General features: G+C 43.6%; 28 protein-coding genes, 1 tRNA gene and 1 pseudogene (1 of these 30 only partly in view). 15 read left to right on the top strand and 15 right to left on the bottom strand.

Going from position 1 to position 40,798, the window contains the following annotated elements:
• Positions 1-720 (bottom strand): transposase (locus ACTQ53_RS01750; protein ID WP_441931798.1); only part of this gene is annotated, 720 nt, incomplete at its 3' end.
• Between the two features lie 388 nt (positions 721-1,108).
• Between ACTQ53_RS01750 and ACTQ53_RS01745 the strand changes: the two genes are divergently transcribed.
• The 8 genes from ACTQ53_RS01745 (at position 1,109) to ACTQ53_RS01710 (ending at position 14,704) form a co-directional block, all read left to right on the top strand.
• Positions 1,109-3,502, top strand: coding sequence for a TlpA family protein disulfide reductase (locus ACTQ53_RS01745; protein WP_441931797.1), 2,394 nt, complete (start codon positions 1,109-1,111; stop codon positions 3,500-3,502).
• 372 nt (positions 3,503-3,874) lie between these two features.
• Complete coding sequence (locus tag ACTQ53_RS01740) at positions 3,875-4,441, top strand: ATP-binding protein (RefSeq protein ID WP_294970720.1); 567 nt, start codon at positions 3,875-3,877, stop codon at positions 4,439-4,441.
• A complete protein-coding gene (locus ACTQ53_RS01735) occupies positions 4,410-4,913 on the top strand; it encodes a hypothetical protein (RefSeq protein ID WP_441931795.1) in 504 nt (167 codons plus the stop codon). Before ACTQ53_RS01740 ends, ACTQ53_RS01735 begins: the two co-directional genes overlap by 32 nt.
• 44 nt (positions 4,914-4,957) lie before the next feature.
• Positions 4,958-5,260: a PD-(D/E)XK nuclease domain-containing protein gene (locus ACTQ53_RS01730; RefSeq protein ID WP_295346666.1), complete on the top strand. Its 303-nt coding sequence runs from the start codon at positions 4,958-4,960 to the stop codon at positions 5,258-5,260.
• 256 nt (positions 5,261-5,516) lie between these two features.
• Entirely contained in the window at positions 5,517-6,863 is a 1,347-nt protein-coding gene (locus ACTQ53_RS01725) for a glycoside hydrolase family 43 protein (RefSeq protein WP_441931794.1), read from the top strand.
• 94 nt (positions 6,864-6,957) lie between these two features.
• A complete protein-coding gene (locus ACTQ53_RS01720) occupies positions 6,958-9,918 on the top strand; it encodes a family 43 glycosylhydrolase (RefSeq protein ID WP_441931801.1) in 2,961 nt (986 codons plus the stop codon).
• A gap of 105 nt (positions 9,919-10,023) precedes the next feature.
• Positions 10,024-12,447, top strand: coding sequence for a glycosyl hydrolase family 95 catalytic domain-containing protein (locus tag ACTQ53_RS01715; protein WP_441931792.1), 2,424 nt, complete (start codon positions 10,024-10,026; stop codon positions 12,445-12,447).
• A 118-nt stretch (positions 12,448-12,565) separates the two neighbouring features.
• Positions 12,566-14,704: a family 43 glycosylhydrolase gene (locus ACTQ53_RS01710; RefSeq protein WP_441931790.1), complete on the top strand. Its 2,139-nt coding sequence runs from the start codon at positions 12,566-12,568 to the stop codon at positions 14,702-14,704.
• Between the two features lie 91 nt (positions 14,705-14,795).
• On the opposite strand, the gene porT is transcribed toward ACTQ53_RS01710, so the two are convergent.
• Positions 14,796-15,542 (bottom strand): type IX secretion/gliding motility protein PorT/SprT, encoded by a 747-nt coding sequence (gene porT, locus ACTQ53_RS01705; protein ID WP_218416888.1) that lies wholly within the window; start codon positions 15,540-15,542, stop codon positions 14,796-14,798.
• A 197-nt stretch (positions 15,543-15,739) separates the two neighbouring features.
• On the opposite strand from porT, the gene ACTQ53_RS01700 reads away from it, so the two are divergent.
• Positions 15,740-15,907, top strand: coding sequence for a 4Fe-4S binding protein (locus ACTQ53_RS01700; RefSeq protein ID WP_006849139.1), 168 nt, complete (start codon positions 15,740-15,742; stop codon positions 15,905-15,907).
• A 262-nt stretch (positions 15,908-16,169) separates the two neighbouring features.
• Here the strand turns inward: ACTQ53_RS01700 and ACTQ53_RS01695 are convergent, their stop codons facing one another.
• From ACTQ53_RS01695 to ACTQ53_RS01655, 9 genes are all read right to left on the bottom strand, one after another.
• The gene (locus tag ACTQ53_RS01695; RefSeq protein WP_441931788.1) at positions 16,170-17,588 is read right to left on the bottom strand and encodes a tetratricopeptide repeat protein; all 1,419 of its coding nucleotides are present in this window, start codon (positions 17,586-17,588) and stop codon (positions 16,170-16,172) included.
• Positions 17,589-17,696: 108 nt separating this feature from the next.
• Positions 17,697-18,656 (bottom strand): substrate-binding domain-containing protein, encoded by a 960-nt coding sequence (locus tag ACTQ53_RS01690; RefSeq protein ID WP_294970706.1) that lies wholly within the window; start codon positions 18,654-18,656, stop codon positions 17,697-17,699.
• Positions 18,657-18,660: 4 nt separating this feature from the next.
• Positions 18,661-19,509, bottom strand: coding sequence for an energy transducer TonB (locus ACTQ53_RS01685; protein WP_294970704.1), 849 nt, complete (start codon positions 19,507-19,509; stop codon positions 18,661-18,663).
• 33 nt (positions 19,510-19,542) lie between these two features.
• Positions 19,543-20,190, bottom strand: a complete 648-nt coding sequence (locus tag ACTQ53_RS01680; protein WP_293630521.1) for an ExbD/TolR family protein — start codon at positions 20,188-20,190, stop codon at positions 19,543-19,545.
• Positions 20,191-20,835 carry an ExbD/TolR family protein gene (locus ACTQ53_RS01675; protein ID WP_294970702.1) on the bottom strand — a complete coding sequence of 215 codons (645 nt, stop codon included), beginning with the start codon at positions 20,833-20,835 and terminating at the stop codon, positions 20,191-20,193.
• 30 nt (positions 20,836-20,865) lie between these two features.
• Entirely contained in the window at positions 20,866-21,702 is an 837-nt protein-coding gene (locus ACTQ53_RS01670; RefSeq protein WP_294970700.1) for a MotA/TolQ/ExbB proton channel family protein, read from the bottom strand.
• Positions 21,703-21,952: 250 nt separating this feature from the next.
• The gene (locus ACTQ53_RS01665) at positions 21,953-23,146 is read right to left on the bottom strand and encodes a pyridoxal phosphate-dependent aminotransferase (RefSeq protein ID WP_264950796.1); all 1,194 of its coding nucleotides are present in this window, start codon (positions 23,144-23,146) and stop codon (positions 21,953-21,955) included.
• Positions 23,147-23,259: 113 nt separating this feature from the next.
• Positions 23,260-24,471: a bifunctional 3,4-dihydroxy-2-butanone-4-phosphate synthase/GTP cyclohydrolase II gene (locus ACTQ53_RS01660; protein WP_153124579.1), complete on the bottom strand. Its 1,212-nt coding sequence runs from the start codon at positions 24,469-24,471 to the stop codon at positions 23,260-23,262.
• Positions 24,472-24,492: 21 nt separating this feature from the next.
• Complete coding sequence (locus ACTQ53_RS01655) at positions 24,493-26,385, bottom strand: LptF/LptG family permease (RefSeq protein WP_441931785.1); 1,893 nt, start codon at positions 26,383-26,385, stop codon at positions 24,493-24,495.
• Positions 26,386-26,643: 258 nt separating this feature from the next.
• On the opposite strand from ACTQ53_RS01655, the gene ACTQ53_RS01650 reads away from it, so the two are divergent.
• Positions 26,644-26,717, top strand: a tRNA-Met gene (locus ACTQ53_RS01650).
• A gap of 260 nt (positions 26,718-26,977) precedes the next feature.
• A complete protein-coding gene (locus tag ACTQ53_RS01645) occupies positions 26,978-27,832 on the top strand; it encodes a helix-turn-helix domain-containing protein (protein ID WP_441931784.1) in 855 nt (284 codons plus the stop codon).
• 110 nt (positions 27,833-27,942) lie between these two features.
• Here ACTQ53_RS01645 and ACTQ53_RS01640 read toward each other — a convergent pair whose 3' ends face one another.
• Complete coding sequence (locus ACTQ53_RS01640) at positions 27,943-29,361, bottom strand: aspartate ammonia-lyase (RefSeq protein WP_441931783.1); 1,419 nt, start codon at positions 29,359-29,361, stop codon at positions 27,943-27,945.
• Between the two features lie 261 nt (positions 29,362-29,622).
• Here ACTQ53_RS01640 and ACTQ53_RS01635 point away from each other — a divergent pair, with 261 nt between their 5' ends.
• Positions 29,623-32,424 carry a substrate-binding domain-containing protein gene (locus tag ACTQ53_RS01635; RefSeq protein WP_441931781.1) on the top strand — a complete coding sequence of 934 codons (2,802 nt, stop codon included), beginning with the start codon at positions 29,623-29,625 and terminating at the stop codon, positions 32,422-32,424.
• Positions 32,425-32,796: 372 nt separating this feature from the next.
• Here the strand turns inward: ACTQ53_RS01635 and dinB are convergent, their stop codons facing one another.
• A complete protein-coding gene (dinB, locus tag ACTQ53_RS01630; RefSeq protein ID WP_441931780.1) occupies positions 32,797-33,918 on the bottom strand; it encodes a DNA polymerase IV in 1,122 nt (373 codons plus the stop codon).
• Positions 33,919-34,247: 329 nt separating this feature from the next.
• On the opposite strand from dinB, the pseudogene ACTQ53_RS01625 reads away from it, so the two are divergent.
• From ACTQ53_RS01625 to ACTQ53_RS01615, 3 genes and pseudogenes are all read left to right on the top strand, one after another.
• Positions 34,248-35,945: pseudogene (locus ACTQ53_RS01625) on the top strand (TonB-dependent receptor); the annotation flags it as partial.
• A gap of 383 nt (positions 35,946-36,328) precedes the next feature.
• Complete coding sequence (locus tag ACTQ53_RS01620; RefSeq protein ID WP_418330567.1) at positions 36,329-37,531, top strand: ATP-binding protein; 1,203 nt, start codon at positions 36,329-36,331, stop codon at positions 37,529-37,531.
• 61 nt (positions 37,532-37,592) lie between these two features.
• Complete coding sequence (locus ACTQ53_RS01615) at positions 37,593-38,492, top strand: glycoside hydrolase family 32 protein (protein WP_441931778.1); 900 nt, start codon at positions 37,593-37,595, stop codon at positions 38,490-38,492.
• 135 nt (positions 38,493-38,627) lie between these two features.
• Here ACTQ53_RS01615 and ACTQ53_RS01610 read toward each other — a convergent pair whose 3' ends face one another.
• Complete coding sequence (locus ACTQ53_RS01610; protein WP_441931776.1) at positions 38,628-39,158, bottom strand: hypothetical protein; 531 nt, start codon at positions 39,156-39,158, stop codon at positions 38,628-38,630.
• A protein-coding gene (locus ACTQ53_RS01605) for a TonB-dependent receptor (RefSeq protein ID WP_441931775.1) crosses the window boundary here: on the bottom strand, positions 39,139-40,798 show its 3' portion. Its footprint extends 395 nt past the window's final position; the window shows 1,660 of its 2,055 coding nt (coding positions 396-2,055); the start codon falls outside the window, past its right edge — the gene reads right to left on this strand; it ends in the stop codon at positions 39,139-39,141. The genes ACTQ53_RS01610 and ACTQ53_RS01605 overlap by 20 nt, the downstream gene beginning before the upstream one ends.

Below are 40,798 nucleotides of genomic sequence, written 5' to 3'. Positions count from 1 at the left end.
CAGCATCTCCATGATGAAATTACCAATTCTGGCAAGATTGCTCTGAAGCGTATCAGAGTCAGAGCGGTAAACTGTCTTGGAGGAATCCTCTTTCAAGTATTCCTTTGCCCGTTCTTCCTGCTCTGGGGAGAGATGGGTAAGCGTGCATGTCTTGAGGAACTTGACCAGAGTTGTATGTATCAGTTCATAGCGAGACTGGCGAGCGATATTGCTACCGATAAGCTTACTGTCCATACGGACGCATTTGCCTGATATCTTGAGAAGGTGTACATGCTTGCCAGCAAGCTGCTCGAAGCAGAGCTGCATCAGGTCAATGCCAGTTCTTTCCTGATATTCGCAGATGCGGCGGCGAAACAGATAATAGGTATCTATTGATGGGGTTACATCAGTCAGAAGTTCCATGCCGAGAGCCTTTCTGGTAAGAAGGTCAAACTCGCACTTCTCAAACAGATCCTCGTCGCTGCAACCGAATCCCTCCTTCAAGACAGACATAGCCACGAGTATGCGGATGGAAGCATTTGGGCGGCCGCTCTTCTTGCCTTCAGGGAACAAAGGCTTGAATATCTCCTCATCAATCTTGGTTGTCACGAGGCTATAGAACTGGTTATGCCATGCGTTGGGGTCAGAATACTTCTTTGAAGCACGACTTCCTAACTGCATTGAGGGAGCCGTGAATATATCTAACTGAGGATTCGGATCTGTCTTTTTAAACATAGTCATTCTTTTAATTGATGGTGTAAAGATACGAAAAATATTCCAGATAACAGCATAAAGCAGAGATTATTTTCGTGAAATATAAACATTTTAAACAGGCCTTACTTTTTAAAGTGGGCTCTTTACTGAAGTTTCGCATGTGGTTCAAGTACGGGCTGAAGGCCCTGGGCTAGGAGCTTCTGCCCTTTCAGGGCGTGTGGGGCTTACTTGCGAAACTTAACTTAAGAGCCCACTCGAAAAAGTCCCGAATCATATTTTTCGCCTTTGTAACTTATTGATAATCAATAGCACATTTTCGTAAAAATGACTTTTTCAAGTGGGCTCACTTAAGTAACGTTATACTAATTAATATATACTGCTTTCAATAGTATCAATCCAATAAAATAATCGAATTATGAAAAGAATCCTTTGTGTACTTATTGCAGCCATCTGGCTCTGCACTTGCTGGGCAGGGAATGGCAAGAAAACTATTGTCTGGGAACAGCCGATAGCTGAATCGAACCAGCTATTTTATGATCCTTTCCAATCTCAACTCAACATCTATCGTGTGGAATTCGCAGATGATGAAACAAGAGTGTTCATGCACATCACTTTTCGCCCACACTATTGGGTAAAGTTTGTGAAGGAAACCTATCTTCTTGCTGATGGCAAGAAATATCTCGTCAAGAGCTGTGATGGACTGAAACTTGACGAAGAACACAATATACCTAGCTCTGGCAAGGAGGATGTGGTCTTCCATTTCGCACCGCTCCCCAAGAAGACCCGAAAGTTTGACTTCCTGGAAGGTGACGGCAAACAGAACTTCAAGATATTTGACATCGAGAATATCGATACCCGCATCAAACAGCTCTTCTCCTCGCTTTGGCGAAACGATGCGACCGGCGATTGGGAGATAGGATTCTACGATGATTTCGCCATCTACGACTGCCGTTACTGGCAATACAAGCAGAAGAATCAGAAGGGCGACAAGTACTCTTTCATCCTTACCGATGGCAAGAGCGACCTGGCTGTCAACATCGACAAACCTCAACATGGTAAGCGCACGATGAGCATCAACGGCAAGAAAGCCGAATATTCGCTCATTACCACTTCCACCCTTCCGGATTATCCGCAGAAAGATGAAACCACAAGTCTGAAGGATACTCATAACAAGCCCGATACGGCTATTGTTGTGGGATGGCTCAGAAATATGCCTAAGGAATTTTGGGATAGAGGGCAGGAGTATAGTGTGCAGTATTATGATCTCTTTTCCACATTCAAGGAAGTGAGCAATTGTAGCAAGCTCGATTCACTTGGCAGATTTGAGATCAAAGTACCCCTCATCAACTCTACCGAGGTTTTCATGGACTGGAAACATACTTATATCAACACGGTGTTGGAGCCAGGTGAGACCTATTATCTGCTCTATGACTTCAAGTCTGGACATTCCATCTTCATGGGTAAGAACTGCCGCTTGCAAAACGAACTGCTGGCGCATCCTATCCCAATGATTAACGCAGACTATGCAGGTAATGAGAATAAGGTTCCAGCCCAGGAGATGATGCAGATTCTTGAATCCAGATATAAGGAGGCTGAAGGGAACTTACGGAAACAGATAGAAAAATCGGCATCTATTTCCAGATGTTATCAGGAGTATGCGGCTCAACACCTTCTCTGCATTTATGCTACGGCTATCTTGCAAGGAGCATATAGAGTAAAAGACAATGTTTTCCCTCAGGAATATGTGAGCCAAGTGAAAAAAATATGGAAGGAGATTCCGCAGCCTTATACTCAGTTTCGTGACTATAATATGCTGACTAAAGATCTCATCGACCAGGAAGCAAGGTTAAAGTACAGTACACCCATGGGGAAGACCTATGGATTCTTGTTCACCAATTATTATCCGGAACTGTTGATAAAGCACAAGGCTCAGGGGGATATTGCGATAACCGATTCAGAAATTGCTACGGTGGAACAATGGGCTAAGAATCTGGATGCCATGACTATCAAGCAATTTCAGACGACAGATGCCAAGGAGCAGGAGAAAATAGAAAATGCTTTTTCCAACTCAGCCCTTGCCAAGCGTGCTACGGCTATCATTGGAAGAGAAGATATTGCCAAGATGCTTAAGGATGAGACTCCTCTCATCGATGTATATTATGCCCAGCATATAGCTGATAGCATGGGATGCAACCAGCAGCAGAAAGATGTCATCATCTCTAAAGCCCTTCTTCAGATGTTGGAAAGACTAGCCATGCCACTCAATAGTTATGGTCTTGACCTGGCAGAACATTGTATCAGTTCTGAAGTTCTCAGGGAGAAAGTATTGGCAGAACACCATAAGTACCTGTCTTTGCAGAACAGGGACATTACTGCCAGTCTCAAGACAGCTCCTCAGGGTATGAACGATGGGGAGAAGCTTCTTCGCCATATATTGGAGCCTTATAAGGGAAAGCTTGTATTGCTGGATGTCTGGGGAACCTGGTGTGCCCCTTGCAAGATGGCTCTAGCCCATTCGAAGGAAGAGTTCGAACGCCTGGCGCCATACGATGTGGTATATCTATACATGGCAAACAACAGTCCTGAAGAGTCATGGAAAAATCTCATCAGACTGAATGGTCTGGTTGGCGACAATATCGCCCACTATAACTTGCCAGCTGCTCAGCAGAGTGCCATCGAGAACTATCTCTACATTCACTCCTTCCCATCCTATCGCCTTTTCGATAAGGAAGGAAATCTGGTAGATGTGAAAGTGGATGCTCGCCAGCTTGACAATCTGGAGAAAATCATCAAGGAACTGAGTAAATAAAAAAAGATGACCTCGCAAAACGCGGGGTCATCTTTTCTATTATAAAGGATTATCTATCAATAGAGCATCCATATTGTTCTTAATGAGTGCAAATATACAAATTAAATACGAAATTGCACTCTGCTCAGTGCAATTAATCCTTCTTTTCGCACACGTATAACTTTTTTCACGTATGTGGTCGATGCCTATCTATAGTGATTGCCAAAAGTAAGGCTTCATTTCACATACTTTCATTTAGTTTAGCCCCATACATAGAGGTTTTCGCCCTAAACTAAAAAAATCACAAAGAAAATACATTTTCCTCCTGAATATATTCCCTATTCTCAAAGAAAAATATTATCTTTGTATCTGTTTAAAGATTAACAAGTAAACATGAATACAGAGCAACAAAAGATAGAATACAAGAGTCTGCAAAAGATTCGAACAGGAGAGAAAGGATTCAAGGAGCTCTCCACTACTTGTGTGGCTTTAGCCAATGCACAAGGTGGACAAATTATGATTGGCGTAGAAGACAAGACCAAGAAGCCTGCTCCCAATCAAGTTATATCGCAAGAAGAGGCAAATAGTGCCGTTACAAGATTGCGTGGACTTTGTTTCAATGTTGGTCTTGCAGTAGGCGACGTATGTGCAGACGAAACTGGCAGCCAGTACTTTGCCATCACAGTATTCCCTTCACTCCATTCATATGCCACCACTTCTGATGGCAAGATGTATATCCGTGTCGCTGACAAATGTGAGCCGGTTCGTAGTGAGGATATCCAACGTGTTGGAGAAGAGAAAGGAGCTTTCCAATGGGAACTTGTACCAACACAGTTTGAGTTGGAAGATGAGAATAAGACGAATCTCTCAAAATTCGCTAATGATATACGCCAATCTGATAGAGTGAAGCAGCATATCAAGCAGCTCGATGATATGGAAATTGGCGAACAGTACGGATAAAGAAGTTGTTCGCTTGATGGATTATGTTGACCATAATTATCAGCTTTCCCAAAAGAACAAGATAGCTTTCGGCATCATAGCCAGAGAGAAACGCATTGCCGCAACTGATTTATCTAAAATCCTCCAGCTATCTGCAGAAGAACGATTGAGAAGCTATATCGATAACTTAGACAAAAGCAATCTGATAACGAAAGGTGGCGTCAAGAAAGGATCATTTTTCCAAATCAATACAACTTTGCTGAAAAATGCAAAATCTAACATTGTTACTAGTTTGAAGACTATAGAACCACATGTTCTTAAGGCACTAATTATGGAAGATCTCCGTGTGCATCCTTTGAGTAAAATATCTGATATAGCAGAGCGCATTCCTGATATAGATATGAAAGAGATTCGAAAGATGCTCTATTCTATGGTTGGGAAGGAGATAGAAAAAGAGGGCACTCGATTTGATAGTAAATATTATATAAAGTAATGGCATAAAAAAAAGGTCTGAAAAAGAAAAAACTGTTAAAAATCATGTATTGGGCTAATAATCAGCGACTTTCTTTTTTCAGTATTCTTTTTCTACTCCTATATTTCATAAAAGAGATTTTAAGTCTCGGTATAAGAACAGACATTACGATGGAAACAAAGGATACCATCTATGTGATAGAACTGAAATTTAATAAGTCGGCACAAGAGGCTCTTGACCAAATTAACAATAAGCATTATGCTGATGCTTTTGCCCTAAAAGGCAAAACCGTGGAAAAGATTGGTATGAACTTTATGATTGATGAAGATAAGACTATCGTATTGGATTGGGTAAAATATTCCTGCTAAAAAATGAGGGTGTGTCATAAGTCCATGACACATCCTCATTTTTTTCTTGTTGGATGCTGATAGCAGTGCAGGCTATCAGCCTATGCTGGCAAGCAAGAGTGTGGAATATGACAGAAAGACAGTAAAGCTACAGATACAAGTGTTACATCATATAAACTATTTGAAACATGTGAAAAAGTAGAATTCAGTTTTTTGGCTTACCTTTGCAACCACAAATAACAATTTTAATATACTAATAATTAATTTAAATCATAAAATGACCAGATACAGAATGATTTTATCCCTGCTTTTGGCTGGCATGGGAACTGCAGCAACAGCACAGAACATCAACTTGCCAATCATCCAGACCAAGTACACGGCCGATCCTGCACCTTATGTGCACAACGATACGGTTTATCTCTATACCACCCACGATGAGGATGGGGCTGAGGGCTTCCTGATGAAAGACTGGCTGCTCTATACCTCAACGGATATGGTAAACTGGCAAGACCGCGGTGCCGTGGCTTCATTGAAAGACTTCAAGTGGTTCAAGGGCGAGAATGGTGCCTGGGCAGAGCAGGTCATCGAGCGCAATGGCAAATGGTATATGTATTGCCCTATCCACGGTCATGGCATCGGAGTGCTGGTAGCAGATAGTCCATTCGGACCTTTCAAGGATCCTATCGGAAAGCCTCTGGCATGGGAGGGCGACTGGTTCGACATCGACCCTACCGTATGGATTGATGATGATAACCAGGCTTACATGTATTGGGGCAACCCGGAGTTGAAGGCAGTGAAACTGAACGAGGACATGATTTCTTATTCCGATTCCATCATGCACTTCCCGAAGATTCAGGATTATCAGGAAGGTCCTTGGCTCTGGAAGCGCAATGGCAATTATTATCTTGCTTATGCTTCTACTTGCTGTCCTGAGGGCATCGGTTATGCGATGAGCAAGAATCCGCTCGGACCGTGGGAATATAAGGGACATATCATGAACCATACGCCTCGTACTCGTGGCAATCATCCGGGCATCATCGACTATAAGGGCAAGAGCTATTGCTTCGGCTTGAATTATGACATCTTCCGTTTGAAGACGGGGCGTCATGCCGAGCAGCGTTCTGTTTCTGCGGCCGAAATGACTTACAATCCTGACGGAACCATCCAGGAGTTGCCATACTTCCAGGACTGCAAGTTGGAGCAGATAGAATGGTTCAACCCTTATCGAAAGGTTGAGGCTGAGACGATGGCTTGGGGCTATGGATTGAAGACGCAGCCTAAGAACGAATGGGCGCAGAAGGACAGATGGAACCAGGTGGTTACGAATATTGATGAGGATGAGTATATCCTCGTGAAGGGTGTTGACTTCAAGAAGGGTGCAAGTAAGTTTGAGGTTTCTGCCTCTTGCCACATGTTTGGCGGCTGCATCGAAATCCGTCTTGATGGGGTTAACGGCCAGTGCATCGGCAAGGTGGATATCAAGAACACCAAGGATGAATACAAAACCTTCTCTACTCAGGTGAAGAAGGTAAAGGGTGTTCATGATCTCTACTTCGTCTTTAAGGGAGGCGACATCCAGAAGCAGAACCTCTTCTTCCTGGATTGGTGGAAGTTTGGGGAGTAAGATAAACTTAATAAAGTTTTTGAAACATTCGATAAAGTCATTATGATTGTTTTTTCGTAATTTTGCAGCGTTAAACGAATAAACAATCATAATGATGAATACAAAGAAAATTTGGACTAGCAAAAAGCCGTTACTGATAAGCGCATGGCTGCTTGCCATGCAGGGGGCTACCTATGCACAGAACCCAATCGTGCAAACACAGTTAACTTCCGACCCAGCACCTCTGGTTGTCGGAGACCGTCTCTATGTATATACCGGTCATGATGAAGATAAGGCTGACTTCTTCTGGATGAACGAATGGCGTGTGTATTCCACCAAGGATATGGTGAATTGGACAGACCATGGTTCTCCGCTCGACCTCAGTTCTTTTTCCTGGGCAGACGACCGTGCCTGGGCAGCACAGACCATCGAACGTAATGGTAAGTATTACTGGTATATCTGTGCGCACTCTAAACTGACGGGCGGAATGGCTATCGGCGTAGCTGTGGCAGATTCTCCTACCGGTCCGTTCAAGGATGCGCTGGGCAAACCGCTTTTCGATAATGGAAGTTGGGACAATATCGACCCAACGGTTTGGATGGATGAGGATGGTCAGGCTTATCTCTATTGGGGTAATCCGCATCTTTACTATGCCAAACTGAATGAAGATATGATCAGCTTCAAGGGTGGTATAGATGCTAAGTCAGCTGTTGATGAAAAGCGTGAAGTGGGCAGAATCGTGATGACTGAGGAGGGATTCGGTTCGCCTGACGTGGAGAAGCGTGATTCTACCCGAAAATATAAGGATTGCTACACAGAGGGACCTTGGTTCATGAAGCGTGGCAAGAACTATTATATGCTTTATGCTGCAGGTGGAGTGCCTGAGCATATTGCTTATTCCATGAGCAAGAAGCCTTTCGGACCATGGAAGTATATGGGCGAAATCATGCCATTGGAAGATACGGGTTCCTTTACTAACCATTGCGGTGTGACCGACTTCAAGGGCAAGTCTTATTTCTTCTATCATACGGGTAAACTGGGTGGCGGATTCGGACGCAGCGTGGCTGTGGAAGAATTCAAATACAATGCCGACGGCACATTCCCAATTATCCACCATACTCAGGAAGGAGTGGCTCCTATCGCAACCCTCAATCCTTACAAGCGCCAGGAAGCAGAAACCATCGCTTTCTCTAAGGGAGTGAAGTCGGAGCAGACCGACGATACGGGTGTTTATATCTCTGAAATTCATACAGGCGATTATATCAAGGTGCGCGAGGTGGATTTCGGAAATGAAAGTCCGGATGCATTTGCCATCTCTGCAGCGTGCTCTTCGCTCGGCGGTTCATTGGAGGTTCATCTCGATAAGGAAGATGGCGAACTGGTGGCAAAACTTGATGTTACCAAGACGGGTGGCTGGGAAAAGTGGAAGACTTTCTCGGCACAAATGCTAAAGAAAGTGACAGGAAAGCATGATATATACTTCGTGTTCAAGGGATTGAAGGGAAGCAAACTCTTCAATTTCGACTGGTGGAAGTTTGAGAAGAATTTCGCCAATCCTGTGGTTTGGGCTGATGTGCCTGATGTGGATGTAATCCGTGTGGGTGACAGCTTCTATATGGTAAGCACCACCATGCATCTGATGCCGGGTGCGCCTATCATGAAATCGAAGGATCTGGTGAACTGGGAAACCGTGAACTATATCTTCCCTAAACTTACCGATTCGCCTAAGTATGACATGAAGGAGGGTACGGTGTATGGTCGTGGTCAGTGGGCCACTTCGCTGCAGTATCATCGTGGCAAGTTCTATGCGCTCTTTGCTCCGAATGATAATCCTGGTGGAGAGACTTATATCTGTACAGCCGATGATATTGAGGGAAAATGGACTATCCACAGCCGTTTGCAGCATTTCCATGATGCCGCTCTCTTCTTTGATGATGATGACAAGGCGTATGTGGTTTATGGTACAGGAGAGATGGTGCAGCTGAATGCAGACTTAACTAATGTAGTGCCTGGCAGCCATCGTAAACTCTTTGAGCGTGATGCTGATGAAACGGGTTTGCTCGAAGGCTCCCGCATGATCAAGCACAACGGCAAGTATTATCTCCTGATGATTTCGTGGCCACAGGGACATCCTCGTCGTGAGGTTTGTTATCGTGCTGATAAGATAACGGGTCCTTACGAAAAGAAGGTGATTCTGGAAACGGAGTTTGCCGGATTCAACGGCGTGGGACAAGGTACGATTGTAGATGATAAGGATGGCAACTGGTATGGCATCGTATTCCAAGACCGTGGTGGTGTGGGCAGAGTGCTCACGCTGGAGCCATGTACCTGGAAGGACGGATGGCCTATGCTGACCGATGAGAAGGGCAATATTCCTGCCGAGATGCAGAAGCCTGTGCTGGGCTACGATGGCAAGGGACTCGTGTATAGCGACGATTTCTCGAAGGATAAACTGGAACTGCAGTGGCAGTGGAACCACAATCCTGTGGATAATGCCTGGTCGCTCAAAGAGCGCAAGGGCTGGCTCCGCCTGAAGACATCCCGTATCGTTCCTAATATCTTCCTGGCTCCTAATACCATCAGTACCCGTACCGAGGGACCTGCTTGCGAGGGAATCATCAAGATGGATGTAAGCAAGATGAAGGATGGCGATGTGGCTGGTCTGTCAGCCTTCCAGGGTGATGCAGCCCTGCTTTCTATCGTAAGGGAAGGCAAGAAACTCTTTGTGGTAGGTACCAAGGAGAGTGTAGCTTTGACTGAAAAGGAAAAGGCTGTGACCGATGTGAAGCGTGAGGAGGTGTATCGCCAGCCTTTGAATCTGAAGCAGGATAAGGCAACGAAATCAAGCATCATCTATCTGAAGATGAGCTGCGATTTCCGTCTTCATCAGGATCTCGCCACCTTATTATATAGTATAGACGGCAAGACCTGGATTCCTGCCATCAAGGATTTCAAGATGCAGTATGATTATCGCCGCTTCTTCATGGGCACCCGTATTGCCATCTATAACTATGCCACAAAGGCTGCTGGCGGATATATAGATGTTGATTCTTTTGAGTATTCTAAAAGAAAATAGGTTTAAAGTTTGAGCTTTTTTAAATTTTAACGGCACAAAGTGAAGGAAAATCAAAAAGTTTCCTTATCTTTGTGCCGTTTTTAATAACTAATCAATGCTGATTTTATGAACAGAAATAAGATGATTTTGGGGGCTTGGGTCTTGGGACTATTGTTTCCGATAGAGATGATGGCTAAGACAAGTTGCACAGATAATAGTACTCGACTTTGGTATAACGCCCCAGCCCAGCAGTGGCTGGAGGCTCTGCCTATCGGAAACTCACATCTGGGAGGTATGGTGTATGGCGGAACCACGGATGAGAATATCCAGTTGAATGAGGAGACTTTCTGGAGTGGCGGTCCCCATAACAACAATAGCAGGAAATCCCTGGAGAATCTGCCAAAGGTGAGGGAACTCATCTTCAATGGCAGGGAAGAGGAGGCAGCGGCTCTCATCAACCAGACTTTCATCCCAGGTCCTCATGGCATGCGCTTCCTGCCGATGGCAAATCTGCATATCAGCATGAAGAATCAGGGAAAGGCTGAGCAGTTTGTGCGCAACCTGGATTTGAAGAAGGCGATTGCCACGACTTCTTTCGTGATGGATGGCGTAAGATATACCCGCACCACCTTTGCTTCGCTGGCTGATGGCGTTATCGTTTGCCACATCAAGGCGAGCAGAAAGGGGGCTTTGAATATCGATGTTACCCTGGATTCGCCTTTTGAACATCAGACTCAGAAAACGTCTTCAGGGGTTATGCTGAAGGTGAAGGGACAAGATCAGGAAGGCATCAAGGCAGCTCTCGCTGCCGAATGTGTGGCAGATGTAAGGGCGGATGGTACCGAGGCAACCATCATCGTGAGTGCTGCCACCAATTTTGTGAACTATCACGATGTGTCGGGCAATGCAGCCCAGCGCAATGCTGACTATATAAATAAGGTGAAACTGATGAGCTATGCACAGTTGGAGAAACGCCATGTGGAGGCTTACCAGAAGCAGTTCGCTACTTCTTCCCTGGTTCTGCCAACCGATGCCAATGCTTCGTTGCCTACCAATCAGCGCCTGGAGAAATTTGCAGGCAGCAAGGATATGGCGATGGTAGCGCTGATGTATAATTACGGTCGCTATCTGCTCATCTCCTCTTCACAGCCAGGTGGACAGGCGGCAAACCTGCAGGGTGTTTGGAACAACAGCAAAAATGCGCCTTGGGACAGTAAATATACCATCAACATCAATACGGAGATGAACTACTGGCCTGCCGAGGTAACGAATCTCAGTAACACCACGGAGCCTCTTTATTCGCTGATTAAGGATTTGAGTGTAACGGGAGCACAGACGGCTAGGGAAATGTATGGTTGCCGTGGCTGGATGGCACATCATAACACCGATATCTGGCGCATAGCGGGTCCGGTGGATGGTGCGCAGTGGGGCATGTTCCCGAATGGTGGAGCCTGGCTCACCACCCATCTCTGGCAGCATTATCTCTATACGGGCGACAAGGCTTTCCTCAAGCAGTGGTATCCGGTAATAAAAGGTGCCGCTGAGTTCTATCTCGACTATATGCAGAAGTTGCCGGGCACCGAATGGAAGGTAACTGTGCCGTCGGTGAGTCCGGAACAGGGACCTATGGGTAAGAGAACTGCCGTAACGGCAGGTTGCACGATGGATAACCAGATAGCCTTCGATGCCCTGACCAGTGCCGTGAAGGCTTCTGAAATATTGGGTGTTGATGAGGCTGAACGCAAGGCGATGCAGCAGCTGATTTCTCAGATTCCGCCAATGCAGTTAGGAAAGTACGGACAGTTGCAGGAGTGGCTTGTGGATGCGGATGATCCGAAGAATGAGCATCGCCATATTTCGCATCTCTATGGATTGTATCCATCCAATCAGATTTCACCTTTTTCTCATCCGGAACTGTTCCATGCCGCAGCCACCACTCTGAAGCATCGTGGCGACCAGGCTACGGGCTGGAGTCTAGGTTGGAAGACGAACTTCTGGGCACGCATGCTAGATGGCAATCATGCTTTCAGAATCATCAGCAATATGCTTCGCCTGTTGCCATCTGATGCGCAGGCAAAGGAGTATCCTGATGGCAGAACCTATCCGAATCTCTTCGATGCCCATCCACCATTCCAGATTGATGGTAACTTCGGAGTAACAGCCGGCATCGCAGAGATGCTCCTGCAGAGCCATGATGGAGCCGTGCATCTCTTGCCTGCCTTGCCTGATGCCTGGAAAGAGGGATGCGTAAAAGGACTTCGTGCCCGTGGCGGTTTTGTGGTAGACATGGAATGGAAGAATGGAAAACTGAAGCAGGCGAAGATTCGCTCCACCATTGGAGGCATCCTGCGTCTTCGCTCATACGTACCGCTGAAGGCGAAAAAACTGAAGAAGGCAGAAGGAAAATGTCCAAATATCCTTTTTGCATCTGCAGAAGTGAAGCCTGTAATGGAACAGCATCGGATAGCAGAGGGAGTGAAGGTCCCTATTCCTGACGTATATGAATATGACTTGGAAACAGAACCAGGAAAGGCTTATCTGATTAAATAATGTCCTAAAATCACATTTGTTGCCATAAAAGTATCATTTTGTCCACCTCTGGTTGGATAATTATTCGTACTTTTGTGGCAATATTTTTTATAATAATCTTTTAGACCTATAAATGAGAATGAAGAAATTATTATTTGCAACCTGTTGCATCGCTTTTTTGAGCGGTTCTTTGGGAGCTGCGGCGCAGAAAAAATCTGCAGCTAAGAATGTTCTGACACAGACTTTGAAAGGGAAGTCTTGGTCGGCTGATAATGGTAATGGTACCTTTACAAACCCTTTGTTTTATGATGAGTTTTCTGACCCTGATATTATCAGAGTAGGGGAGGATTACTATCTGGCGGGTACCACGATGCACAGTGTTCCGGGACTGGTGGTTCTCCATTCCAAGGATCTTGTGAATTGGGAATTTTCTTCCTACTGTTTCGACCGATTCGATGATTCTGATGATTTCAATCTCAGAAACGGCAAGGAGGCTTACGGACAGGGTATCTGGGCGCCTGCCATCCGATATCATAACGGCAAGTTCTATATCTTCTCTAACATCAACGGACATGGTTTGCAGGTGTATATTTCGGACAGTGCCAAGGGACCTTGGACGCATCATAAAGTTAATGGTGATATCTACGACCTCTCTGTGCTCTTCGATGAGGATGGCAAGATTTATGCCGTGCACAAGTATGGCAACGTGACCGTTACGGAGTTGAAGCCCGATTTGAGTGGTCCGGTAGAGGGCAGCAGCAAGGTGGTGATTCCGGAAGGCAATGCGATGGGTGAGGGACATCATGTTTATAAAATCAATGGTATGTACTACATCCTCTCTGCTGATTATTCGCCGATGGGTCGTATGCAGTGTGCCCGAAGCAAGAGTATCTGGGGACCTTACGAAACCTGCGTAATCAGCGAGAGAGAATCGTATGGTTATGCTGCGGGATGGAGCGTAGGTAACATGGGCATCGGTCGTCCTTTGCCGGAAGATGGCTTCAAATTCCAAAACAACCAACCAAATGGCTTGAATCTGGGCTGTGCTACGATTCACCAGGGTGGCATCGTGCAGGCTCCTGACGGGAAATGGTGGGGCGTTTCGATGCAAGACTTCAATGCCGTGGGCAGAACCGTATGCCTGTCGCCTATCACTTGGGTTGACGGCTGGCCTTATTTCGGATTGGAGAAGAACCTGGGACGTTCGCCTCGTACCTGGTTCAAACCGAATGATGCGGTAAAAGCACCTCAGGCACCATACGAAAGATGTGATGATTTCTCTGGCAAGACTTTCAAGCCGGTTTGGCAGTGGAATCATAATCCGAACGACAAGATGTGGTCGCTGAATAAGGAGCGAAAGGGATGGCTCCGTTTGCATTCCATGCCTGCCAAGCAACTGCTTTGGGCAAAGAATACATTGACGCAGCGTGCCATCGGACCTGTTTCTTATACTTCTGTTAAATTAGATGCATCCCGCTTGAAGGTAGGTGATGAGGCTGGTTTGGGTGCCATCAATACGCCATACGCTTCATTGGGCGTTGTCAAGACGGATAAGGGGTTGAACTTGAGATGTTATGACCAGAATACCAACAAGGAAGTGTTGAAACCGTTGGCTAAAAGCAAGGTAGTTTGGTTGCGCCTTTGGGGTGATTATGACAAGAGCCAGTTGCAATATTCCTATTCTCTGGATGGCAAGACCTGGGAGAATATCGGCGAGCAGATGCTTTCGCCTTATCAGTTGAAGACCTTCCAGGGGGTACGTGTGGCACTTTATGCTTTCAATAAGAAGGATGTGAATGGCGGTGTGGCTGATTTCGATGATTTCAAGGTAGAGGAGCCGATGGCTGACAGAACAGACAATCTGCCTATAGGCAAGACCATAAGATTCTTTAATCTCGCTGATGCCAGTCTGATGGATGCAACCGGACATGGATTGATGCATGGTTCCGGTAACCGAAAGGACATGAGAAATCAGGTGAAGTTTGTTGTGGAGGATAGAGGTAAGGGAAAGATTGCTTTGAAGACGGCTGACGGACGATATGTTTATATTGCTGGTGCTGGTTTGTCTGGTGATGTTCGTCTGACTTCCGACTCTTCCAAGGCAGAGGATTTTTTATGGCAGGATATGCTTTATAACCGCTGCATGCTTCTTTCTCTGAAAACGCAACGCTATGTGGGCAAGAATCCTGTGGATGGTAGTCCTTACTCTGCTGATTTTCAGGGTGCTGATGCAGGAATGAAAAATGGGTGTGTCTTCTCGTGGGAGATTGTAGAGTAATCTGTTCTTGAAAATATATAAAAAGAGCTTGACTCGTTTGGGTAGGAGTCAAGCTCTTCTTGTTTATCTTTTGTTTTATTTTTCTTACGTTCTATTCAAAATAGAAAGTCAATGCAATCATCTTGCTATGAGCACTTTTTGCCGCCTTCGTATAAGGCAACATGCTTTTGTCTTTCACTTTATTGATATAATTCTTGTCGTATGAGTCTGTTAATCCATACATGAACTTAAGTTCTGGTCTGAGCTTAAAGAATGGTAGGTAGAAATCGCATCCGGCACCAATTTCGAGGAACATTTCAGACTTCTTCAGTTTGATGTAATCATCGTTGTTTCCGCTAAGATTGATCATTGGATTCAATCCTGCCATGATGTAAGGTCGATGATTGTTAAATCTTTGTGCGCCAAAAATGAGGTTAAAAGCTGAAGAAATATATGCCGTTTTCATTTCCTGCTTTTCTTCTATGGGATTTCCTATACCATCTTTTTCCATCAGATTATGGAATGTGAGATGTCTCGTACCGAAGTACATGGCCGGAGCAATACGAAACTGGAAGTGGCTGTTTAGGCGGAATTCTCCCAAAACTCCTACCGTAAATCCCGCATCCCATCTGTCTTGATCTACCGTAACATTGGATTCCTTCTCATTACCATCTGCATCTATATAAGAAGTTAGTCCTGTATTCGTAAATTCTAAATCTTGGAAGTGGGTTCCAACCATAACGCCAAAATGGAATGGGCGCAAATCAGTATAAGGACGGTTTTCTACAGTCCTTTCTTGTGCCATGATTACTATGCTTATAGTCATGACTGCTAATATGGTCATTATCAATCTTTTCATATTATTATTAACGGATAAGTAGTCTACTTATTGCTTTGTTCTCTATTTCGATTATGTATAAATTGAAGTTTTCTCTTAAAAAACTTATACCTATTTGTAGGTATTCCGGAAAATATTATTATCTTTGCACCATCAAAATTAGGTATTAAACTATTGATGCGAATACATATTATTAACATTATAAAACATTAAGAATTATGGCATACGTAATTGGTGACGATTGTATCGCTTGCGGTACATGTATCGATGAGTGCCCATCAGGTGCAATCTCTGAGGGCGAGAAGTATTCTATCAACCCAGACCTCTGCACAGAGTGTGGTACTTGCGCAGATGTTTGCCCTAATGAGGCAATTAGTCTTCCTTAATTTTTAAGGATAGATACTTTTAGTTACATAAAACATTGAGAGCGGTTCCTCTGGAATCGCTCTTTTCTTTTATATAGACTTTGATTCACCCTTTATCCTTGCTTTGTGTAGAAAAACGGCTGTTTCTCGTTCTTATAGAGGTATATACAATTATATGTTGCTGTTTAATGTACGTAAAAAGGCGATGAAGCTAAGTACTTCACCGCCTTATATTTTTTCTAATCAAGATTTCTGTTAAAGAATTCTCTTGAGAAATTTCATATTACTGAGCTGCTTCCTCTTCAAGCCCCAAAGCCTTCTTTGCAAGAGAGTTGTTAGGATCGAGCTTAATCAACTTCTCGAAGTATGGTCTAGCAGTGTCTAAGTCATTCTTAGAACCCCAGTAGATGTAACCAGCATTCTTGTATGCCTGCATCAAGTAACCCTTTTCATCCTCATCATACTGCTTGCTTTCGAGTTCCTTGATTACCTTTTCATAGTTCTCAAGAGCCTTGTCGTCCAACTCATTCTGGAATGCGATGTTAGCAGCCTGCAAGTCAGCGTATGCCTTAATCTGTGGATACTTTTCAGCGAAGATGTTGTAAACACCGATAGCCTTGTCTACCCATACAGCCTTATCTGCGCCACCCTTCTGAGCTTTAGCATTGTAAATCTCAGCCATCTTAACGAAGTCAGAAGGAGCAGCGTTAGGGTTCTTCTCCATATAAGTCTGAGCGAACTCGATAGCCTTATCTTCGTTGCCCATAGCCTTGTATGTTTCAGAAATGTACTGGTAAGGCTTAACGTCTTCCTTATTCATTTCCAATGCCTTGTTGTACTGCTCCAAAGCCTGATCATACTGCTTGTTGCCAGCAAGGGCCAAACCGTAGTATGAATAGATGCTAGAGTTCTTCTTTACATCAGCGTTGTTGATGATAGCTGTTGCATAATTCAATGCATCCTCGAAGTTCTGTGTATCTACAGCTGCACGCATTGCCAAAATCTGGAATGCCGTATCCTTTGGATATTTCTGCATACCTTCTTTGCACAACTGAAGTGCCTCATCCTTCTTGTTCAAAATGTAAGCAGTGAAGCAGTATTCATAGAAGATATACTCTTCCATGGTGCTATGTTTTGCTTTTGAGAAATTCTCATAAGCCTTCTCATAGTTACCGTTAGCATAGAATGTATGACCAGTCTCTGCCTCTACAGGATAGTCAGGATTGATTGTCTTCAATTTCTGCAAAGCTTCTGCGCTACCATTTGGGTCAATCTTCTGGTATACACGAGCATAGCTGATATAACCCTGAGGATTCTTTGGATCCATAATCATACACTGCTTGTACCAGCTAGCAGCCTCACCACCGTTGTCCTGCATAGCGAAGATATCACCTTTCAAGATATATGCATCACCATAATTCTTGAATTTAGCGATAACAGCATCTGCTACTGCATTGCCTTCAGTATACTGCTTGTTGATAACAAGGGCATTACCTAATGCAACAAGAGCCTTAGGATCTTTTTTGAAGGTCTTCTGATAGGCCTTAACTTCCTTAGCAAATTCTTTAGCATCAACGTTGCCTGCTTTCAATGTAGTCTCAATTGGCTTAAGTGCATCCTTATAGTTCACATCCTGAGCCATTGCAGGAGCTGCCAAACCCATGACGAGCAAACCTGCTACTAAATATTTTACTGCTTTCATAATTCTATTTTTAAATACTTTCCTTTATCAAAACATGCTTTGACTCCAGTTAGTAAGTTTTATTTTAATTTTATCGTATATTTTCTTCGCTTTTTTTATCTTGTCTTGTTACCGTTTTACGTTAACAGTTCTTATAGTGATGTCACCTCTGTATGGCAGTAAACCCGACTTGAACACAATAAGCTGTCCTTTAGGGTTGGAAATGTAGTTGGCAAAACTCCAAGGCAAAGCCTTATGAGGGTCTACTACAATAGCATATATAGTTCTGACGAACGGATATCTTCCATCCAACAAGTATGCCTGATAAGGTTGCCAGCTATTTGAAGGCTTTGCCTCATCTTTCACGGATACTCTCATGACATGAATATTCTTTTTGAATGTGGTATTGGTTGAATCTCTACGATCATTTAACCAATTAGAACCAATCACACCAATAGACCCAGGATTTTGATCAACAAAGTCAATCACCTGTTTACTGGTTTTGGCAGCCATGATTTTGGCTCCCATTTTAGCTCCATGTAATACAGAATCTACCACGTAGTTAGTAGTAGCTGATCGGGTGTTGTCGAAAATGACTTCGATATCACCTCTTTTAGAGCCTGGTCTAATATCACTCCATTTTGTAACCTTTCCCGTTAAGATGTTCTTGATTTCATTTACCGTAATACAAGTATCCGTATTGTTCTTGTTTACAATGAATGCCAAACCATCGTAACCGATAGGGAATACAGAAGGAATAACATTACTTTTTGATTTCAAGTATGCTATTTCACTATCTTTCAAATTTCTTGTTGTGAATAATAGGGCTGTTTTGAAATCTTTAATCATCTGAAGTCCTGTGACTTCATCAGTATATTTTGCTTTGAGTTTGGCTTTTGGAAATTCAAACTCAAATTGACTCCTTTCTTCCTCAATGATAGGACTCAAACTTTCGTCAGCCACAAATTGTATTGTGCCTGAAGTAGGAGTGTCAGTTCTACCATCTTTGGCTTTCTTCTCGCCGCAAGACGAGAAGAAAGCCATTGATAGTACTGTTAATCCTATATAAATATAAGATATTCTTTTCATTCTATTACTGCAATCTAAATACAACTGGTACAGTATACTTAACACGTACAGTCTGACCATTCTGCTTACCAGGAGTCCATCTAGGCATGCTCTTAACAACACGCTGTGCCTCGCGGTCGAGTGAAGGGTCAACTGAGCGTGCAACCTTAACATCAGAGATAGAACCATCACGCTCTACCACGAATGATATGATTACACGACCCTGTACGCCATTTTCCTGTGCTACAACAGGATACTTTGTATTGCTATTGAGGTAAGACATCAAAGCTGCATTTCCACCAGGGAATGAAGGCATCTCCTCTACAACATCGAAGACCTTAGTTGCAACCTCAGGTTTTGGAGCTGGTGGTGGAGGTGGGGCTGCTACTGCAATCTCACTTCTTACAGCTTCCACTGTACGGTCCTTCACACCTTCCTTGTCTTCAGAACCTACAGCTACCTTATCGTCCAGTTTATCCATCTGCTTAACCTGGTTTTCCTCTTTTACGAGTTCATCCTTCTTGATGACAGGTGCAGTAAACTTCTGAGTTTCGCGAGCCACAGGTATCTCCTTCTTTGGTTCAATCTTTGGCTTCACTTGCTCCTTCTTCTTTTCTTCCTTCTTAGCCTGCTTCTGGAGATTAGCCAACTCCATAGCTTCCATATATGCCTGCTGTTCTTCGGCCTTTTTCTGTTCGATGACTTTCCAAGCCAAGAATCCACCCACGAGAGCTGCAGCAATGACCAAGATCAGAAGAGCCTTGATGTTTCGACCAGAAGTACCCTTACGGAGCTGGTATGCACCATACTCCTTGTTCTTTCCGGCGAAAACCATATCGACCCATTTAGGATCGTAAAGATCTATTTTTGCCATTTCTTTCTTGTTTAAAATTGTTTGTTACTCATCTTACATCTTAACGTTTCTAGACTTGAGAAGTTTCTCGTCGTCTGCGTTAATCTTATCGATGACGTAAGTACCAATGTTTGAAATCTGCATTTCGTCGAGAGCGTCAACCATATTCTTGTAAGAAGCGTTGTCGGTAGGCTTGATGACGATGGTAAGAGTAGGAATCTTGCCATCCTTCAAAATACCCGCCTTCAAATCACTAAGTTTCTTCTGATAGATGCTATCAGGATACTGCTTAGGATTCTTCTGACGATCCATGTTCAACTCCTTAACAGCGAGCGAAATTCTTTCTACTGGTCTTGTACCATTCTCTGTAGCGTGCTCTCTCAAGACCTTACGGATTCCCTGGCTGCCCCATGTTGTTTCCTTGATCCATGTAGGATCATTGTATTGAGGGATACCAGCACCGTAGTAAATCTTGTTGTCAGCTGTTACATAGAGGGTAATAGTCTCAGAAGCTTTCGCCTCGTTCCTCTTGTCCTCTGGTTGCTGGTCATCATTACTTGGCATAGTCAGCTCCATTGTCTGAGGTTTGCTCAATGATGTACACAGCATGAAGAACGTGATAAGAAGCATGAGCATATCCACCATAGGCGTAAAGTCTACGCGGACATTCATTTTCTTTTGTTTGCTTTCTTTCTTTGCCATTTATTCGTCCCCCTGTTGTTTTAACTGTGTAATCATATAGTAATGACTCTCATCCATGTCCTGGAGTTCGTTCATCACTCTCTTCACTGTTTTATAAGGTGTAGAAGCATCTGCCTTGAGGGCTATCTTGATGTCCTCGTTTACGTTACGAGCAGCGTCTACCCACTGCTGGAATTCGCTCATACCACCCTTGATACTGTCGAGAGGAATACCCTTAGTCTGGAGATACTGTGGACGCTTTGCAGCGTTCATAGACAAGTAAGTGCTCATGTCACTCATAGAAACACCGAACATACCCTCGCTCTTGAAAGTTTCAATCTGCTTAGGAGTCAATGATACGCCGAAGTTGCCTGTCATTGTGCTCAGTGTTGCTCCCAACTGATCGGTATTATCAATACTCATAAATACTTGGCCCTCGCCGGTTGGTTTACCAGCCTTGTCCTTTTCAGGACTTACCAAGATAGTCAAGACGCCGTTCTCTGGCACCTTAATCTCAGACACAGATCCTGGTGTGTTAACCTTTACAGGCTCATTCTTTACGAATGTAGAAGTGAGCATGAAGAAGGTAAGCAACAGGGTCATAACGTCTGACATAGGAGTCATATCGATCCAGACGTCACTCTTCTTAATTTTTACTTTACCCATAGCGATAAAATTTTAAAGGGTTAGCAAAAATTAAGCCTCTTCTGCGTGGTTAGCTTCGTATGTCTGAGCAATTGAGTAACCTACCTCGTCGAGTGCGTATGTCAACTTATCAACCTTGTTTGTAAATGTGTTGTAAGATACTACAGCACACCAAGATGTCAAAATACCGAATGCGGTGTTGATCAACGCCTCAGAAATACCTACAGAAAGTGCTGCTGAGTCAGCGCCACCACCTTCACCCATGGCCTGGAATGACTTGATCATACCGGTTACAGTACCGAGAAGACCTGTCAATGTACCGAGAGTTACGATTGTAGCGATGATAGGCAAGTTCATTGTCAAAGTTGGCATCTCCAACTGAGTTGCCTCCTCGTGAGCCTGCTGGATCTTAGCTACCTTCTGAGCCTTCTTCAAAGATGCGTTAGCACCAGACTCCATAGACTTGTAAGCGTTCAAAGAAGCCAAAACAACGTTAGCTACTGTACCGCGCTGCTTGTTGCAGAGCTGCTCAGCCTTAGCGAAATCGTTAGCGCTCAAAGCTGCCTTGATGTTTGCAACGAACTTAGGAAGAGCACCTGTACCTGTAGCGGTCTTAAGAGCCAACCAACGCTCGATTGTCATAGCCAACACTGTGAGCAACAAAGTGTGGATAACTGGTACGATAACACCACCCTTGTAAATTGTACCCCAAATGTCTGCTGGGTGATCCTGGATGCCTGGATCCTGGAAGTGCATGTCGTTTCCGAACCATGTGAAGAACAATGTGAATGCGATGATAGCACAAACCACGATGATCCAGAATGCGCCTCTTACTCCCTGAAAGCCCTCAGACTTCTTAGCTGGGGCTGCTTGTTTTGTAGTTGCCATAATTTTACTTTTTTAAATTATTAGTTAATAAATTATTAATATTTTCTTGTTTCCTTGGTTGCTTTGTAGACCTTGTATGTGTTGTTGTCACGAAACACAGTCGGTTATTCAAATTCCAATGGCAAAGATAATAATTATTGGTTAACTATCACCCTAATTAAGAAGTTTTAACGAGATATTGACGCATTTTTTGTCAATATCTCGCTTTTTTCTTACAAAATTGCCAATATTTGGACGTTTTTTGCACTTCTTACTTGAGCTTAGCCAAAGCTTCCTTGATGCGTCGGATTGCTTCAACGATGTTCTCATCGCTAGTAGCATAACTCATGCGGAAACAGTCTGGGTCTCCAAATGCATCACCGCCTACAGTAGCAACATGTGCCTCTTCCAAGAGATACATGGCGAAGTCTGTAGAATTATTGATGGTGTGAGTACCGTTGCTCTTGCCGAAATAGCTGTTGCACTTAGGGAAGAGATAGAACGCTCCCTGTGGCATGTTGACTTCGAGTCCTGGTACTTCCTTTGCCAATTTTACAATCAGATTGCGACGGCGCTCAAATGCCTGGCGCATTTCTTCTACTGCACTCTGGTCGAGTGTATAGGCAGCCTCTGCAGCCTTCTGGCTAACAGAACATGTGCCACTGGTGTATTGACCCTGGAGCTTGTTGCAGCCCTTGATGATCCATTCAGGACCAGCCAGGAAACCGATTCTCCATCCTGTCATGGCGTATGCTTTAGATACACCGTTGGCAATGATGACCTGTTCCTTCATGCCTGGTTCCTGAGCAATGCTGTGGTGCTTGCCTATATAATTAATGTGTTCGTAGATTTCATCTGCCAACACGAAAACCTCAGGGTGCTTTCTGAGAACTTCTGCCAATGCAGCCAATTCTTCCTTGGAATATACGCTACCAGTAGGATTGCTTGGAGAGCAGAGGATGAGCATCTTGGTCTTGTCTGTGATGGCATTTTCCAATTGTTCCGCTGTCATCTTGAAGTCCTGGTCGAATCCTGCGTTTACGATAACAGGTGTACCACCTGCCAATTTTACCATCTGTGGGTAGCTTACCCAATAAGGAGCAGGGATGATAACCTCGTCGCCAGGATTAACGAGAGCAAGGACAGCGTTGCAGACACACTGCTTGCCGCCGGTACCTACAATTACCTCATTGGTTGTATATTCTAAGCCGTTCTCGTTTTTCAATTTGGCAACAATCGCTTTTCGCAAGTCTGGATAACCAGGGACTGGTGAGTAACGGGAGAAATTCTCGTCAATAGCTTTCTTTGCTGCCTGTTTAATGTTGTCAGGAGTGTTGAAGTCTGGTTCACCTACGCTCATGTTGATAACATCAATACCTTGAGCTTTCATTTCACTACTCTTCTGTGACATCGCCAGTGTTGCTGATGGTGCCAATCTGTTTAAACGATCAGATAATTGTGCCATAATTCTTTTTTACTATTTGTTTATCGTGTGCAAAATTAAGCAAATTATTTCTTTTTCGGAAGAAAATTGAGCATTATTTTACGTATTGTACCGAAATAATAACATAATTTTCATTATCCGAGGTGCAGAGTGTGCCCCATGCGGTCTCTCTTGGTCTTGAGATAACGTTCGTTGTACTCGTTTGGTGTTACTTCGATAGCTACGTTTTCTACAATTTCCAAGCCGTATGCTTCCAGTCCTACACGTTTCACGGGATTGTTGGTAAGCAATCTCATCTTGTGTACGCCGAGGTGGCGGAGCATCTGTGCGCCGCAGCCGTAGTCGCGCTCGTCTGGCTTGAAGCCAAGGTGGGTATTGGCGTCTACGGTGTCGTATCCTTCTTCCTGTAATTTATATGCGGCAATCTTGTTCATGAGTCCTATGCCTCGTCCTTCCTGCTGCATATAGATAACAACACCCTTGCCTGCTTTTTCGATGGCTTGCATAGCTTTGTGCAGCTGCTGTCCGCAATCGCATCGCTTGCTTCCCAGAATGTCGCCGGTAGCGCATGATGAATGAACGCGAACCAGGATAGGTTCATCTTCCTTCCATTCGCCTTTGATAAGGGCCATGTGTTCGAGTCCATTGCTAGCCTGACGGAAAGGAATGAGGCGGAAGTGGCCGTATTCTGTTGGCATATCCACCTCTTCACCCACTTCGATGAGTGATTCCTTCTTGAGGCGGTATTCTATCATATCTTTAATGGAAATCACCTTGAGGTGCCATTCTTTTGCCATCTCCATCAACTGTGGAAGTCGTGCCATGGTTCCATCTTCGTTCATGATTTCCATGAGTGCACCTGCTGGGTAGAGACCTGCCATTCTGCAGAGGTCAATGGCTGCTTCTGTATGTCCGCTTCTTCTCAACACACCGTTGTCTTGTGCATAGAGTGGGTTGATGTGACCAGGACGGCCGAATGTCTGTGGGGTTGATGCCGGATCAGCGAGCGCCTTGATGGTCTCTGCGCGGTCGTGAGCAGAAACTCCTGTTGTACATCCCTCCAGCTTGTCTACGGTTACGGTGAATGGAGTACCGAGCATGGAAGTGTTGTCTGAAACCTGATGAGGCAGGTCGAGTTCGTCGCATCTACTGAGGGTGATAGGTGCGCAAAGTACGCCTCTTGCATTTTTGAGCATGAAGTTTACCTTTTCTGCGTCTATCTTTTCTGCAGCGATGATGAGGTCGCCTTCGTTTTCGCGATCTTCGTCATCTACAACAATGACAAATTTACCTTCCTTGAAATCCTTGATTGCATCTTCGATGCTGTTTAACTTATATTCTCCCATGTTTGTGATACTTTTTTATAGTTACATTTCTTTTATTCTTCTAATGATGTTGTCGTTGGTCTGAAGAATGAGCTTCAGGTCGCGATACAGTCGCATTCTGAAACGCCACATTCTCAGATACAGTCCCGTTCCGATTGGGAAGAGAATGGCTGCAGTGATGTTGAGCCATTTCTTTTCGAATGGTCGGGTATGTGCCTTGGTAGACAGGATAGGGTATTGGTTTATGGAATGGAGAAGATATTTGTCCTTCGTGTTGCTGAGGTCTTCAATGATTTTCTCCAGTTCGTTACTGATACGTTCTATCTCATGGTCTGGCTGGTACTTGAAGAATACGTTGATGAAGTTTGGCAGTCTTCTCAGTCTTTGCACCTTATTATATATAGTAATGTCATTTGAGATTTGTGCCAAAGCTTCTGCGTCCTTCCGGTAATCCGGGTCTTCGATGATTACTTCTTTACCAAAGATGTGTCGTTTCATTCGCAGGCCGAATAGATGCATGAAGAAATCGCGGTATGCTTCTATCTTGAATACGGCAGAATCGTTGGTGGCTTTGTAAGTCACGAAGATTGCCAGTGGTGATAGAACGGCAGGAGCAAGTCCCATGCCGAACCATACTGCCCACATTCCGCCTCGTGCCATTCTGAATCCAGTGTTGTCAAGGATGAAGAAGGCAATAAATACCAATACCGAGATGATGACAGGTATACCCAATCCTCCCTTTCTGATGATGGCTCCTAATGGAGCACCGATAAAGAAGAATATCAGGCAGGAGAGAGCGAGCGTGAACTTGCGGATTGCCTCGATATCGTGTTGTCTGATAATATAGTCGGCATCGCTGGTCATCATCGACTTGAAGTCCAGATCCGACAGCTCTTGCTGTACGGTCGACAAGGCATCGTTGGTTACGATTAACTTTCTGTCGCTAGGCAGTTTGTTGTAAATCGTGTCGAAGTTGACTTTGTCACCCTCCTTGATAGCCTTCAATGAATCAGCCTTGTTGTTAAGTCGTGCCAGATTGTAGTATCTGACGTTGTATTCTTGCAGGTAACTTCTGCTGATGGAGTCATAGGTGTGATTGATAGAGTCTACATCGTGTTTGATTTTGGACAGACTCTTTGCCTTTGCATTATTGGATAAAGAAGAAGCATCTGCCAAGTTGAAGCCACCGTCAAAGTCGAGAATGATTTTCTTGGATACAAATGTTTCTCGGCGATAAGGCACAGCTGCACTGTTTCCCAATTCGCTGCTTTGCATATTCTCAAACCATTCTCCGCTATACAGACTAAGCACCAGGTGTTTTTTTTCTGCAGTACTTTGCAGCATACCCGAGTCGGCAAGGATGATGGCGGCATCTTCGTAGCTGTCGGTCATACGGTAAATCATGATACCGTAGAGTTTGCCTGTCTTCAGGTCTTTCTTCTGCACATAGAGGTTGCAGTTAGGAATGCCATCATAGAAGATACCTTCAGGAATTTCGAGTTCCGGGCTCTTCTGTTTCATGGAGATGAGCAGTTGGGCAAGTTTCTGGTTGGAATCAGGCCCCACGTTGTTCTGAAAATAGAAAGAGCCAAACATGATGATGAAGGTGATGACGATGAGAGACCGGAACGCCTGCATCAAAGAAATGCCGGCAGCCTTGATGGCTGTAAGCTCTGAACTTTCGCCCAGGTTTCCGAAAGTCATGAGCGAGGCGAGGAGGATTGCCAATGGCAAAGCCTGTGGAACCAGCATGAGTCCCATGTACCAGAAGAACTGTGCCATGACGTCAATCGTGAGTCCTTTGCCGATCAAGTCATCAATGTATCTCCACAAGAACTGCATCATCAGCACAAACTGGCAGATGAAGAAGGTTCCCAGGAAGAGCAGGCCAAATTGCTTGGCGATGAATATGTCTAATTTTTTAATTCTAAGCATTTTTATAATTGTTGTTCTGTGCCTTTATCCATGAATTGGAATGAAGTGCATACTATTTCAGAGTGCAAAGGTAACACAAAAAAATAAGAATCTCTTCATTTTTCGTTTTTTTATATTAATAATAGGTGAAAAAAGGTGATGAATGCGATGTGAAATAAGAAAAAACATTTTTTTTTGAAAATTTCTTCGAAAAAATTTGTTCAATTCAAATAAATGTATTACCTTTGCACCCGCAAATCAGAAATGACTTGTAAGGATGGCGGGATAGCTCAGCTGGTTAGAGCGTCGGATTCATAATCCGGAGGTCGAGGGATCGTGGCCCCCTCCCGCTACTTCATGAGACACTAACTTTTTAGTTAGTGTCTTTTTTATGCTCTGAACTTTTCTGTACTTTTCCACAAATGTCTTTATAAAAGTTATCAACAGGATGTTGATAAGTGTGGATAACTATCTTAACTTTTTGATATTCAGCAGATATTTGGTTAGAAAACTATTGTTGATAACATTCGGATATCAAGTTCTTCACATTTTTTATCCCTTTTTCTATTGTCCTTTTCAAAATAAAATAGTAAATTTGTGCCCAACTAAAAATATGAGTCTAATGAAGCAGCAAGTATATAATTTAAAGGAGTTTGCTGCTCGACACCATCTTGAAAGCATATATGGGGCTTATGCCTCACACATTCATATAGACGATTTATGCGAAAAGGATTTTATAGAGATGGCTCTAGAGCGCACCTTGTTCACTAAACTGATGTTGGTGAATAGGGGAAGTATCAGAATGGGTATTCTTCAGCATGGGGTTGAAACGGAAAAATCCGACAGAATGCTTTCGGCCAGCGAATTGCTGGTCGTATCACCCAAGCATATCGTTACTTTTTCTGATATGTCTGATGATTTTGAGGCCGAAATCATCTTTGTGGACGAGGAGATTGCGGCCGATGTTGTGTATCAGTTATCTGATGACAAACTGAAGTCTGCACTTGATATCTTCCACATGATTGGCGACATTGTGCGTCATCAACATATCAATAAGGTGGAGATGATACAGTCGATGGTAAATGTTTTAAAGCTTTTGGTATCAGAATTACCTTACGAGAATGTTACCATCACCCGTGATTTGAAGCATAAGAAAGATGTTTATGAGATATTTCTGCATCTTTTGTATCGACATTTCAGAACAGAACGTCAGATTCGCTTTTATGCTGATAAGTTGAATGTTTCTGCTCCTTATCTTTCAAGAATGATAAAGGAGATCTCTGGTACTACGGTGAATGATCATATCTCTTCCTTACTTTACAAGGAGATATGTAATCTCTTGCACCAGACGGATATGTCGCTGGGAGAGATATCTACCTATCTGAATTTCTGCGATCAGAGTGCGATGACGAATTTCTTTAAGATTCGTGCCGGGATGACCCCGTTAGCGTATCGTAATCAATTATAAAATGTTAGAATGATAGCATAAAAAAAGCCTGTAAGCATTATTCCCAAAAAGGAATACGCTTACAGGTTTTTGTATTGTCAACTAATCAGCTGACTTGGTTATGGAAAAATTTATTTCAGCGTAAACTTGTGTGACTGCAACATCTCCTTAGGATCGAGCGCCTTGTCAAGCTCTTCCTTGCTCAGAATGCCCTGCTCGATGACGATATCGTATACCGAACGTCCGGTTGCGTGAGCTTCCTTAGCTACCTTAGAACTCTTCTTGTAACCGATGATAGGATTGAGGGCAGTAACGATACCGATACTGTTCTTTACCATTTCGTAGCAACGCTCCTTATTGACTGTGATGCCGAGGATACACTCAGATGTCAAAGTCTCGATAGCATTCTTCAACCATGTCAAGCTCTCGAAGAGGCTCTCTGTGATGATTGGCTCCATTACGTTCAGCTCCAACTGTCCTGCCTCTGCTGCGAAGCTTACGGTAGCATCGTTACCGATTACCTTGAAGCAAACCTGGTTAGTTACCTCAGGGATAACTGGGTTTACCTTACCTGGCATGATAGAAGAACCTGGTGCCTTAGGAGGAAGGTTGATTTCATTCAAGCCGCAACGAGGACCGGAAGCCATCAGACGGAGGTCGTTGCAAATCTTTGACAACTTGATAGACAAGCGCTTCAAAGCAGAAGAGTAGCTTACGTAAGCACCTGTATCAGGTGTAGCCTCTACCAGGTCGGTTGCTGTCTCGAAGTTTTCGCCTGTCAGTTTGCTGAGGTTAGCTGCGCAGAGCTTAGCGAAGCCAGGAACAGCGTTCAGACCTGTACCGATGGCTGTACCACCCATATTGATTTCGTGTAAGAGTTTCACGTTACGCTCCAAATTGAGGATTTCCTCCTCCAGGTTGTTGGCATAAGCATTGAACTCTTGACCGAAAGACATAGGAACAGCATCCTGTAACTGGGTACGTCCCATCTTGATAACGTCTGCATATTCGTCTGCCTTATAGCGGAATGCGCTGATCAAACCAGTCAAGGCACCTACCAGATGGGTATTCATGCGAATCAAAGCCAGGCGGATAGAAGTTGGGTAAACGTCGTTGGTGCTCTGACCGCAGTTGCAATGGTCGTTAGGGGAGCAGAACTGATAATCAGCCTTCTCGTGACCCATAATCTCGAGGGCACGGTTAGCGATTACCTCGTTGGCGTTCATGTTGACAGATGTACCAGCACCACCCTGTACCATGTCGATAGGGAAGTTCTCGTGCCACTTGCCTTCGATGATTTCTCGGCAAGCCTGAGAGATTGCACCTGAAATTTCATCATTGATAACACCGAGAGTATGGTTTGTCTCGATAGCAGCCAACTTCACGTAAGCGATAGCGATGATGAAGTCAGGATAGCTGCACATTGTCTTGCGTGAGATGTGATAGTTATTGATACCGCGCTGTGTTTGTATACCATAAAGTGCTCCAGCAGGAACTTTGAGTTCACCTAAAAGGTCAGACTCTACTCTAAATTTTTTCTCTTCAACCATAATATTGTCAGTTTTGATGTTAATATTCTTGTTATTACTATTCTTGTTTTTCTGAAGAAGGAGTAGTTTCCTTTATCCGCTGCAAAGATACGATGTTTTTTGTATATTTCATTTATAAAAAATGAACCAGAATTTGTAAAAAACGAACCAAAAGTAAATAATTTCAAAAAAAAAATGTAAATTTGCACCGGAAAGTCTTATTTTTAGATTTTTTCAAGGTGAACAATCTTTTAAATGTCAAAAATAGATAGATAAGTAAGTATGAAACGATATCTATACCTTTATATATATATAGTGTTTGGGATGTTGCTGACCGGTTGTCATCAGCAGCCAAAGAAGTTTGTCATTGGTGTATCACAATGTTCTGAGGACATTTGGCGTGATAAACTCAATGACGAGCTGAAGATGGGTGAATATCTCAACGATTCCATTATCGTGAAGCTTGCTTCTTCCAACGATGATAATGTGTTGCAGAATAAGCAAGTTAACCAGTTTATCGATGAGGGCGTAGATCTGCTTATCGTATCTCCTAATCAGCTGAGTGCGATATCCAAGTCGGTAGAGCGTGCTTACGATAAAGGTATTCCTGTGATTCTCTATGACAGGAAGACCAATTCTGATAAGTATACGGCATTTATCGGCTGCGATAACTATACGATTGGTAAATCGATGGGAACTTTTATCGCCCAGCAGCTTCAGGGAAAGGGCCGCATCGTTGAAATCAGCGGTTTGGAGGGTTCTTCGCCTGCTTTGGAGCGTCATCGTGGTTTTATGGATGCTATCAAGCCTTATCCTGGGTTACAGGTTGTAGCCTCGGAGGAAGGAAACTGGAAAGAAGAGGGTGGAATCCAGGCGATGAAACGCATATTGAAACAGACACAGGACTTTGATTATGTCTTTGCCCATAATGACTGTCTTGCCTGGGGAGCTTATGTGGCTGCCCGACAGATGAGGGTAAAGCGTAACTATAAGTATACCGGAGTAGACGGCATGGCTACCGAAGGTGGTGGTTTGGAGTTGGTACGTGATGGCATCTTTGAGGCATCTTATCTTTATCCAACCAAGGGAGATGAAGTTATAGCCTTGGCTATGAAGATCTTAAAACACCAGCCATATAAGAGGGACAACTATCTGAGCACCTCTATCATTACTCGGGCAAATGCCGAACTCACCCTGATGGAGGCTAGAGATGCTGAGCGTCAGGCGCATAATCTGAAGCTGTTGCATAAGCAGGTGGACCGATACCTTGCTGATTATAACTCTCAGAAAATCATGCTGATAGGTTTGGCTCTATTCCTTCTGGTATGTATTGCTGCTGCTGCTATGATATTCCGGGGTTATGTAGTAAAGGTGAAGCTGAACGAGGAATTGGCTAAGACCAATGGGGAATTGAAGAGAGTGAATGAGGAATTGGAAGATAAGAACGCCGAGCTGAAGCGATTGAATGAGGAGGTTTTGGAGCTGACTCATTCCCGTCTGGTGTTCTTTACGAATATCAGTCATGAGCTTCGAACTCCATTAACCTTGATAGCTGATCCTGTAGAGATGCTTTTAGAGGATAGTGGAATCAAGGGAAAAAGTCGCGAACTGTTAAAGATGGTACAGCGAAATGCCGTTGCCCTACAGCAGTTGGTGAGCAGTATTCTTGATTTCCGCAAGATACAGAATGGTAAAATGGATTTAGAGCTCTATCGTTTTGATATCGTGAAGGCTCTAGAGATATGGGTGGGGGATTTCCAGCTCACAGCCGAACGCAAACGTATCAAGCTCCATTTGGATATGGCAGATTTTTCGGGTAGTCACGAGGTGATTGCAGATAAGGAGAAGATTGCCCGTGTAGTTTTCAATCTCTTGAGTAATGCCTTGAAATATACCCCTGCAGGCGGTGATATCTTCGTTTCTTTAAAGGACGAAAATGAAAAGCTGCGCCTTGATGTTCGGGATACTGGTAAGGGGATTTCTCAAGATGAAGCAACTATGATTTTCGAACGATTCTTCCAGGCTAAAGGGGCAGCCAGTGGTACTGGTATCGGTTTGGCATTGGTCAAATCCTTTGTGGAACTGCATCATGGTGAGGCTTGGGTTGAGAGCGAGCTTGGCAAGGGTTCCGATTTTGTCGTGGTGATTCCGCGCCAGCAGGAGGGAGATTCACAAGTTATCCACACTGATGTGGTAAATGTGGATAACTCTGTAAGTAACTCTCTGTCAGGTAATAATCATGTGATAAACGAGTCCGTTTTGCAATATATCGACGATGGAGAACGTAAAAGTGGAAAAGTTCAGCAATTGGTTAGCGAGACAACCAATAAACCTACTATCTTAGTCATAGATGATAACAATGATATTCGCCAGTATGAGCATACACTCTTGCAGGATGATTATATCGTTATGGAAGCAGTAGATGGTAAGGAAGGATTGGAGATAGCTAAAAAGGAAGTTCCTGATTTGGTGATTTGCGATGTGATGATGCCTGTGATGGATGGCTTGGAGTTCACAGAAAAATTGAAGACGATAACGGCAACCTCTCATATTCCTGTAATCATGCTTACCGCCAAGAATCTGGAGGAACATCGTGCCGAGGGTTATGAACATGGTGCCGATTCTTATATAACAAAACCATTCCACAGTAAGGTACTCCTTGCTCGTATTGAAAACCTGTTGAAGCAGCGAAAGCTTCTGAAGAAACTGTTCCAAGGTTCTCAAGAGGCAGAGCAGGAGATTGCAGAATCTCATCTTGAAGATCGTGATAAGCAGTTCCTCAAGCAACTTCATGCTATCATTCAGCAGAATCTTTCGGATAGTGAGTTCAGTGTAGAGGATATCGGTAAGCAGATAGGCTTGAGTAGAGTTCAGCTTTATCGTAAGGTGAAGGCGATGACGGGTTCTTCTGTCGTTGACTTGCTCCGTAAGGCTCGTTTGGCTAAGGCTAAGCGTTTGCTCGAAACTCGCAGTATGAGTGTTTCTGAGGTTGCTTACGATGTCGGTTTTTCTGCGCCTTCTTACTTCACGAAATGTTTCAAAGAAGAATACGGAATATTGCCGGGCGACGTTGGAAATAATTAAGCTGTCGGAAATTATTGATGAGGAAACAATACTTATTTTCTAAAAATATAGTAGAATTGATGTAAAAAATGCGATAAGAAGGATAAAAATCGTTCATTTTTTAACATAAAGGGGACATTGTATCATTTTTGTCACTTTTTGAACGATAATTGTCCAAGGGTTTCGAAAAAGCTTTGTACTTTTGCACCAGAGTTTAAAAGTTAAATAATTGTTTCGTGCATTAGTTGTTGCATTTTATAGGTTTATGTTTTTAGGTTATAAGATTGAGTTTCAAGCGGTAAGTAGTTTTCTTTAAGGTAAAAAGTTAGTTTTGGGAAATATAGTAAAATCAGGAAAAGCAGCTGGGGCAAAATGCCGTCAGCTGCTTTCTTTTTATCTCTCCCAATCCTTAAACTCCAGTTCAAGCTCTTTGTATTCAGGCTTTTGTGTACTGTTTTCTTTATCCTCCATCCTTGCTTCTTCGGATATAGCATTGCTTACGGATAGACCGATAAGACGGATGGGATGGATTGAAGAGTAATCTACCTGTTGCAGTAAACGCTTCGCCAGGGGCAGGATGTCTTCCTTCTTTTTCAGAATCTTTTCTTGCGAAATGCTGCGGGTAATCTGAGTGAAATCGGCAAACTTTATCTTTAAGGTTAAGGTTCTCCCTTCGAACCCACTCTTCTCGATACGTCCTGCTAGTTCAAGAACTGCGTGATATAGTTCGATAACTACTGCCGATTTGGTATAGATGTCTTCCAGGAAGGTCTGTTCGCAGCCTACCGATTTGCGTTCCCGATAGGTGATGACGGGGCGTTCGTCTATTCCTCTGGCAAAATTGTAGAAGATGTGTCCGGCTTTCCCGAATACTTCAACAAGATGTTCTTCGGACACTTTCCTCAAGTCATCACCGTTATAGATGCCCATGAAGTGCATCTTCTGAAGGGTTTTCTTGCCAACGCCCCAGAAATCCTCTACCGGAAGTTTGGCGATAAAATCGAGTGCCTTATCGGGATGAATGGTACAGATTCCATCGGGTTTCCGGTAATCGGATGCCACTTTGGCTAGAAATTTGCAGTAGCTGATTCCTGCCGAGGCGGTGAGCCCGGTTGTTTCCTTGATGCGAGTCTTGATTTCCCTGGCGATGTCAACCGCCAGTTCTATCCCTTTCTTGTTGTGAGTGACATCCAGAAAGGCTTCATCAATGGAGATGGGTTCAATGAGATCGGTGTATTCCTGGAATATCTGATGTATCTGATGAGATATTTCTGCATAATAAGAATGCCGGCACGGCACGATGATGAGATCTGGACAGCGCTGCTTGGCTTGAGCGATGGATTGCGCCGAGTGAACGCCCCATTTTCGAGCTTCATAGCTGGCTGTAGAAACCACACCGCGAGGTCCGTCGAAGCCTACCGCTACCGGTTTGCCCCGAAGTTCCGGATTGTCTCTTTGCTCTACAGCTGCAAAGAAGGCATCCATGTCGATATGTATGATCTTTCGCTCAGTCATTGTTTGATATATTATACTCTTTTTATTAAAAGCCTGTTTTATGTATCTGCAAAATTACGAATTATTTCTTTTTTATGCAAATCTTTCTTCTTGTTCTTGATAATAATCGTTCATCAGCTAGTAATTATGTTACAATGAACGTTTTTTTATTTAATGATATGAATTTTAAAGCCTTTGATGATACTATTATATAATTTTGCAGCAGAAATAAAAAATAACGTTAACAAATTAAATATTTAAAGTATGAACAACTTTTTAAATGGAAAGAGCGCAGCCATGGTGCTTGCACTTTCATTGGTAAATGTTACAGCAGCTTTTGCACAGGTGATAATTCAAGTGCTAAGGAAGAAGGTAATCGTAATGTGATGCTCAATGCAGCCAGTGCGAATGGTCCTCGTGAGATTCAGATCGGCTTGCCTTCTGCCGATGTCAACGTTTTGGAGAATGGTTTGCCTGTTACTTACGCTACCAATCCTCATTCTGTCAATACCATCTGGCGTGGTGATGCAAGTTTGAGCCATCAGGGATTGCTCAAGATGGCAGAGACAGCTATCACTACCGGTAATATCGGTTATGCCGTGAACTCTTTCACCCAGAAGGGTCAGAAAGGATTCAATGGTACTCTGAACTATAAGAGCAATCATTTCGGATTGCAGGAATTCTCTTTGAATATGAATGGCGATTTGGGAAGCGACTGGTACTACAGCTTTAATATGTATCAGGATTTCGACCCAGGTACCTTCAAGATTAAGGCTACTCCTTATCAGGACCGTACTCAGATTTACAAGGCGCTCCTTACCAAGAAGTATAACGGCAACCGTGGTGAGTTTACTGCCATGTATAGATATGCCAACAGCCATAGCGATTATTGCTCAAATACAACCATGTATGATCAGAGTGTTCCTGCAGATGGCAGTTTTGCCCTGCGCGTTTGGGATGCCAACTAGCGCAACAGCTACTTCTACGATCTCAACAAGAACGCCTCTGAGTATTACAAGGGAAGCGAAAACAAGCTGGCTCTCTACTTCACTCACGATTGGGATGTCACCAATAAGTAGAATCTCTACTATGGTGCCCGTCTGGAGTGGCAGAAGCTGAAGGGTGAAAACGCTGCAGTGAAGAATGCGCAGGGGAATTACGTTGGTCGTTTCACTGATTACTATCTCGGTGCTACGGCAGCAGATAGAACCAAGATTGCTCCGGCAGACTTGAGTTACAACTGGTTGAACTACGATTTCTCAGTTGCAGCAACTTATAAGTTGACTGATAACTTCGGCTTCACTGGCGATTTCACTTACATCGTTCAGCATCCAAAGTTTGAGGCATTCTCTCCAGCTACATTGCCAAATACAAGTAAGATTTCTGTGCCACTCGGGCGTGCTGGTATCTACTACAACAACTCTTGGCTGAGTTTGACATCGTTGTTCTCTTACATCTCAAAGACCAACAACAACTCAACTCTGAACTTGCAGCATGGCAGTGAAATCCAGGCAGCTCCAATGACTTACGATATCCAGACATGGGGTTGGACAACCGATGCTGTGGCTCATCCTTTCAAGGGATTCGATTTCCACTTCCTCTTCACTTATCAGAAGCCAACTTACAAGAAATATGAGACATCGGTTACCTTCAGTGATGGTACCCCTGGCAACATTAACGCCACTGGCAATATCGTAGCAGAGATTCCTCAGATTCTCATCGAGTTGGACCCAAGCTACATGATTACCAAGGATATCAAGCTCTGGACCAGCTTCCGTTACTTCAGTAAGACCTATGCCAACATCAACGAGGCATATTATTTCAACGGTCACTGGGAGACTTTCGGAGGTTTGAACTGGCAGGCGACCAAGCGTCTGGCTCTCGGCTGCACCGTAGTCAACTTCCTCAACCAGACTGGTGCCAAGGGTAGTATCGCAGGTGCCGAGCTGATTACCAAGGATGAGGCTAAGGGAATCAAGAACCAGATTATGACGGGTAGTTATCTCCGTCCATTCACAGTAGAATTTACAGCATCGCTGAAGTTCTAATTAGTTCAAACATAATAAAACATAATAAGATAAGGCAGTGCTATATAATAATGTATAGTGCTGCCTTTTTCTTGTTTTGGTTTGGAAATGCACAAAAAATTATTAGTTTTTGGTTTGGAAATGCACGAAAAATATGCGATTTTTGGTTTGGAAATGAAGTTATACTTCATAAACCAGCAAAGTAGTACTTCGATGGAGGATGAAGTACTACTTCGTTGGTCTGTGAAGCTATATTAGAAGTTTTAGTGTTTGTCTTCCTAAAAACGTCTCTAAAAGAAAAGTTTTAGCAATCGATTCCTAAAACTTTCTAAATAATCGTACTTTTAGTATGTAGATTCCTAAAAAATATGTATATTTGCAGCGTGACATGTAAAAATACGAAAATGAAGAGAATAGAACGACATAACTATCTGCAAAAGCTGATAGCTTTCAAGGATAAAAAGCTTATCAAGGTGATAACAGGCATCCGCCGTTGTGGTAAATCGACCATTATGGAGATTTATCGTGACTGGCTGATAGCTCATGGAGTAATGCAAGAGCAAATCATCTATCTCAATTTTGAGGACTATGACTATTTTGAATTGCGAGACCCAAGAAAACTGTATTCTTATGTCAAACCTTTGATACAGCAAGATAAGATGACTTACATCTTTTTTGATGAGATACAGCATGTCACGGATTTTCCGGATATCATCAATAGTCTTAATTTGAAGCCAACAGTTGATTTATATGTGACGGGTTCGAATGCCTACATGCTTTCTAGCGAGATAGCTACACTCTTGTCTGGCAGGTATGTAGAGATTGCGATGCTTCCGTTGTCTTTCAAGGAGTATGCGGAAGGTATCGGTGGTACGGACCATCTTTCACAGACATATATAGAATATGTGAGCAAGAGCAGTTTCCCATATACATTGGAGTTGGATACGGCGAATGAGATTAGCGATTACTTGAATGCTGTTTACAATACGATAGTGGTAAAGGATATCATGAGTCGAAATAAACTTTCCGATGTGATGATGTTGGAGAGCGTGATACGTTTCACGGCAGATAATATCGGCAATATTCTCTCGACGAAGCGTATTGCAGACTTGATGTCGGCTGATGGGCGAAAGATTGACCAAAAGACAGTTGAGAAATACCTGTCAACCCTTTGCGAGTCTTTCTTCTTGTATGAAGTGAAGCGATATAACATCAAGGGTAAGCAACTCCTCAAAACTTTGGGAAAATACTATCTGGTAGATATTGGGTTGCGACGTATGTTGCTTGGCTCTCGCTCTTTTGATGCAGGGCGCATTTTGGAAAATATCGTTTTTCTGGAACTCTTGCGTCGGCAGAAGAAAGTGTATATAGGCAAGATGGATAACTTGGAGGTTGATTTTGTTGCTATCGACGAGAATGACTTAACCTATTATCAGGTAGCTGCAACGGTAAGGGATGAGAAGACCTTGAAGCGTGAACTCGCTTCGCTTCAGCAAATCAAGGACCAATATCCCAAGTATATCTTGACGCTCGATGAAGACCCGACGGCAGATTATGATGGTATCAAGCGAATCAATGCGTTGAAATGGCTGATGGGGGAAGTATAGTCTTGTTGCCTCCAAGGAGGTGTGAGGAAAAGAATCGTTCATGCACTGCAAAAGATGTTGCATGATGTACAAGTCAAAGAATCTCAAGAAGTGGAATTATGTAAGCGCTTTCGGCAAAGGAATGGGTCAGCAGCCATGCCAGTATGAGTGCCCAGACTTCTTCCAGTTGCCTGTAAATGGTGATAAGAAGAAGATGAAGTGGGTGATGACGATGAATATCAACCCTGGCTGCTGGTTTGGTGGAAGCGCTACCGAGTATTTCGTAGGCGATTTCGATGGCAAGAAGTTTACTTGTCCTGATGCCAACGAAGTAAAGTGGCTTGATTGGGGTAAGGATCACTATGCTACCGTTACCTTCTCAAACACAGGCGACCGAGTTCTGGGTATCACCTGGATGAGCAACTGGCAGTATGCCAACCTTACTCCGTTCAAGCAGAATCGTGGTGCCAACGGTTTGCCTCGTGAGTTGAAGCTTTACGAGAATAACGGCAAGTATTATGTTTCTGAGAATGTAGCTCCTGAAGTATATGCTTTGAGAAAGGATACCAAGAATCTGGCAGATGCTTCTGTAGCCGATGCCAAGGATTTGAAGGGTGTTGCAGCCAATATGGAAGGTGCATTCGAGATTGAGGCCGATGTAACTCCAGATGCCAACGGCATTGCCGGTATTGAGATTTCAAACAACAAGCGTGAGCGCATCCTGATTTATTTCGATATGAAGCAGGGCAAGGTGGTTATGGATAGAACAGAGAGCGGTTTGACCGATTTCGGCAAGCAGGCAGTTCCTCACGATATCGAGTTGGCTTGGGACAAGCAGCGTGCAGCTGAAGGCAAGGAGCCTGCCCGCATCGCCATGACCAACCTCGTGTTCCCTGTAGCTCCATACGAGAATGTGAAGCTCTACACCCAGGGTGGCAAGGCTGAATTCAAGAATCTGAAGGTTCACAAACTTGGTTTGTAATCACGTAGATATTGTATGGTCGAATTGTAGGTTTAAATGTAAATAGTAATGAGTCGCAACCTGAAAATATTTTAGGTTGCGACTCTTTTTTGGGGCTCAGGGGAGATTGTCCGTGGATAAAATAACCTCTGTTTCTTATTTACCGGTTTGCTGTTTCATTCCCTCAAAAAACTTTTGCTGCAATTGTTTGGCCAGTTGATTATCAGGGTTGAGTTTGAGAGCTTTCTCGTAATCCTGCATCACTTCCAGATAATAGCGTTGACCGTTTTGCCCTGGATTCTGTACGATGCGTACCATATAGAGAAAACCGCGAAGGGTACAGATGTCAGACGGGTCAGCATGCTTTATATTCTCCATCTTGGCAATGGTTTCTTCAGTCTCTTTTAGAAGATTTTCTGTTTGTGGAGCATGCGGATTCATCACGGAATAATTGAGACTTTGCAAAGCTATCTGAAACTTGGGCTGGATGCTATCAGGAAACATATCATCAATACGCTTCATCTCTGCAATACAATTAAGTATGCTCTCTGATGTCGGTTGCTGAAGTTTAGCAAGCGACTGTCCGATAAGCCCCTGCATTGTGGATTGCTGGGCATAGATAACTACAGATGTTGTCATGAAGAAGACAGACATCAATGCGAATCGTTTAAAAGTTTGAAATGTCATATGCTTTATTATTTTTAAGTGAAACAAATATGCCTATATATAAAAAACTGTCTCTAGATGGAACTATCGAACGTCCGTTAGTATTATATCCGAAAATGTTTGTACGGCCGAGGATTTTGTTCAGAGAAGAATAGATAATGACCTTGGGACTTAGCAGATAAGTAAGGTTTATATCTACGCTATTATAATGTGGTGTCTTGCCAATCAGAAAATGACGTCCGCTTGCATACGATTCAGTCAGCCCGATGATTGCTTTGCCGAATGAATATTTTGCTGTCAATCTCAGATTATGCCTTGAGGCGTAGTCAGGTATTCGCTCTTCTGTGTATTCGTGATAGAATCGCTTGGAATCGTTGTAGGAATATGAAAATGCTGTGGTCAGATGTTTGAAAAGCGAATGCTCTTCTACAAAAATGTCTATACCTTTACTCTTTCCATATCCTTTCGGTTGGTAAATACCCTTTTCCCATAAAGGCAATCGCTGATATTTTTTCCAGTAGGGTTCTATTCGTATGAGTGTACCAGGCGACTTATATTGTATGGATAGGATAGCATGATCTGCCGTACTTTGTCCAAGAGATTTCTTGTTTGTTGCAAGATAGTCATCTTCTGGAGTCTGGCTATACCGACCGGTAGCAAATGAAAGCTGAAAATTCTTGTTAGGAATATAACATAGTGTAGCCCTTGGCATAAACAGCCAGTTGGCATGAGCCATATATTCTGTCCTTGTCGAAATATTCAGGAACACATGGGGCATCATCCTCCATTGGGCATCAATATGAGCAGCAAGAATATTATAATCCAACTTGTAGCAATCGTTTTCGTACTCCATGAGGCTGTTTCGCTGATAGTCCTCCATTCCTGCCGATATTTTTAGTGCATCCGAGCAAATTTTGCGTATTCCTGTTTTCAGATGTATCTCATTCCTGAAGTTGTAATATCGGTCACCAGCAATCTTCGCATCTTCTATATCGTTGAATACCGATGAGCTTGCCATACCACAAAAGAGCGTGTAGCCAGCACCCCACTGTGCCTTATAGGTTGTGTTGGCATAGATATTATTCTCTTTGAGCGAAAGGTTTTGGTTGTCTATATGCTGTCCTACAGATGTAAAATCATAGCCAACGTATGTTTTCAATATTCCGGCATTTCGGAACTCATTCTTGTATTGTGATTCGCCAGATAGTTTTAGATAAGGCTTGTTGAAATCAAGCCTTTCTGAAAATAACTGATTGTAGATTCCCAAACTTGTCAGTGCGGCATTAAAGGATAAGCTGCTGTGGGAATATGCCTTGGTGCCACCGATGTTCCAGTCAACCAATGATGCGCTGACTCCATATTTGTCACTTGTTGCAGCATCTGATGTTTCCATAGGGAGAACGGAGGAAAGTGCTTGTCCATATTCTCCGCTATATCCACCAAGAGAAAAGTTGATACCTTTAAATATAAAAGGAGAGAATCGTCCACGTACAGCAGTATTTTCTGTGTTTGTACTATATGGAACAAGGACGTGCATTCCGTTAATGAAAGTCTGGCATTCTTCGCTTTCTCCACCACGGACATAGAGCTTTCCATTTTCTCCCACTTTTTGAGTACCGGGTAAAGTTTGCAGGGCTGCAACAATGTCCCCGCATGAATTA

The organism is Prevotella sp. Sow4_E9_plate, from assembly GCF_052116205.1.
In the GTDB taxonomy this organism is placed as follows: Bacteria; Bacteroidota; Bacteroidia; order Bacteroidales; family Bacteroidaceae; genus Prevotella.
The sequence above is the reverse complement of the archived record's forward strand: the minus strand, read 5'-3'. Positions and strand labels throughout refer to the sequence as shown.

Bases quoted from the DNA above. Each gene is read 5' to 3' on its own strand.
- ACTQ53_RS01610 (WP_441931776.1), bottom strand. From the start codon at position 39,158: ATGACATTTCAAACTTTTAAACGATTCGCATTGATGTCTGTCTTCTTC.
- ACTQ53_RS01715 (WP_441931792.1), top strand. From the start codon at position 10,024: ATGAACAGAAATAAGATGATTTTGGGGGCTTGGGTCTTGGGACTATTG.
- ACTQ53_RS01685 (WP_294970704.1), bottom strand. From the start codon at position 19,509: ATGGCAAAAATAGATCTTTACGATCCTAAATGGGTCGATATGGTTTTC.
- ACTQ53_RS01690 (WP_294970706.1), bottom strand. From the start codon at position 18,656: ATGAAAAGAATATCTTATATTTATATAGGATTAACAGTACTATCAATG.
- ACTQ53_RS01660 (WP_153124579.1), bottom strand. From the start codon at position 24,471: ATGGGAGAATATAAGTTAAACAGCATCGAAGATGCAATCAAGGATTTC.
- ACTQ53_RS01670 (WP_294970700.1), bottom strand. From the start codon at position 21,702: ATGGCAACTACAAAACAAGCAGCCCCAGCTAAGAAGTCTGAGGGCTTT.
- ACTQ53_RS01700 (WP_006849139.1), top strand. From the start codon at position 15,740: ATGGCATACGTAATTGGTGACGATTGTATCGCTTGCGGTACATGTATC.
- ACTQ53_RS01635 (WP_441931781.1), top strand. From the start codon at position 29,623: ATGAAACGATATCTATACCTTTATATATATATAGTGTTTGGGATGTTG.
- porT (WP_218416888.1), bottom strand. From the start codon at position 15,542: ATGAAAAGATTGATAATGACCATATTAGCAGTCATGACTATAAGCATA.
- ACTQ53_RS01740 (WP_294970720.1), top strand. From the start codon at position 3,875: ATGAATACAGAGCAACAAAAGATAGAATACAAGAGTCTGCAAAAGATT.
- ACTQ53_RS01730 (WP_295346666.1), top strand. From the start codon at position 4,958: ATGTATTGGGCTAATAATCAGCGACTTTCTTTTTTCAGTATTCTTTTT.
- ACTQ53_RS01645 (WP_441931784.1), top strand. From the start codon at position 26,978: ATGAGTCTAATGAAGCAGCAAGTATATAATTTAAAGGAGTTTGCTGCT.
- ACTQ53_RS01745 (WP_441931797.1), top strand. From the start codon at position 1,109: ATGAAAAGAATCCTTTGTGTACTTATTGCAGCCATCTGGCTCTGCACT.
- ACTQ53_RS01665 (WP_264950796.1), bottom strand. From the start codon at position 23,146: ATGGCACAATTATCTGATCGTTTAAACAGATTGGCACCATCAGCAACA.
- ACTQ53_RS01695 (WP_441931788.1), bottom strand. From the start codon at position 17,588: ATGAAAGCAGTAAAATATTTAGTAGCAGGTTTGCTCGTCATGGGTTTG.
- ACTQ53_RS01640 (WP_441931783.1), bottom strand. From the start codon at position 29,361: ATGGTTGAAGAGAAAAAATTTAGAGTAGAGTCTGACCTTTTAGGTGAA.
- ACTQ53_RS01735 (WP_441931795.1), top strand. From the start codon at position 4,410: ATGATATGGAAATTGGCGAACAGTACGGATAAAGAAGTTGTTCGCTTG.
- ACTQ53_RS01675 (WP_294970702.1), bottom strand. From the start codon at position 20,835: ATGGGTAAAGTAAAAATTAAGAAGAGTGACGTCTGGATCGATATGACT.
- ACTQ53_RS01725 (WP_441931794.1), top strand. From the start codon at position 5,517: ATGACCAGATACAGAATGATTTTATCCCTGCTTTTGGCTGGCATGGGA.
- ACTQ53_RS01710 (WP_441931790.1), top strand. From the start codon at position 12,566: ATGAAGAAATTATTATTTGCAACCTGTTGCATCGCTTTTTTGAGCGGT.
- ACTQ53_RS01680 (WP_293630521.1), bottom strand. From the start codon at position 20,190: ATGGCAAAGAAAGAAAGCAAACAAAAGAAAATGAATGTCCGCGTAGAC.
- dinB (WP_441931780.1), bottom strand. From the start codon at position 33,918: ATGACTGAGCGAAAGATCATACATATCGACATGGATGCCTTCTTTGCA.
- ACTQ53_RS01655 (WP_441931785.1), bottom strand. From the start codon at position 26,385: ATGCTTAGAATTAAAAAATTAGACATATTCATCGCCAAGCAATTTGGC.
- ACTQ53_RS01615 (WP_441931778.1), top strand. From the start codon at position 37,593: ATGATGTACAAGTCAAAGAATCTCAAGAAGTGGAATTATGTAAGCGCT.
- ACTQ53_RS01620 (WP_418330567.1), top strand. From the start codon at position 36,329: ATGAAGAGAATAGAACGACATAACTATCTGCAAAAGCTGATAGCTTTC.
- ACTQ53_RS01720 (WP_441931801.1), top strand. From the start codon at position 6,958: ATGAATACAAAGAAAATTTGGACTAGCAAAAAGCCGTTACTGATAAGC.